Source organism: Sneathiella sp. HT1-7, assembly GCF_020731145.1.
In the GTDB taxonomy this organism is placed as follows: Bacteria; Pseudomonadota; Alphaproteobacteria; order Sneathiellales; family Sneathiellaceae; genus Sneathiella.
The window spans coordinates 287,379-345,049 of the sequence record NZ_JAJFZN010000003.1 but is presented as its reverse complement, the minus strand read 5'-3'; the positions used below and the strand labels follow the sequence as shown (position 1 = coordinate 345,049).

Here is a 57,671-nt window from a genome sequence, read left to right as displayed (position 1 = left end):
TCTTCCGTCAGGTGTTCATGCTAACCGGGGAAATCAACTGGACCCATAGCTTGCGCCGCCTTGAATCATCGCAACCGACGGTCAGGCCCCCGCGTCTGCTGGCGCCGCTCTATACGATTTTCAGCGACAGCAATGGCCCCGTCCGGCTGACCGCCGTTACAATGAACACACTGCTCGACAGTGTCAGCGCCCGCCTTGATGAAGGCCGCGACATTTCGCGCTACCTAATCAATGTGCTGGTATTCCTTGGTCTACTCGGCACTTTCTGGGGCCTGCTGGAGACTGTGGCGTCTGTCGGAGATGCCATTTCCACGCTCAATGTTGGCGGCGGTGGAGATTTTGTTGCCATTTTTGATGAATTAAAGGTCGGCCTGGAAAAACCACTTTCTGGTATGTCGATCGCCTTTTCCTCCTCGCTCTTCGGGCTTTCCGGATCGCTGGTTCTCGGCTTCCTCGATATGCAAGCGGGGCAGGCACAGAACCGGTTTTACGGCGATCTGGAAGAATGGCTGACATCCATTACCCGCTTTACAAGTTCCGGCTCCGGCACCATTACCGAAGGTGACCAAAGCGTTCCCGCCTATGTCCAGGCGCTGCTTGAGCAAACGGCGGAAAGTTTAAACAACCTCCAACGCACCCTCTCCCGGAATGAAGACAAGCGCGGATCGGCGGAAAACTCCCTCATTAATCTCAGCGAGCGTCTCGCGGCCCTCACCGATCAAATGCGAACAGAGCAGGATCTGCTGATCAAGCTTGCCGAAGGCCAGACGGAACTGAAACCGCTCTTTGAGCGGCTTGCGAAATCCGCTGAGAGCGCCGGGCTTGATCAAGCAAGCCGCAATCACCTTCGTAATCTGGATGTGCATATGGTCCGCCTGATGGAAGAAAGCGCCGATGGCCGCGAACAGGTGGTTCAGGAAATTCGCAGCGATATCAAGCTTCTGACCCGGACAATCGCCGCCATTGCGGAAGAAAGCCGTCGTGGTTGAGATCGTGCCTGCCACTAAGGACGGAGTAAGTTATGGCTCGTAGACGCCGCGGACAACGCGCCCCTTACGAGATTTGGCCGGGCTTCGTCGATGCGCTGACCACTCTCTTGCTGGTAATTATCTTCCTGTTGGTCGTCTTCGTGCTCGCACAGTTTTTCCTCTCGCAAGCCCTTTCCGGCCGCGATGCTGCGCTCGAAAAACTCAATCAGCAGGTCAATGAGTTAGCCGATCTTCTGGCGATTGAACGGCGAACCAGCGCAAACTTGGAAGGCCAGATCGCCCAACTTAATATCGATATGACAAAGCTCGCGGAAGAACGCGACAACGTTATCATCCAACTTGACACCCTGACCAGCCGCGCGCTCTCCGCTGAAGAAGATCGGGACCGCCTGACGGTCCTCTTGCGCGAGGAAAAGGATAAAACCGCCGAGGTGGAAGGCAAGCTGGACGTAAGCGAAGCAAGTCTGAAGGCCAATCTTGCCGAACTTGAAAGCCTGAAACGCGATATTACGGCACTTGAGGAAACACGCAAAAAGCTTGAAGAAGAAGTCGGCAAACTCGCCGCCACGATCGAGGATAAAGATACCGAGATCGGTAGCCTGCGCGATCGCAGCAAGGAGCTGGAGGCTCGTATCGCGGATGAAGAGGAACGGACAAATCTCGCGCAGAAAGATATTGAGGAGCGCGAAATTCGCCTTGCCGAATTACAAACACTTTACTTACAGACGCAAGATAAGCTGACCGAAGAAGAAGAACTTTCCGCCGCAGCGCGGGCACAGGTCGCGACCCTCAACGCCCAGATCAGCGCGCTCCGAAATGAACTTGCCAAACTAAATCAGGCACTGGATGCGAGCGAGGCCAAAGACGTGGAACAACAGGCACAGATCGCCGATCTTGGCAAACGTCTTAATCAGGCGCTCGCTGCAAAAGTACAGGAGTTGCAACAGTATCGCTCCGAGTTCTTCGGAAAACTTCGGGAGGTGCTTAAAAACCGTCCCGGCATCAGCATTGTCGGTGACCGCTTCGTCTTCCAATCGGAAGTCCTCTTTGATGCCGGACAGGCGGAGCTTGGGCCCGAAGGCAAACAAGATATGGCGAAATTTGCTGCAACCCTGCTCGAAATTGCGAAAGACATCCCAACGGATATCGACTGGATCCTCCGCGTTGATGGACACACGGATAGTCAGCCCATCAGTACGGCGCGCTTCCCCTCCAACTGGGAACTTTCTGTCGCCCGCGCTCTTTCCGTGACAAAATTTCTGATCAGTCAGGGGGTTCCTGCCAAGCGTCTCGCACCAACCGGATTTGGCGAGTTTCAACCGATTGACAACCGCGATGACGAGATCGGCTATCTTCGCAACCGGCGGATCGAGCTGAAGCTGACGGAACGCTAGATGGCGGGAAAGGGCCGGAATATCCTTGTCATCAAGCATGGCGCGCTTGGCGACGTGATCCTCGCACAGGGTCCGTTTCAGGCTATCCGCGCCCATCATGGGGACGCGCGCATTGTATTGCTGACCACCCGTCCCTTCGCTGCCTTCCTTGAGAAATCCGGCCTGTTTGATGAAATCTGGATCGACGAACGGCCGAAGATCTGGCAACTTTCCAAGCTCATTCCCCTAATCTGGAAGCTGCGCGGCGGAAAATTCGACCGGGTCTATGATCTGCAAACCTCGACCCGGACAAATAGCTACTTCAATTTCTTTCCAAAACGGCGAAAACCGGAGTGGTGCGGCGTAGCAAAGGGCTGCTCCCACCCACATGATAGCCCGCTTCGCACTAAAATCCACACAATCGAACGGCATATCGATCAGTTGAAGGTCGCAGGGATAAAGACCGTTCCAACGCCTGATTTTTCCTGGGCAATGACAAATATTTCCAAGTTCAACCTGCCCGCAAAATACGCATTGCTCGTGCCCGGCGGCTCGGCGCACCGGCCGGAAAAACGCTGGCCTGCTATTCGTTTTGCCGAACTTGCCGAGTATTTGGATGAAAAAGGCATTACACCCGTTTTGATTGGCGGCAAGGCGGAAGCCGAGGCGATTGCAACGATCACCAATGCCTGCCCCAACACCCTTGATCTTTCCTCCAAGACAGATTTCGGTGATATTGCCTCTCTTGGCGCGGGAGCGGTTCTCGCGGTTGGCAATGATACAGGGCCGCTGCATCTTATTTCCGCTGTGGGCTGCAAGACGGTGGTGCTTTTCTCCCGCGCGTCCGATCCGAATATGTCCCGCCCACGCGGCCCGGATGTGCGGGTTCTGCGCAAGGATGATCTTGCCGATCTTTCGTTAGGGCATGTGATCGGAGAGTTGGATCTGGTGTCATGAGCAAAGCCGCAGGAACTGTTCTCTGGTGGGGCCGTTTTGATCCTGACTATTCCCGCAACCGAATCCTACGTCAGGCCTTTTCCGCGTTCGGCTGGAAGATTATTGATTTTCGACCTCGCCTCAGTTCGCTTGGTGATCTGGAAGCAACCCTGAAAGGCATAAAGAAACCGGATATTCTTTGGTTGCCTGCCTTTCGTCAGCGCGATATGGCTGCCGCGGCAAGATGGGCCCGGCGACATAACGTGCCGCTTGTCTTCGATCCAATGATCTCCGCCTATGATAAACAGGTGTTTGAACGACGGAAGTTTACGGCGGACAGTCCTCAGGCGGCAAAGCTTCTTGAAAAAGAACGCTCCATCTTTTCATCCGCCGACCAGATCGTCGCCGATACAGCGGGCCATGCGGAATTTTTTGCGGATACATTTGGCCTTTCTCCTGAAAAAATTCACGTCGTCGCGGTTGGAGCGGAAGAGAGCCTGTTCTGCCCCGCCCCACTCACTGAGAGACGCCCTCAGGAACCTTCTGAGGCGCTCTTCTATGGCAGTTTTATTAGCCTGCAGGCACCGGAGGTCATTGTCGAGGCGGCGAAGCTCTGTGACGCCCCTATCCGCTGGACCTTGCTTGGTGATGGCCCACTGAAAGCCATATGTGAAGAAGCAGCCGGAGATCACCCCGCGATCACATTCGAGAGCTATACGCCCTATGAAGACCTACCCGCTCGCATCCATAAAGCAGATATATTGCTTGGTGTTTTCGGGAAAAGCGGTAAGGCCGCGCGGGTGATCCCCAATAAAGTCTATCAAGCGCTCGCTTGTGGTCGGGTTGTGATCACACGCGAATCCACCGCCTATCCCGCCCCGAAGAGCGAGGGTCTGGTCGAAATTCCGGCGGGGGACGCACATGCACTCGCAGAAAACGTGAAGCGGCTTGCTCTTGCGCCAAACCGGCTAGAGGCGCGTGGCGCCGCCGCGAGGACCTACTATGAGCAGCATTTCAGCTTGCAGACCATCCATAGCCAGCTTGAAGCCGTTCTGAAGAAGGTTTTATGCGGATAGTGCGTTCCGACCCACGTCGAATTGCAGCTTGGCAAGCTTGGCGTAAAGCCCGTCCTCAGCCATCAATTCCTCATGAGTACCCTGATTAACGATACGGCCATTTTCCAGCACGATAATCCGGTCGGCGTTAAGCACAGTAGCGAGCCGATGCGCGATAACCAGGGTCGTTCGGTTCTCCATGAGATGCTCAAGAGCGATCTGCACCTGACGCTCGCTTTCCGCATCGAGCGCGGATGTGGCTTCGTCCAGCAGGAGAATCTCCGGATCGCGCAAGATTGCCCGCGCAATCGCAATACGCTGTTTCTGACCGCCAGAGAGCTTGATCCCCCGCTCGCCGAATTCCGTGTGAAATCCTTCAGGCATGGCATCGATAAATTCGGTGGCGACGGCGGCTTCGGCGGCGGCACGCACTTCATCATCGCTCGCCTCCGGTCTACCGTACCGGATATTCTCCATGGCGGTATCGGCGAAAATGACCGCATCCTGTGGCACCAGCCCCATCAGCGCCCGGAGGTAGACCGGATCGACCTTGGCGATATTTGTGCCATCGATGGTAATACAGCCCGACTGCGGATCATAAAATCGCAGCAGGAGCTGAAATATTGTGGTCTTGCCTGCCCCACTCGGTCCGACCAGCGCAACAGTTTCGCCTTTTCGAATTTCAAGCGAGAAGTCATTGAGCGCCGCCTGATCCGGCCGAGACGGATAATGAAAAGTGACATCATCGAAATGGATATTCTTTTCAATCGTTGCCCCAAGAGGAAGTGGATTCGCCGAGACGGTGACAGAGGGCTCTTCCACGAGCAGTTCCATGAGCCGTTCTGACGCGCCTGCCGCCCGTTGCAACTCACCCCAGACTTCACTGAGCGATCCCATCGAACCCGCGACAATTACCGCATAAAAGACAAAGGCACCCAATGTCCCGCCGGTCATGCTGCCGTCAACGACAGCCGTTGCCCCTCTGGAGAGGACAAAATCAATCGCGCCGAAGATCAGCAGAATGACCAGCGCCGTCAACCAGGCGCGGGCGGTGATACGTTTTACGGCGATACGAAAGCTGGTTTCGACATCCTTACTGAATTGTGCGCGATCATGGTCTTCGTGGGTGTAGGCCTGCGATGTCTGAATCGCGCGTAAAGTCTCATCCGCGCGCGAACTGACTGCCGCGATACTATCCTGATTGGACCGGCTGAGCTTACGCACTATCCGACCAAAGACGATTATGGGTATCAACACGATGGGGACCACCATCAAAACCATCCCCGAGAGCGCCGGGCTCGTATAGATCAGAAACGCGAGGCCGCCGATAAACAGAAGAAAGTTCCGAAGCGCCACAGAAATTGATGACCCGATAACCGTCTGGATCAGCGTTGTATCGGTTGTCAGGCGCGAAAGCACCTCACCTGTGCGGGTAATTTCGAAAAAGGCCGGGCTGAGGGTCAATACGTGGTTAAAAACTGCCTTTCGGACATCCGAGATGACCCGCTCTCCTATCCAGGAAACCAAAAAGTAGCGACCAAAAGTAGCGAAAGCGAGTAAAGTGATCACGCCCATCAAGCCGATAAAAACCCGATCAAGGCTTTCCGGGCCGGCAGTAAATCCCTTATCCAGAAGATTGCGGATCGCCTGCCCTATCCACAAAGTGGTTCCCGCTGCAACGATAAGCGCGATCAAGGCACCAAAGACCTGTAGCTTGTAGGGCTTGACGAATCGCCAAAGTTGCCAAAGGTGCGTTACCACCTGTTTAGACTTTTCCTTCTCATCCACGTCAGGAGCGATTCCGTTTACATCAGTCACGCAGCTATACCTGCCTTTATTATGTCTTAAATTCCAGTTCTTGGGTGTAACGGTCATAGCCAGGAATGCAAGAAAAAATGCCAAAAAACATATCTTTGCTTGCCATAATGTCTCAGCTTTAATATAAGGCCCGCTGAGCGAATTTTAGCGTCCCCCAAAGGGTGAACCGACATGAAAAAAGAAATACATCCAGATTACCACATGATCACCGTCGAAATGACCGACGGATCAACCTTTGAAACCCGTTCTACTTACGGTAAGGAAGGCGATGTTTTGAAGCTGGACATCGACGTGAAAACGCATCCGGCATGGACTGGTGGCCAGCAGCATCTGCGTGATGATGGCCAGGTCGCGAAATTCAACAAGCGTTTTGCGAATTTCGGCATCAAATCAAGCTAAAGAGAATCTGAACCCACACGGGTTTGCGGATCAGGCGCTCATTTGAGCGCCTTTTTTGTTGCCGGTTTCACAAATTCTGATGATGCGTTTAAAGCTGGGCGCGCATAAAGGCGTGTTTTCCCTGCTCATCCAGCCGAACCAGCCTCTGGTAAAGGCGCTCACTTCGCTCCAGTAAGGATTGCAGCTCCTCCGGCAGCATCCTGGGGTCGCAAGCGGTGTCCTCCGCGAGGCATACATCCATATGCTGTAGATGACATTCCTCTTCTTGCGATTCTTCCAACGTAATCTCCCCCTCTTGCAGGGCGCGCTGAAATAGCAGCCAAGACATGCTTTCTGTCAGCCGCGTGGTGAGCCGCAATGATTCTGCCGCATAGCCGAAACTTGCCTCCGCCGGCATGGCTTTTGCGGCAACCTGTCCTGGACCGGCAAGATAGCTACGAGCCTCTTTCACCAGATCCAATGTTTCATCATAGGTACGGGTGAAAAAGATGGTCTGCGCCTTGATCTGCGTTCCATCATCATCGCTGACGCCCATCGGCTATCCTTTGTTGCGTTAGTGAACGGGAATTATTCGTGGGTTTGCAGGAAAAATCTAGCCTCCAAAAGTTAATTTTCCATATTTAGAGGCCTTGAATCTATAAAAATGCACCTCATATACAGTGCATCGGATGCCGATTTTGGGTCTGATAACAAGGGTTTGCCCCAGATTGGGGGGCCCGGATATATATTGCTTCATAGGAGAATATACAAATGCGTAGCTATGATTTTTCACCCCTGATGCGTTCAACCGTTGGTTTCGACCGGATAGAGCAACTTTTCAATGGCTTGGAAAGAGCGTCGGCCGACAACGGATTTCCGCCCTATAATATCGTAAAAACCGATGCGGATCATTTCCGGATCACGATGGCAGTGGCTGGCTTTACGGAAGATCAGCTCGAAGTGGTCGCCAATCAGAACACCCTGAAAATCAGTGGTAAGTCCGTAGAGGACAAGGAAGAAGCAGAATATCTGCATCGCGGCCTCGCAGCCCGTTCTTTCGTCCAGAAATTCGAGCTTGCAGAAACGGTCAAGGTCGTCGGTGCCGCCATGGAAAATGGCCTGCTTCATATTGACCTCGTCCGTGAAATTCCGGAGGAGCTCAAACCGCGCACCATTGAGATCAACAAGGGCAAGCTTCTCGAAAGTAAAGCCGCCTAATCTGATCCTTCTCTAATCAGGAATAGCCCGCCCCAGTGGCGGGCTATTTTTATGCCTTTTCCCTGACACTCCGGCACTTCTTTCTTGGGCCTATCTAATTGGATGGATATAGTAAGACAATATTTTTCATTTGTTCCGGGTGCCCGTCTATGTCCTCGCTTATCTCTACCAAAATTGATTTCGATAAAGATGGTATCCAACATGGATATCTACAGCTGCTCCATTCCGTTCATCGATCCGCCTACGGCTACATCCCGATCCCGATCGCCAGCATGAAAAATGGAGACGGCCCAACAGTCCTTCTGATGGCGGGAAATCATGGGGACGAATATGAAGGGCAAGTAATCCTCTCCAACATGATCCGGACCCTGCCGCTTGATCAGATACGCGGCCAACTCATCATACTTCCGATGGCAAATTTTCCGGCGGCAGAGGCAGGACTTCGTACATCCCCGATTGATCAAGGAAATCTCAATCGCTCCTTTCCTGGTAGCGATACCGGCACCCCGACACAACAGATCGCGCATTATATCGAGCATACTTTGCTGAAACGCGCAGATTTTCTATTTGACCTTCATTCAGGTGGTAGTTCGCTCTTTTACACGCCAACATTGCTCTTTTCTGTCACTTCCGATGATCCGCACCTCGCGTTGAAGCGGGAAATTGCGGAAGCTTTCAGCCTGCCCCACACTCTATATTTCGGACGCAGCGATGCAGGCAGTTTTTCCTCTTCAGCGGCTTTTCGCAACGGGGTTTGCAGCATTCTGACCGAACTTGCCGGCGGCGGGACAGTATCCAAGGGACTGCCCAAACTTGCCGGTGATGGTCTGCTCCGCTCCTTGCATAAAATTGGCGCAATAACTACTGCGCCGGATCCCGCCCCCAAGAAGAGCCGGATATTTAATGCGGAAGGCAGTATTTTCGCGACAGAGCCAGGTGTGTATGAACCTCTCGCTGATCCGGGAGAGGATGTCCGCGCGGGCCAGCCCGCCGCGTTGATCCACCGCACCGAAACCCCTGGCCGCGACCCAATCGAGCTGTGTTTTGAGGATGACGGAGTCATTCTCGCAAAGCGGCAAGGCGCAAGGGTCGTTCGCGGGGATTGCCTGTTTCATATTGGGCAAGGCGAAGAGAAAAACTAACTAGCCGGGAAGAGGGCGATATTGGAAAGTTGGTCATGCATGACATTCTTCTAGCCATCGCCATCAGCTTTATGGCCTTTGCTTCGACCAGTATCGATAATCTCTTCCTGCTTGTCACCTTGTCGCTACATCCGAAATACGGGGTTGCCAAGGTCCGGCAGGGATATCTTCTAGCCGTACTGGTGATGATCGGAATTTGCCTGCTTTTTGCCCAAGGTATTCAGCAATTACCCATTGAATTCATCCCCTATATTGGCCTGGTTCCTTTGGGGATTGGTATTATCGAGTTGTGGCAGCTTTTGCGGCGGAGCAAGTCTACAGAGCTTGCTGGCCTCAATGTAACGCTGAAAGAAGGCGGGAGCTTTCTCACCGTTGCGCTGATCATGATCACTCATAGCTGGGATTCCATCGCGATATTGGCCCCGCTTCTCTCTGATACCCGCCCCGGCCTAATCGGCTGGATGGTTACAAGTATCATCGCTACTGCGGTAATCCTCACCTTCGGCGCCCAAAAAGCGGTCGATCATCCAAAAACGAAGTCCTTTCTGGAGCGATACGCGCCAAAGGCCTTTCCCTTCCTGCTGATCGGCGTCGGCCTCTATATCCTGACCAACACCCCTACAGATATAACATAAAATATGCCCTTAAGGCTTTATCATGTCATGCGAAGCCGCTATTGTGATGGCTTAACCTTCGGTTGATTTAAGGAATGGATTGTTGAAATTATTAATTCGCCTTGCGACTCTTGCCCTTATTGCTTTTGTTGTAAATGCCTGCGAGCAACGAACACAACCATTTTATAATCCGACAAATGTTCCCATTCCAAAAAGCCTGTCTTTCACGTCGCTGGAGGAAGTTGGCACTTTAATCAAACAGGCAGGTGCCAGTCAGAACTGGAGTATGACAGACGCAGGACCCGGCCAAATAGACGGCGTTTTTAGAATTCGAACCCACAGGGCTCTGCCAAGTTTCCGCCACATATAAAGCTGGAAACGGAAATTCAAGTTGGTGCGGTAGTGGAAAAACCTGGAACTTTATTCTTGATCTTAAACGAGGAAAAATCAGCCAGACAGTTTGGGGCGACCGATACGGGCTACTCGTTTCCGGCGAAAATTCAGATGATTACGTCGATCTCCATTTTGATTACCCAACGGGCGGCAGCCAGTGGAAATGGACTGAGCGCTTTGTACTTGATGGGCCAGATAAATTTTTCAGGGCCGAGTCACCCAGTGGCGGCGGACTTTATGGGCAATGTCATGGGATCATCGGCATGCGTTTCAAGAAGGTAAAGTAAGGCAACCCGTAACTCATCTTCACTGAATTAGGGTTGAAGCACTACGCTATTACTCTTTGATCTCAAATTTCTCGAACATCTCACGGATAGTGTCATCGACAGGTTCGGTTTTGTGGGTCGTCTGGTTAGTGTTGACCCAAATAATTTCGCCCGTGCAATAGCGGGTATCTTCCCCTTTTGCGAATATCGCGAGCACGAAGGTGATGGAGGTGCGGCCAATTTTTTCAACCCGGCACCCCACCTCGATCTCAGCGTCAAACAGGATAGGTTTCTCGTACAGAACCAGTGATTTCACGAGATGAAAATCAAGCCCGGTCCGTTTCACATAGTCCTGATGATCATAGCCCAGATGGCGAAAATATTCCGAAATTGCTGTATCGAAATAGGTCAGATAGTGGGCATTAAATACCACACTCTGCGCATCAATTTCCGAATAGCGCACACGAAATGGATGAAAGAAGTTGAAATCCTGCCGATCCATGGGGGGTGTCCTTGTTTTGATTTATTTTCCCAATATATCCGATAATGCCTTTTGCCAATCAGGCTGGTCAATGCCAAAAACCTGTTTGATTTTTGTACAGTCGAGCACGGAATTCTTTGGTCGCTCCGCGGGAACCGGATAGTCTTCTGTCGGGATGGGGTTGAGAGCCGGGACGACAGATGAGTGAGCGAAAATGGCTTTTGCAAAACCAAACCAGGTAACGGCGGGTGCACCACAATAATGGTATACTCCCCAAGACTGAAACCCGGCCTTATGGGTATGTTTGGCAATCTTTAGAAGGCTTGCCGCGATATCATTCGCCGCAGTCGGTCCGCCGGTCTGATCATCGACAATATTCAATTCCTTATGGGTTTGCGCGAGACGAAGCATGGTGGTGACAAAATTCTGCGCACCACCAAACACCCACGCTGTCCGCAGGATAATGTACTTTGTGGATGCTGCCGCGACGCGCGCTTCTCCGTCGCCTTTGCTTTTGCCATACACACTGAGCGGTGCAATAGCATCATCTTCAAGATAGGCGCCATCCTTTTTACCATCGAAGACAAAATCCGTGGAAATATGCAGAAACGGAATATCCGCATCGGCGCAAGCAAGAGCCAAGTTTTCCGCTCCCTCGGCATTAATCGCGAAAGCTGCGTCTACGTCCTCTTCCGCTTTGTCCACGGCAGTATAAGCAGCGGAGTTGATCACCGCATCCGGGGAGAGATTGCGAACCTGCTCCCGGACAGCGGATTGATCTGTAATATCGAGTGCCTGTCGATCAAGAGCAATGACGTTAATCTCATGAGAAGAGGCAAGATTTTGCAGCGCCTGCCCCACCTGCCCGCCTGCGCCCGTGACCAGTATCTTCATCAGCCGCTCGTTCCCAGGCCGAGACGTTCCTGAGTGTAATCCGCGGCAACTGCCTTCACCCAATCAAGATTTTCAAGATACCAGTCGACGGTCTTTTCCAAACCGGTTTCCAGATTGAGAGATTGGGACCAGCCAAGCTCCGCCTCTATTTTAGAGCAATCCACCGCGTAGCGGGCATCATGCCCCGGCCGGTCGGTGACAAAGCGGATCAAGTCTTCATGCGGGGCCTTTTCCGGGAATTTTTTATCCATGATCCGGCAGATGCTGCGTACAATATCAATATTTGTCCGCTCTGCCCGGCCGCCGATCATGTAAGTCTCCCCGATCTTGCCAGAGGTGACAACCTGTTGCAGGGCAGCAGCATGATCTTCCACATAAAGCCAATCGCGGATATTTTCCCCTTTGCCGTAGACTGGCAATTCCTTGCCTTTTAGGCAGTTCAGGATAATCACCGGAAGAAGTTTTTCCGGAAACTGGTATGGACCGTAATTGTTGGAACAGTTAGTCACCAAAACCGGCAGGCCAAAGGTGCGATGCCATGCCCGCGCCAGATGGTCGGATCCGGCTTTGCTCGCGGAGTATGGAGAATTGGGATCATACGCGCTGGTTTCCGAAAACAACCCTTCGGGTCCGAGTTCCCCATAGACTTCATCTGTCGAGACATGCAGGAACCGGAAATCATCTTTCGCCGATCCATCGAGCGCGCGCCAAAATTGATAGGCTGCATCCAGCATGGTGAAAGTGCCTACAAGATTAGTCTGGACAAAATCCGCAGGGCCATCGATCGACCTGTCCACATGGGATTCTGCGGCCAAATGATAAACCGCCGTTGGTTTGTATTTACTGAACAACTCCCCGATGCCATCGCGATCACAGATATCAGTCTGTGAAAAATGATAATGTGGGCTATTGCTGACAGGTTTCAGGCTTTCAAGCGATCCGGCATAGGTCAGCTTGTCGATAATCATTACATCTTCTTTGCCCTGATTAATCAGGTCGCGGGCAAGTGCGGAACCAATAAAGCCCGCCCCCCCTGTGACAAAAACAGTCATCTGGTTTCCTTGAATTCGAATAATCTTGTCTGATCTTTTAATAAAGGCAAAATCTTATCTTTTTCTGAAAGAATTGCCTTTTCTGCCGATACAGACCAATTAATATTCAAATCTGGATCATTCCAGAAAATGCCGCAGTCATGCTCTGGACTGTAATAGTCGGTTACTTTGTAGACGATCTCGGTATCCGGCTGCAATGTACAGTAGCCATGCGCGAAGCCGGCTGGAACCCAGAGTTGACGCCAGTTTTCCGCAGATAATTCCACAGCAACATGCTGTCCAAAGGTCGGGGAGCCCACCCGGATATCCACCGCAACATCGATAATAGCACCGCGCAGAGCCCTCACGAGTTTTCCCTGTGCCTTCGGTGCTAGTTGATAGTGCAAACCCCGCACGACCCCCGCCTCGGCGTTATGGGCATGATTATCCTGCACGAAAGTAAGGTCCAGTCCCGCTTCTTTCAGCGTCTGAGCATTCCAGACCTCGGAAAAGAAGCCCCTGTCATCTCCAAATTTTTTTGGACACAGGATTTTTACGTCTGCAATTGCCGTCTCTTCAATCTGCATGCTCAATCACGTCCTCACACACCACGCTGCCGGAAACTCTGGCATATTGTCGTCAAGGCTTTTTGTTATAAAGTAAACAGTCCGGATAGCTAATTGTAAACGCACCATCTTCAATAATTTCTTGCTTAACCTTGACGTCCACCTGAAACCGATAGACTCCCCCCACCATCAAAGCCGTTAGAGAAGCCTTGTTTGTACAACTCTTCTCCAGCGCTTGACCCTTGATATGCTGCGGCCAATATTTGCTCCCCTTTATGGTGATTTTTTGTTCTTTTTCCATGTTTCGAGTCAGCATCAAGCCATCAGCCTCAGTGCTGACGGTTCTAATGGTGAACTTACCTAGGTCGGATGGCTGATACTTCGCTGTTGCCACCCGAAAGGAGCCCATGACTTGCTCGATCAAGCGCGGATCTATCCGGTCGCCATTTGGCCAATACCGAATCTTGCTGTAGCGCGCATCGATAGCATTTTGGTCGATAAGCGGCACTTCATTCGCGATGCAAAATCCCTTGCTGATTTTATCTGTTTCAACACCCGATTTTTTGGTGCCAAAGATTGCCACCCGAAATTCATGGACGTATCCCTTATCGAGCAGATAGCGAATGTCGCGGTCACGGCAAGCGCGATACCCTTGCTCCCGCACATAGTTGCTGGCCATGTTCCGGCGAATGGCGTTCAGCAGATCCAGGCCCTGAAGCCGGTCGAGACGATAGGTATAGTAATCTTGGATGATATTGCCCACCAGCCGTCGATGAGAAAATTCCATGCCGGGCGGCGTTGCGAGAAGAACATTTCCCTCCATCTTCGCAACGACACGCTGCGCCGCGGATCTCTCTTGCGGATCTGCGGGCCAGATATTATTCTCCGCCTGCCGTACCGTGCCTGTACAGGCGGCGAGACCCATCATCATGATCAGGCAAACAAACGCTCTCATGTCACCTCTGCTGTTAGGGGCATGACGCATAGTATAGAAGTCTTTTCCGTTTCTTCATCCATTAATTGCCATCGTCATTATCTCAAATAAAATAATCCCCCTCCGGCAAATTAACGGGTAATGTGACCGAAAATAAATCACAAGGACAGGAAATGCTGAAACTTTACTATAATCCCGGAACCATCGCGCTCGCACCTCACATTGCACTTGAAGAAAGCGGGACAGACTACGAGGCAAAAAAGCTAAATGCCGCGATAATGGAGCATACCAAACCTGAATATCTGGCAATCAACCCCAAAGGTCGCGTGCCCGCATTGGTGACGGATCGTGGCATCCTGACGGAAACTCCGGCAATCCTGCTCTATACCGCGCAAGTTTGTGGCGCCTCCGCTTTTCCGCCGCCAGAAGATCCCTACGATCTAGCGCAGCTCCAGTCCTTCAACAACTATCTCTGCTCCACTGTGCATGTCAATCATGCCCACCGCAAGCGCGGACGGCGCTGGGTGGACGAGCAGAACACAGCCGCTATCGAGGCGATCGCAAGCAAGGTCAAAAGCAATATGGAAGAATGCTTTCACCTGATTGAGGATGAGATGTTCGAAGGGCCCTGGGTGATGGGAGAGAATTACAGTATCGCCGATATCTATCTCTTCACCATCACTCAATGGATGGAAGGTGACGGCGTTGACCCTGCGGACTTCCCTAAACTGCTGGCTCATCGTAAGGCCATGCTGGCCCGCCCCGCCGTCGCACGGGTCATAGCCGAACATGCCGCTAAATAACCCCTAGCGGGTTATAGGCTTGTATTTGATGCGGTGGGGTTCGGTCGCTTCCTTGCCCAGACGACGACGCTTGTCTTCCTCATAAGCCTCAAAGTTACCTTCGAACCATTCGACATGACTGTCGCCCTCATAGGCGAGCATATGGGTCGCCACGCGATCAAGGAACCAGCGATCATGGCTGATGACCACGGCGCAACCGGCGAATTGCAGCAAGGCTTCTTCGAGTGCGCGAAGCGTATCGACATCGAGGTCGTTGGTTGGTTCGTCAAGGAGGAGGAAGTTGGAGCCGGATTTCAGCATCTTTGCGAGATTGACACGGTTTCGCTCCCCGCCCGAGAGCTGGCCGACCTTCTTCTGCTGGTCGGAGCCCTTGAAATTGAAGCCCGAGACATAGGCGCGGCTGTTGATTTCCTTTTTACCCAAGGAGATCACCTCGTTCCCCTCGGAGATTTCCTCCCAGACATTCTTGTTCGGATCGAGGGTGTCACGATCCTGATCGACATAGCCAAGCTGCACCGTCGGACCAACCTTGAAGCTGCCAGAATCGGGCTGTTCCTTACCCGTCATAAGCTTGAATAACGTCGTTTTACCCGCGCCGTTCGGTCCGATTACGCCGACAATTGCCCCCGCCGGGAGTTTGAAGGAGAGATCATCAATCAGCAGCTTGTCGCCATACCCCTTGGTGACATGCTCCGCCTCCACCACCAGATCGCCGAGCCGCTGACCGGCCGGGATGTAAATCTGCATGGCGTCGGCCTGCTTCGAATTCTGCTCGGCAAGCAGATCCTCATAGGCACTGATACGCGCTTTTGATTTCGTCTGACGCCCCTTCGGTCCCTGCCGGATCCATTCCAGCTCCCGATCCAGCGTTTTCCGCCGCGCATCCTCGGATTTTCCTTCCTGGGCGAGGCGTTTTTCCTTCTGCTCCAGCCAGCTTGAATAATTGCCTTCCCACGGGATACCATGGCCGCGATCGAGTTCCAAAATCCAGCCCGCGACGTTATCAAGGAAGTAACGGTCATGGGTCACGGCAACAACAGTGCCGGAATAGTCATGCAGGAAGCGCTCCAGCCAGGCGACGCTTTCGGCGTCGAGATGGTTGGTCGGCTCATCAAGCAGGAGCATATCGGGCTGGGAGAGGAGCAAGCGGCAGAGCGCGACGCGGCGACGTTCCCCGCCCGAGAGCTTGGTGACATCGGCATCGCCCGCAGGACAACGGAGGGCATCCATTGCAATTTCCACTTCCCGATCTAGATCCCAGAGGTTCTGCGCGTCGATCTGCTCCTGCAACTCGCCCTGCTCCGCGATCAGGTCATTCATCTCATCATCGGTGAGGTCTTCCGCAAACCGGGCTGATATCTCGTTGAATTTATCGAGGAGCGCTTTCTTCTCATGCACGCCATCCATGACATTGCCAAGGACGTCCTTTGCCGGGTCCAGCTCCGGCTCCTGCGCCAGATAGCCGACCTTTACGCCATCGGCGGCCCAGGCCTCCCCGGTGAATTCCGTCTCGATCCCGGCCATGATTTTCAAGAGCGTCGACTTACCCGAGCCGTTCAGGCCCAGCACACCAATCTTCGCGCCTGGGAAGAAGGAAAGCCGAATGTCTTTAAGAACCTGCTTGCCGCCCGGATAGGTCTTCGACAGACCATTCATCACATAGATATACTGATAAGACGCCATAGGGATTTCCGCTCCTGATCCACAATTAATTCGCTGCGCCCCTTTTACCGAAGCCAAGCGGGGAACGCAATTGTTGTGACACCCTAGGGCTGGGAATTATTGAGATGTAGCCTTGGTCAGAGAGCATACATCATTTATGACAAGGATAGAGGAATATGATGTGATATCTTTCTCGAAATACGAGAGGGAGATGAAATTGACGGAAGAACTGATCATTCGGAAAGAAAAGCTCAAAGAGATATGGATAGGCGATCATCTGGAGCGATGGAAAGACGCCGACTTTTTATTTAGATTTTTGACAGAACGAATGAAGGAGCGCACCAATGAGAAACGATCAGGATCATATGTTATAAACCTTGATGCAAAATGGGGTGGAGGGAAAACGTTTTTTCTGGAGCGATTTGCCGAGCAGTTGAGACTCGATAACCATTTGGTAGTTTATATTAATGCTTGGGAAGATGATCATGCAGAAGATCCGTTAATCCCAATAATTGCAGAAATCAACAATACACTATGCCCTTACTTTAAGGGTAAACGCAAACTACAGAACCTTTTAAATGTTACGAAAAAATCTGGGCTGCAAATCCTCACCACAGGTTTGAAGCATGCAGCAATAACTGGTAGTAAAAAAGTAGTTGGTGGAGGTCTTTCTGAAATCACAGAACTTATCTCAGACTCTGTAGAGCAAGATTCCACAGAACAGGTAGTAGACGAAGCATCTATTGAAAAAGCAGTCAGTGAAACTGTAGAAAAACTCACGAATAAACATGCGGAAGATTTATTAAGAAGTTTCCTAAAAACAAAAGAAGTCACCACGAAATTTCGCAAAAGCCTGACTAAACTGCTAATCGGTATCGAGGAAAATAAAACTGTAAATATCCCGCTTTTTGTACTTGTAGATGAGCTGGATCGATGCCGCCCGACATATGCAATTGAATTGCTTGAAAGGGTCAAACATCTATTCAATGTTGACAATGTCGTATTCATTTTGGCAACGGATACAGACCAACTTCAACATTCAATCAAAGCTGTTTACGGAAGTGAGTTTGATGCAAAACGGTATTTAAATCGCTTTTTCGATCGCCCCTATGTTTTTGAAAGTCCGGAGATAAGTCAGTTTGTTGAACATCTCTATAAACTACATCTTTCAGATGTTAATAATTTGTCGTCACCTTTCGAGGAATTTACGGATGATGATCAGCTTGATCTGAAATTTCTCCAGTGTACATTTAATGCGTTTTTGCTAGAACTTCGTGATATTGAACAATGCTTCGAATTGCTTCGAAATGTAATTACGGTATGGCGCAATTCCGCGAAAATAGAACTTATTGTAATGGTTCCATTGATTATTCTATACCAGCAAAAAAGAACTTTTAATCAATTGGCTTCTCAAAGTTTACCTAGCCATCTAAAAGAACTACGTTCCGAAAATGCTTGGAGCTTTATCTATAAACTTCCATCTCCCAAGCAAGAATTATTCAATAATAAATCATTTAAGTCCAATAAAAATATTGAGTTTTCAGGCCTTCTGAATCTCGTTTGGAACAATGGAAATAAAAACTTCTTTGATACTAAGGCGGAATTCTATGGACCTTCTAATTTTCCCAGCATTGAAGATCAATGGAGCATAAAAATCTTAAATGATGAATTCAATCTTGAGCATTACTCACACAATTACAGCGGTCTCAGCAAAATAGCACAGTATCCTAGATTAATTAGTTCGGCTGGGCAGTTAGTAGACCTTAGTAGAGATGAAGACTAACTAATTCACAAATAAATCCGCGGGCATCAGGCCGGTGGTCATGGCGTAGAGCAGCAGCGTCACGGTGACGACGGAGATCATGGTGGTGAGCAGGATGGTGGCGGAGGCACGCTCGACCCAGACGCCATATTGCTGGGCGATGACGAAGACGTTCGTCGCGGTCGGTAGCGCCGCGAGCAGCACGGCTGTATAGACCCAGAGCGGATCAAAATCGCCAAAGAAGCTAAGCGAGAGATACATCGCAATCGGATGCACCACGAGGTTGAAGGGGATGATGAAGGAAAGTTCCCCCGGCACGCGCTTCAACGGCCGGAGCGCGAGCGTCACCCCCATGGCGAAGAGGGCGCAGGGCGCGGCGGCCTGCGCGAGATAGTCGATCAGTCGCTCGATGGGCAGCGGCGGCGTGAATTGCACAATCGCCGCGGCAACGCCGACAATAGTCGCAATGATAAAGGGATGCAGGAAGACTTTCTTCGCGATTTGGCCAAGCAGGGCGCCGACATGTTGCTCCTTCCCGCTGCTCAGCGCCATCATCGTCGGCGCGACGATGAAATGCAGGATATTCTCAAAACAGAAGATCAGCGCGAGGGGAACGGCGGCCTCTTCGCCGAAAGTGAGCAGTGCAATTCCGGGCCCCATATAGCCGATGTTGCCATAAGCACCCGCAAGGCCCTGTATGGTTGCCTCCGGTGTTGTGGCCTTCGTCATCAGCCGGGCAATAGCATAGACGGCAAGGAAAATCACGAAGGTGGTCGAGATATTAGTGGTGATGAATTCCCAGCTCGTCAGCTTTTCAATCGGCGTCTTCGACAAGAGCTTGAAGAACAGGCAGGGCAACGCGACGTAAATGATAAAGGTGTTGAGCCAGCCCATGGCCTCGGCCGGCTGTTTGGTGATCCGCGCCGCCAGATAACCGAGCAGAATCAGCCCGAACAGGGGAAAAACAAGCCCGGCAATTTCAGCCATTTAGCGCTTACCTTATTATTGTACTGGAGGTTTCTTCCTACCTCTTGCAGACGCGCTGGTCAATCATGGAGGGCTATTTCGGCGGCATTCCGCCGACATAGCGAAGCGCAAGCGAGGTCCAGCGATCCAGCCCGGTCTCGATCGCCTCGCCCGCGTCCACCCAGATGAAACCCGGCATCCTGCGCGCGCCATGCTGCATCGGTTCCGCGCCGGGCATGTCCAGCGCTTCAGCTTCACGCTCTTTACCGACGCGGAACATAAAGCGTCCCACACGCGTTGCACAGAGCATATTCCCATTGAGCATAAAACAGATGCCGCCGAACATTTTTTTCTCGGAAAGGCCGGGATGATCGCCCAGCACATCCCGAAGCTGTTCCACGAGATGTGGATCGACGGCCATCTCTTCTATTCCGCGGCGAGGGCTTCCACGTCCCCTTTTTCGAAGCGATCAAGCAGGTTTTCCCGCTCGGCCTTCGCGGTTTTCAGATGCTGCTCCTTCACATGACCAAAGCCACGAATATGCTCTGGCACCGAGGCTATCTCGACGGCAAGCGCAAGATTGTTCTTGGTGAGCTTCGCGGCGATATCGGTCATCGTGTCGGCATATTCCGTGATCAGCGCGCGTTCGGATTTTCGCTCCTCGGTGTTGCCAAACGGATCGAGCGGCGTCCCGCGCAAACCCTTGAACTTGGCTAGCAGGCCAAAAGCCTTCATCATCCAGGGGCCGAACTCCTGCTTGATGAGATGGCCATTTTCCGGGTTCTTCTTGGCAAAGATCGGCGGGGCGAGATGGAACTTGAGCTTGAAGTCCCCCTCAAACTGGTCATTCAGCTTTTTCGTAAAGCTGCCATCCGTATAGAGCCGTGCAACCTCATATTCATCCTTGTAGGCCATCAGCTTGAAATAGTAGCGCGCGACAGCCTCGGTCAGCACCGTGGAGCCGGGCTTAACTGCCGCCTCCGCCTTGCCGACCGCCTCGATCAGCTTCAGATAGCGTTTGGCGTAGCGACTATTCTGATACCCTTTCAGGAAGTCGCTGCGCTTTTCAATCATGTTATCCAGAGTTTCAATCTCGATGACGTCTGCCGAGGATTCCGGCAAAGCGATTTTTTCGACCTCTTTCCGGCTGGCGGCGGCCTTACGGCCCCAAGCGAAGCTTCGCTTGTTGGCGTCAACCGCGATGCCATTAAGCTCTATCGCTGTTTCAATGGATTTGAGCGAAAGCGGTATTGTTCCCTGCTGAAACGCGTACCCTAAAAGGAACAGGTTCGCCGCAATGGAATCGCCCATCAAGGCCGTCGCAAGTGTCGTGCTGTCGATAAACTCCGTCTGCTCCCGACCGAGGCTCTGGCTTAACAGGTCGGTCAGAGTCTCCCGATCCATTGCAAGGTCCGGGATGAGCGTAAAGGCTGCGACCGGCACAACATAATCATTGATGATCGCCTTGGTTCGGCCAAGGTGATAGGTTTGCAACGCGTCCTGACTTGCGGCAACCACCAAATCACAACCGACAACAACGTCTGTCTGACGGCTGGGAATGCGAGTTCCCGCAAGTTCGGAAGCTGATTTTGCAATACGCACATGGCTCATCACCGCGCCGTTCTTCTGCGCGAGGCCCGTCTGGTCAAGGATAGAAGCACCCTTCCCTTCCACATGCGCCGCCATGCCAAGCAATGCGCCGACAGTGATCACGCCGGTGCCGCCAATGCCGGTCACCAGAATATTGTAGGTTCCATTGATCGGAGGAGTCGCTGGTTCCGGCAAGCCCGCCGCCGGGTTCATCATATCTATCTCGGTGGTTGATACTTCCTTCTTCTCCGGCTTTTTGAGACCACCGCCTTCGACGGTCACAAAGCTCGGGCAGAATCCCTTCACGCAGGAGAAGTCCTTGTTACAGTTCGACTGATCGATCACACGTTTGCGGCCAAAATCTGTTTCCAGCGGTTTTACTGACACGCAGTTGGAAACCACACCGCAATCACCGCAGCCCTCGCAGACCAGCTCATTGATAAAAGCGCGCTTCGCAGGATCAGGGAAAGTGCCGCGCTTGCGACGGCGGCGTTTTTCGGCGGCGCAAGTCTGGTCATAGATCAGTGCCGTCACACCCTCAACTTCACGAAGGTCGCGCTGTACCTTGTCAAGGTCGTCGCGGTGGAAAATCTTGACGCCCGGTGCCCATTTCGTATCGCTGGCGTATTTGTCCGGCTCATCTGTTACGACGACAACCTGCTTGACCCCTTCCGCATGTACTTGCTGACTGATTAGCCAAGGCGAGAGCGGCCCGTCAAAAGGCTGACCGCCGGTCAATGCCACTGCATCGTTGAACAGGATTTTATAGGTGATATTCACATCCGCAGCACAGGCCGCCCGAATAGCAAGTAAGCCAGAATGATAATAGGTACCATCGCCCAAATTCTGGAAGATATGTTTTTCATTCGTGAAGGGAGACTGGCCAATCCAGTTGGCTCCCTCCGCTCCCATATGGGTATAGGTTTCGGTTCTCCGGTTTGGCATGTGAATTGTCATGGTGTGACAACCAATCCCCGCCATCGCGCGACTTCCTTCCGGCACATTGGTGGAGGAATTATGCGGACAGCCCGAACAGAACCAGGGTGAACGCGTGACCGGTGCGGCAGGCATCGCATTACCGCTTTCTCGAGCTTCGGCAACGCTGATCCCCTCCATCACGCTATCGGGCAAATCACGAAGCTTGAGGCGAGACGCAATCGCCCGGGCAACCAGTGCCGGGGTAAGTTCCCCGTCGGAAGGGAGCAACATCTCGCCTTCCTCATCTTCCTTGCCGATCAGCATCGGATGCACTTCCATCCCGTAGAGGATCCTTGCGATCTGATCCTCGATCAGGCTACGCTTTTCCTCGATGACCAGAATTTCATCCAGTCCAACGGCAAATTCAATCAGTCCTTCAGGCTCCAGCGGCCAGGGGCAGGCGACCTTATAAACGGACAAGCCAATTTCCTCGATCTCCTTCTCATGGATACCGAGATCGCTGAGCGCCTGCTCCACATCCAACCAGGATTTTCCGGTGGTCACAATACCGAACCGTCGCTCGTTTGAATCAGTGGTTATTTTATCAAGCCGGTTGGCCCGGACAAACGCCTTGACCATCGGGATCTTATGCCGCAACAGGCGCGTTTCCTGAGCGAGCGGAGTATCGGGCCAGCGAATATGCACGCCATCCGCAGGCGGATCAATATCGTCAGGAATGACAATATCCACGCGATCCGGCCCGACATAGGCAGTTGCCGAACTTTCGACCGTGTCGGTCAGGCATTTCATGCCTACCCAAGCGCCACTATAGCGGGACATCGCAATGCCATAGAGGCCGTAATCGAGATATTCTTGTACTGTCGCGGGATTGAGTACCGGGATCATCGATGCCATCAGCGCCTGTTCACTCTGATGCGCAACAGTCGAGGACTTCGACATATGATCATCGCCCATCAGGACGAGAACACCGCCATTTTCTGATGTGCCCGCCATATTGCCATGCTTGAACGCATCCCCGGAGCGGTCAACGCCTGGCCCTTTTCCGTACCAGATGCCGAAGACACCATCGAAATCCGTCTTGCCGAACATGGGAAGCTGCTGCGAGCCCCAGATGCTTGTTGCCGCAAGATCCTCGTTCACACCTGGCTGAAAGTGAATATCATTATTCTGAAGAAAAGGCTTCGCTTTCCATAGACTCTGATCATAGAGGCCGAGAGGGGAACCGCGATAGCCGGAAATAAATCCGCCAGTTTTCAGGCCCGCCGCCGCATCGCGCTGTCGCTGCATAATCGGTATGCGCACAAGTGCCTGCGTGCCGGTAATAAACACCTGCCCGCTTTCAAGCTCATATTTGTCATCAAGGCTGATTTTAGCCGCTTCACTCATTTTTCTTATTCCCCCGCGCCCCGGGATCATTTGGTCAAATGGAGCCGCCTAAACCTCCAGCCACTCTTTGCGGATCTGCTCGTTGGCCTTCAACTCATCCGGGGTTCCTTCATACACCATATGCCCATGGCCCATGACATACAAGCGATGTGATATACGAAGAGCAATGGCAAGCTTTTGCTCTACAAGAAGGATGGAAACGCCGCGCTTGGCAATTTCGCTTAACAGATCCCCTACCTGTGTCACAATCTTGGGGGCCAGACCTTCTGTCGGCTCGTCGATCATCACCAGGTCCGGGTCCCCCATCAAAGTCCGGCACATGGTCAGCATCTGTTGCTCTCCGCCAGAAAGGACGCCAGCGTCAACATCGGCCCGCTCCCGTAAGTTAGGGAACATGTCGAACATATCCTCCATTGCCCAGCGGCCCTTCTTTTTCATGTTTTTGATGCCCATGATCAGATTCTGACGCACCGTCATGCCGGGAAAGACATCTCGATTTTCCGGAACATAACCAAGGCCGAGATGGGCAATTTCATGCTCCCTTAGGCCGGAAATTTCCTTCCCACGAAACTTTATTGATCCATGTGGCGGCACTTCACCCATGATTGCCTTGATCGTCGTTGAGCGGCCCACACCATTGCGGCCGAGAAGCGAGACGATCTCCCCCTCGCCAACATGAAAGTTAACGCCTTGCAGAATATGGCTTTTTCCGTAGAAGGCATGTAAATCATTTACTTCAAGCATCACTCTTCTGCCTCCGCTCCGAGATAGGCTTCCTGCACCGCCTTGGAATTCCTGATATTTTCCGGTGTGTCGGTAGCAATGATTTCACCATAGACCAGGACAGAAATCCGGTCCGCGAGATCGAAGACAACACCCATGTCATGCTCCACCATAACCAGTGTTTTTCCATCTGTGATCTTGCGGATCAGCTCTATTGCCTGATCGGTCTCGCTATGGCTCATGCCTGCTGTCGGTTCGTCAAGCATAATGGCATCTGCGCCCCCTGCCGCCGAGATTCCGATCTCCAGCGCCCGCTGCTCGGCATAAGTCAGAACGCCAGCCGGAATATGCTGCCGGGACGTGAGACCGATCTCCTCGATCACTTCCGCTGTTCTCTCGTTCAACTCCCGTTGCCGATCAACCAGATGCCAGAATGAATATTTATAATCCTTAACCCACATTAGACCGCAACGGACATTCTCGAACACGCTCATATTCGGGAAAATATTAGTGACCTGAAAGCTTCTGGAAAGCCCTTTGCGGTAAATCTCATAGGGCGGCAAATTACTGATATTCTCACCATGCAGCTTAACCGAACCGCCACTGACGTTATATCGACCACTGATAAGGTGAAACAATGTAGATTTTCCGGCGCCATTGGGGCCAATTATCGCATGCCGTTCCCCCTTTTCTATCGTCAGGTTGACGCCACGGATAATTTCTGTCGGACCGAAACTCTTGCGCAGATCCGTAAGCTCAATCGCGGCAGTCATGATCCCGCTCCTTCTGCCTTAGCAGGAGGTTTATTCGCCATTTCCCATGCGTCCCTGAGCTGCGGCAATTGACTCCGCGTCAGATAACCCCCAACAACGACCAACGCCAGAATGACGATCCAGGTCACAATGCCATGGCTGTCAAAATCGACCCCCATCAAACTCATTGCCGTTTCGCCTTCAACAGAGCTGCGCATATGATGAATGGTCTCCAGAAAGGTGGCGATCCCCGTCAGCATGGCCAGCGCCGGAATTCCCGCGCGCAGATACGGCAGCACAAGCAAGCCGATCCGTCTCATGCGCCACGCCGCCGTATGCATCACAATAATGCCCGTCAGCCCTTGCGGCACATACATGACCGTCAGGACAAAAAGGATACCAACATAAAGCTGCCAGATATCCGTGTAGTTGCTGAGGATGCTTTGCAGGAGAGTAAAGACAACCGCGCCGACAATCGGACCAATGAAAAATCCGACCCCGCCAATATAGGCCATCAGCAACACCGTGCCCGAAGTCAGCGCATTCAGGTTCTCTTCCGTCACAATCTCAAAATTCAGAGCGAACAACCCGCCAGCAATCCCCGCAAAAAAGCCCGAGGCACAGAAGGAGACGAAGCGTACTTTACGCTGGCTGTAGCCAACAAACTCCGCCCGCTCCGCATTGTCGCGGACCGCGTTGGCCATCCGTCCAGCCGGTGTACGTGAAAAAAGATACATCAGGGCGACGGTTACAAAGACCCAGCCAGCGATCAGGTAATAGATATGGATATCCTGCCCAAAATTAATCCCCATCAGCTCAGGGCCAGTGGTGCGGTCCCCGCTTACACCCTCCTCGCCGCCGAAGAACGCAACGAAGATAAGAGAACTGGCGGCCATCAATTCCCCGACACCGAGGGAGATCATCGCAAAGACTGTCCCGGCCCGTCGGGTCGAGAAGCTCCCAATTATAATACCGAAGACCAGCCCGATCAGGCCCCCGAATATCGGGATCAAGTACATCGGGAAGGTAAAATCTCCATCCTCGATATAATTCATGAAATGAACCGACATGAACCCGCCAAGGCCGAAATAAACGGCATGGCCAAAGGACAGCATCCCCCCCTGCCCGAGCAGCATATTATAGGACAGGGCAAAAATGATAAAAATCCCCATCAGGTTCATCGTATAGAGTCCGACGTTTGACGAGAAAATATTCGGCAATGCCAACAGCAAGATCAGGAAACCGATCCAAGGGGTCAGGGTTTTCAATAGAGGCCGGCTTGCCACCGGCGAAGCAGTTTTTGTAATTTCACTCATGTTTCGCGATTCCCGAACAGGCCCGTCGGGCGGAAAATAAGGATCAGGATCAACAACAGATACGGCAGTATCGGCGCAATCTGCGGAAGCGATAGCGTCCAGAGATCGCGGAACGCACTATCCGCATCAAACGAGATATTAAAAAGCTGAAGCAGGTCATTCACGGAATAGTCAAGGGCGATGGCGAAAGTCTGCAATAACCCGATAAGAAGGGACGCGACAAAGGCACCCGTCAGGGACCCTAAGCCGCCGACAACGACGATCACAAAGACAATACTTCCGAGAACAAATGCCATTCCGGGAAAAGTTCCGAGTGCCGGCCCGGCAATGACCCCGGCCAGCCCGGCCAACGCACAGCCAACACCGAACACGCCCATAAAGACCAACGGCACATTATGGCCAAGCATGGCCGTCATATTCGGCTTGTGAATAGCCGCCTGAATAATCAATCCGACACGCGAACGGGTCAGGATCAGAAGCAACATGATGAAGATACCGATTGAAATCAGCAGCATGAACGCCTTGTAGGCGGGAAAATTCTGTCCAAAAAAAGTAAAGAGTGGGAATTGCAGAATTTCCGGCTCGTGATAGGCCTTGGTATCCTTGCCCCAGATGAACTGCACCACTTCTTCAATCAGGAAGGCCAGGCCGAAGGTGAAGATAAGCTCTGCCACATGGCCCCAGCGATGAACGTAGCGAAGACCATATCGCTCCACCACCGCCCCCAGCAGGCCAACCAGAATGGGCGCCACGATCAAGCCGATCCAGAATCCAAGATAGATACTGATGGTATAGGCAAAATAGGCGCCAAGCATATAGAAGCTGGCATGAGCGAAGTTAAGGACACCCATCATCGAGAAAATAAGCGTAAGTCCGCTCGCCAGCATGAACAGCAGCAGTCCCGTCACAATGCCGTTCAACAGGGAAAAGAAGATCAATTCGAGCATCGGCTGAATCTCTTTTTTACACAGTGAATTTTGGTTGTTGGCCAGATACAATCCGGCTCGAAACTAACTGGCCGGACAAATGCCCGGCCAGTATTTCGTTCAGAATGTTGCCTAGCTGGCAGGGCGTTCCATGGAACAACCACTCGGCGGGATATCCGCATCGGCTGCCGAAATGGTCTTTTCGGTCACCAAGCCATACCCCGAATTATCCGCATCCAGAACGATATTTTCGTCTGTATGAACAGAAATGCTGATTGGCTGCATCAACTGATGATCTTCAGCCCGCATAACCACCTTGTCACCCTGAATAGTCGTATATTCCATGCCTTCCAGAGCCATGGCAACTTTCGCCGGGTCCGTGCTGTCGGTCTCGTTCATCGCGTTGGCCAGCATGACCAGCGCGTTGGCGATACGGAACTGGGAAATATCAGCTTCCGGATATTTCTCTTTAAAGGCCATGTGATAGGTCTTGTATTCTTCTGTCGGTGGAGGGTTTACGCGACCTTCATGAACCAGCCGGATCTTGTTCTTGCCTGAGGCCCCGATGGTTTTCGTAATACCATCATTCGCCGCATAGTAAGTATAGACCGGCGCATCGATTCCGGCATCGCCAATCGCCTTGGCAAGTCCGACCATATCCGCACCCCAGTTACCTGTGATGATAGCATCCGCCTCTGATGCCCTGATTTTGGTGGCATAAGGCGTAAAATCCTTCACTTTGCCAATCGGGTGGAGTTCATTGCCAACAATCTCGATATCCGGGCGCTTTTCGCCAAGATATTTCACAGCACCGGCGGCAACAGCCTTACCAAAGGAATAATCCTGACCAATGATATAGACCTTCTTGATCGATTCATCTTCCGCAATCACGTCCGTCAACGCGTTCATCTTGATGTTTGCATTGGCATCGAAACGGAAATGCCAGAAATTACATTTCTCGTTGGTCAATGCCGGATCAACAGCCGAGTAGTTCATAAACAGGACAAGTTCGTCCGGGTTCCGGCTGTTATGCTTTTTCACGGCATCGGTCAGCGCGTTTGCCACGCCTGAGCTGTTTCCCTGCATGATATAGTGAATACCATCACCGATGGCTCTTTTCAGTTGAACCAGGCTTTCCTTCGGGCTGATCTTGTTGTCAAAACCGACAACTTCAAACATCTGTCCGCCAACAACGCCGCCCTTCTGGTTTACAAGCATATCAGCCGCGAACTGCGCCTGTTTATAGCCGCTCGTTCCCGTCGCCGCGAAGGGACCGGATAACGGATCAATAAAAGCAATTTTAATGGTATCGGCAGCTTGCGCTGTGAACGCAGATAGCGCAGCGATCGCCGCACCTACGAGTATCGTCGATTTGAGTTTCAATTTATCCTCCCAGAACTAAATTGATCTATATGTAACGTTACGCCGCATTCCTGTTGTAAATTTTTTTTTGCACGGGGCACGGCAACGCTGAAAGTTTAGCAAATGCTTTCTTTCATTTTTTATGAAAGCCCAGATTGCCCGGAAGATCAACGAAAAAATCTGGAATTATTTCGCATCCTGTCGGCATGGACACCTAATATCAAGCGAAACCCGCATGCCATTCAGACCCGGATAGAGAGATATTCAATAAACCGCCCCACTTCCTAGCTATTCCGGGAATTCACACAGGAGAGCAATGTTTATTTTAATCGGACTTTCATTTTTTTGGCTATATTCTCTGAATAAATGTGTATGACCACCCTAAGATAAACTCCTTCAGGAAAGACAGCTAGACGAATGACGGCGCACACCAAGAAAATTGTTCTGCTGCTGATCGGCTGGCTTTTTGTCATTGTCGGAGCGATCGGGATATTTTTGCCCGTTCTTCCGACAACCCCTTTCCTGCTGATTTCCCTCTGGGCCTTTTCGCAAAGTTCCGAACGGTTTCACGATTGGCTCTACCATCACCGGATATTCGGTCCACCGTTGCAGGACTGGTCGAAATACGGGGTGATACCGCTTCGCGCCAAGATTATTGCGCTATCGACCATGGCAATAAGTGCAGCACTGGTTATTCTGTTTTCAAGCACGCCTTGGTATGGCCTGACCGCTATGCTTATACTGATGGGGATCGGAGCCGGTTTCATTCTCTCCCGGCCCAGCCGCCCAAAAGAAAAAGAAACGCCGTAAGCGCCACTCCTGCTTCACACCATCATGACAGGGGAATTTTCATGGGCGAGCAAAGTCGCCAGACGCTCCAGCGCTTTCACCAGCTTATCCTCACGCGGTTCCGCCATCAGGCATATCCGGACATGGTCAACATCAACGGACTTGTTCATAGCGAAGGTATCACCCGCAACGACAACGATGTTCTCTCGACGGGCGGACGAAACAAAATCGTTCATCGATTGCTCGTCAGGTAGCCTGATCCAAATATGCGAAAGCGGTGAATGAGATGGAGAGAGTGGCCTGTCGAGCCAGCGCCCCAATATGTCATGCGCCAGCCTCTCGCGCCTAAAACAGACTTCAACAAGCTGACGCCCCTGTTCAGCAACCTGACCAGATTGAAAAAGAAAGTTCGCCATATCCAGAATTAGGGGCGACGTCATCCAGGTCATCGTCGTCATTTTGGTCGCCAACCGCGGCACCAGATTATCCGGCGCCACCATGTACCCAAGACGAAGTGCCGGGCTCATGACTTTGGAACAGGTGGTGAGAAATAACGAGATATCCGGCGCAAGATCGCGATAAGTTGGAACCCCCCAGTTCTGCAGCGGGGCATAGACGCCGTCCTCAACGATGGTAACGCTATAGCGGCGTGCGATATCGATAATCTGTTTCCGCCGGACCAGAGACTGTGTTGCACCCGTTGGATTATGGTTGGTCGGCACGGTCACTAGTATTTTCACATTGCCCCGCCGGCAAATATCCGCGAAGGCCTCCGGTACTAGTCCCTCTTCATCCATTGCAACAGGCGCCAGCCGCAAGTCAAGCTCATAAGCTGCGGCGCGGATGCCGGGATAGCCAAGCGCTTCCGTCGCAACTGTCTCCCCGGCACTTGCCAAGGTTGCCATCGCCAGATAAAGGCCGGATTGAGCCCCCTGTGTGATAATAATATTATCCAGATCAACAGATTGAAGCATTGTCGAAAGCCAGGTTGCGGCGACTTCTCTGTCGCGCGGTCGCCCGCGGCTGTCGGAGTATGAAAAATACGCCCCCGGTTCGTTCCGCCGAAACAGTCGCTGCGCGGCATCGCGCAACCGATTTTCCGTCTCGTGATGAAAATAGCTATTCTTTGAAAGGTCCGTCAGGCCGCGCTGCCCCTCGCTCCAACTTTCCTTGGGAAATATTGCGCCTTTACCGATTCCTGCCTCATCACGAGGTGTCCCGTAGACAAAGGTTCCCTGCCCGATCCGGCCATAGCAAACCCCTCGCCTTTCCAACTCAGCGTAGGCGCGACTGGCTGTGCCGATGGAGCAGCCATAGTCATAAGCAAGGTCCCGATGGGTCGGCAACCGATCACCCGGCTGGAACGTCCCATCCTCTATCTTCTCGATAAACAGGGCGACAATTTCCTCGAATTTCTTCATTCGATTTCCCTTAAATTGTCATTGTGACAATATAGAATTTGACGGGGACATTATTATAACAATATTGAGACAATGTAAATTGTCTTGATATTCCTTTTGCAGCTCGCAAGGTGTCCCATGGATTACGGAAAAATGGCTTTGGTTGCATTGTTCGCAATGTCGATGGTGGGCTCGCCGGGTCCTGTGAATATGCTCCTGATGGCGTCGGGAGCCAATTTTGGTTACTGGCGCTCGTTTCCCTTCCTGATCGGAAGCATATCGGGATTTTTGCTTGTCTGCATAGCGACTGCGCTAGGGCTTGGCACGTTGTTCACGACCTCCCCCGTCTTACAGCTTGTCTTCCTCTGCGCGTCGCTTTTTTATATCCTGTATCTCGCTTATCGGGTGGCCACCGCCAACCCAACCCTTACGGAGAGTTCAGACCGGCCGGGTTATCTCGCCGGTTTAATCCTGCATCCCCTAAACCCAAAGGCCTGGGTGACGATTGTCGCTGCCTTTTCACAGTTTGTTACACCGGAAGAAAGCTATACGTCGCAGGTCTTCATCATCATTATGATATTTCTACTGGTCAGCCTGCCGTTTAATTCCCTATGGTGCTATGGCGGCAATTTATTGCGGCGGATGGTCAAGTCGCACCAAGTTTTGCGCGCGATCAATGTCACTCTGGCTGTATTAATGCTCGTGGCTGTTGGAGTTGCTCTCTTTCAAGCAGATGTTTTGAAGCCTTTGCTCGCCTCGATACAGGCCTAACCCGCTTCTTTGAGTTGCACAGTCCGCGCAGGCGGGAAGATCACGGTACAAACGGTTCCAACCCCGACTTCACTTTCCAGTGTAAATCGAGCATCGTGAACATCACAAAGCATCTGAACGAGCGTCAGGCCAAGACCTGTTCCATCGTTATTGCGGGCATAGTTGGTCTGCACCTGGCCAAACCGATCAAGGACGCGAGGAATATCCGACTGCTCAATTCCAATGCCGGTATCCTCAACCCGAAGATTGATCCCATTGTCTGAGCGAATTTCAACCCCCACCGTCACAAAACCTTCCTGGTTCGTAAATTTAACCGCGTTAGAGACAAGATTTGCGAGGATTTGTTTGATACGGGTCTCATCGCCGAAGAATACCGGGAGTTCCTTGGGAAGTTCCGTCTGCAAGCTGACCCCGGCCTCTGCTGCACGAACTGAGAGCATGCGGAAACAAGACTGTATGACAGACGCAAGATCAATTTTCCGCTCCGACAACTGCAGCTGACCCGCCTCAACCTTCGCTACATCCAACACGTCATTGATCAGGCCCAGCAAATGCCGCCCCGCGCCATGGATATCCGACGCATATTCCTTATAGTTGGGATGGCCAAGCTGCCCGAACGCCTCCGACGTTAGCAATTCGGAGAAACCGATAATGGCGTTAAGCGGTGTACGAAGCTCATGACTCATATTAGCTAGAAATTCCGATTTGGTGCGGTTCGCAAGTTCGGCCATTTCTTTCGCTTTGCGCAAATTTACCTCGGCTCGCACACGGTCATTCATATCCGTAAGCGTACCCTCGAGATACAGCATCTTACCGTCGCTATCAAACACGCCATGTGCGTTAAGCGCAGCCCAGGTCAAAGAGCCGTCCTTTCGACGCCATTGGTAAATCTGGTCTATCAAAAACTGCCCCTTGGAGACAAGCATGAGATGCTTCTCGGCAATCGACGGGTCTAAATATACTTCATCGATAAACGAAGAGACTTCGTCAACAAGCTCTGAAGATGAGCTATATCCCAGAATGTCAGCCATCGCCGGATTGGCGTTAATAATAAAAGCACCACTCGTATCCGCCTGAAAAATGCCTTCTGTGGCATTTTCATAAATTCTACGGTGCTTTAGTTCACTCTGTTCCAACGCCATTTCAGACGCCCGACGATTATAGATATAATAGATCAGCACGGCCGCAAGCCCTGCGAGACCAATCAGGACGAGCAGAACAGCATCCCGAAAGACACTGATCTTTTCCGCTTGTACCCTCAGTAACTCGACTGCGGTATTATTGGATTGCGCATGGAGACTATCGGCTTTAGTAAGAGCCGTACGCCCTCTATCCAGAGCTGCCTTCAGCACTATATCTGATGTTGGCGGCAACCCGCCGACCCCGTTTTCAAGCCATCCCTCAAGGTCGAATAATGCCGGTCTCAAGATACCATAAATGGCAGCTGTTCCAATCAGGTTATCGAACCCATATTTGATGCGCTTCTGCTCCAGAACAATGCTGACTTCTTGTAGTTTCTGCTGAGCTAACTCGATACCTTCGGCCCGTTCCTCACCCTGCGCAATTTTGGCTACGGCTACTATCTGGATGACATCTTCAACATCAAAAAGGATCGAGGCCATTGCCTGAGAATCTTCAATAACCTGGACCGGGATAGACTCCTCAATACCGGAAAGCGTCTCCTGTACATAACGAATAGTTCCAATGACAAACAAGGTGAGTGCCAGAATCGCGATGACATAACTGTTCTGTCGTGTGAGCAGTCCTTTAAAATTTATTTTCCCGTTTTTACGGGAGATGGAGGAGGCTAGCATTTCAATCTGTACCTAGTTCGTCCTGGTATCGGCGACATTCTCCCGAATTTCGCGATAGTATTTCTGTGCGCCCGGATGCAGCGCAACACTCATTGACGCAAAGGTTGTTCCCATTGAGATTTTGGATAGCTTCGGATGAAGGTTCATTTTCTTGATTGCTGGCAGATTACGCCAGAATGTTTTGGTAATCTCATAAACTTCCTCTTCACTCTGCCGTCTATCGACGATCCAGAGGGCCGTCACACATAATGTGCGCACCATATCGACGCCTTTATAGCTCCCTGCCTTTATGACCGATGTAGAGAAAAAGGTATTTTCCCGAGACAGCATCGTTGCTGTCGGTCCGTCAATCGGTACGAGGGTGATCAGACCTTCTTCGCTGAGCTCTGCAATCGCTTTCGATGGGCTGCCCGCCACAAGAAAGAAGGCGTCCAGTTGTCCGGCGCGCATTTTCTTAATGGCATCCGCCGCCTTGATATATTGAGCTTCAAATTCACTTTCCCGGACGCCGAAGGCATCGAGGATCAGCCTTGCATCGACGAGCGTTCCGGATCCAGGATCGTCCAGGGACACACGTTTACCGCGCAAGTCACTGACGCTTCTGATGTCGGCATCCTTACGGGCAACCAGATGAATATCCTCCCGATACAGGCTGGCAATCGCCGTGATATCCTGAAATGGGCCGGTTTCATCGAAAATGCCGGTGCCCGTTCGCGCCCAATAAACAATATCGGACTGTGCCAGGCCGCTTTCGATCTTGCCTGACTGAATATCTTCAATATTTGAAACAGATCCGTTTGCAGTCTGGGCAAGAGACAGAAGATAGGGAACGCCACAAGGATCGGGCGTACAGTCCTCTTTACCCAAAGGATTTGAAAGCATCCGGGCAATTGTCTTGCCGACAGGATAATAGGTTCCCCCGACGCCGCCAGTACCGATCCGGAACAGACTTACTTCTTCCGCGATTGCTGTGTTAACGGGCACGAATAACGCCACACACAAGACAGCAATATGCGTAAATTTGAACCGCATAGTTCCCTGATCCTTTAATTACCGCGGGTTTTGTGCTTTATTTTCACAAACCATCGACGTCAAATGCTCCAATTCTCAGCAAATGGTAGCATCTGCAAATTAATGAGCGGTAAACAACTCAAAATAAGATCAGGGTAAAAATACGGCATGGTGAAAGAAAGTATAACGGAACAAGAGATTGACCAGCTGAACATCGAGTATCTGCCGCGCCATACGGTCCCGGATATGATGCGCTATTTCGAGGATGCCGCAGGTCGGAGTGCCAAGGCTCGTGAAAAGCTGTCCGGAGAGTATGATATCTCCTACGGCAACACAGATTTGCAATGCGTGGATATTTTCCCTGCATCCAACCCCGGCGCGCCCGTTCTTGTCTTTATTCATGGCGGGTATTGGCGGGCGCAGGATAAAAGCACCTATAGCGAAATTGCCGAGCCCTTTGTCGCGGCCGGCGCGACGGTCGTCCTTCCCAATTATGATCTCTGCCCCGTGGTCACCATTACGGATATCGTCCAGCAAATGCGAGCGGCCCTCGCGTGGGTTTACAAAAATATCGCCGACTACAATGGCGCCCCGGACAAAATCTATCTTTCCGGCCACTCGGCGGGCGGGCATCTTACCGGGATGATGATGGCAACGGATTGGCAGGCCATGGAACTCCCTGCCGATATCCTGAAAGGTGCGACACCGTTAAGCGGCCTCTTTGATATTGAGCCTCATCGCCATACCGAGTTGCAGGCCGACATCCGCCTCACCGAGGCGGAGGCGGCGGCCAACAGTCCGCAATATCTCCCCCTCACCGCCCAATGCCCTGTGCTATGCGCGGTTGGCGGAGGGGAGAGCGCCTCTTTTCATCAGCAATCAAAGGAATTTGCCGAGAAATGCCGAGCCGCGGGCCTTCCATGCGAATATTTCGAGCTTGGCACCGATAATCATTTCGATATCACGGACCGGCTGCATAAGGCCGATGATCCGCTCACCCGCGTGCAACTTAAACTAATGGGCCTATAAGAAGACTGATATGGATACGACTTTGATTTTGCTTTCCGTTTTTGGCATTTTTATTCCGGCGCTGATGCTGCCCGGGCCGGATTTTATCGGCGTTGTCCGATCCTCCATGACGGGCGGCACAAGAAGCGGGCTGCTGACCTCCCTTGGTGTTTCTATCGGGCTTCTGATGTATGCGAGCCTGAGTCTTCTCGGTCTTTCGGCCATTCTCACCCAATATGAATGGCTCGCCTGGGCGGTGCGCGTTGCGGGCGCGGGCTACCTCATCTATCTCGGCATCCGGCTCCTGTTCGTGAAGCCCGACGCGATGGAGATGACGACCGCAGAGCGCAAGCCCGCAGGCAACGCGCTCCTGTTCGGATTTATGGTGACGCTCACCAACCCGAAGGCTGTTGTTCTGTTTACCAGCGTCTTCGCAACGGCGGTCACGGCGGAGACACCGAGCTGGCTCCTCCTCCTGATGATCGCGCTGGTTTTTACAAGCTCCCTCCTCTGGTACACAATCGTCAGCCTGTTCATGTCCTCAAAACCGGTGATGAACCGTTTTGCCAAAGCCCGCCACTGGATCGAGCGGACAGCCGGCGCCTGCTTTATCGCCATCGGCGGCAAGTTGCTCTCTGACGCGCGCAACCCGCTTAGCCCGTGAGCCTCCCCCTGCGACAGGAACGGCCCGACGATGCCCCCGCCATCCACGCCCTTATCACCGCCGCCTTCGGGCAGGAAGACGAGGCAAACCTTGTTGATGCCCTCCGGCAGGACGGGGATCTTTGGCTCTCGCTGGTAATGGAGGGGGAGGACGGAGAGATTATCGGCCATATTGCCCTCTCCCGCCTTAAATCCCCGAAAAACGCCCTCGCGCTCGCGCCCGTTTCCGTCACCCCGAAGCGGCAGGGAGAGGGCATCGGCGGCGCGCTGATAAGGCGCGCGATTAAGGAGGCCCGCAGCAAGGGTAAAACGCTGATCTTCGTCCTCGGCGACCCCGCCTACTACACCCGCTTAGGATTTAATGTCGAAACTGCCGCGCCGTTCGACTGCATCTACGCGGGCGACTATTTTATGGCGCTGGAACTCGGCGACGAGAAAGCAGAAGTCGCCCCGGTTGTTTATGCGGACGCTTTTGGGCGATTGGGGTAGTTTTTTAGGCTATCGTCTCAAGTTTTTCTAAACCAAGTAACTGCGCAGGTTCAAGTCTCAAATAACTCCAGCTTGGCAATTTTATGCTGCCGTTTTTATATTCCTCTAGCTGCGCTCTCAATTCCTCAATGTTATTTATGCCCAGCATCGGTTTTATTAATGCGAAATATGATTTCGATTTCGCCCTAGAGAATATTTCAAATGGACCTCGTAATCTTACACAATAAACTAAAGTCTCCGGCCACCATCCATCATAACTATCAGAAGCATCATGATCGCCTCGCAATAGCAACACAAAATCGGCCTGCATAAGATCATTGAACTCTATTCCTGTACCGCTAGATCGTTCACGCAATAAATCAGCATGAACCGATATTCTATTCAATTTTAGTCTTTTATTTCGGTATTTTAGAGATTCTAGATAGTTCCGAAATTCAGTAAACTTAACCATTACTGAACTTCCGTGGTTCGAATGATACGAAACATAATACTCGTTAGCTAAAAGGTAATTTGCCAACGTATAATTTTCAGTTTTGATGAAAATTGCTATCGTATACAAAAACATTTCATGGATGATGAATTTGAAATTATCAAAATCCCATTCTTTCCAAGATCCGACATCTTTAGGAACACTTAGATAGGGAATTAACAATTCGAAAAAACGATAAACTTTTTTATATACTCTTCAGCAGGACAATAGTGAGCAATTGTCAGGAGAACTTGGATTAATTCATTGCGATAAGGGATAAAACTTTCGATATTATCCACAACAGCGTCGTCAAACTCTCCCTGAACATTTGTTAGCCTAAAATTTTCTAAATTTGCCGAGAATATCGTAAAATATTCATCCAATGCACCTAAAGCGAAAGGCTTGTTATCTTTAATGGCAGAAACCGCGCGACGAAATGCAACAGTCGTTCCTAGTGATAAATCTTCTGGTTCATCGAGAAATTTAGGTTTCGTTCCCAACTCTGGCTTGACGTGTAATGGCTTATCAAAAACCCAGCGTAATAGTTTTTCGAAGTTCTCCGCATAAATATCCGACTCACTTAAATCTATAAATATTCTCGATTTATAATAAGTAGGAATAAGTGGATTGCCATCGCCATCTTTCTCCGTAACTATAACAACAAATTTGTCTTGATTTTGCTTGTCATATACTTCTTTAGAAATAATTTGCGTTTCAGTACCTACACCTCCAGCCCTTCCATCCGCTTTTTCTGCGTATGTGCTGTCAGAAATTATGGCAACCTTTTTTATAGATTTATCAGTAACCATTTTTTCCATAAATGCCACCGCATCATGGCCTTCTTTTAGGTCCCACTTGTCCAGAATTACGTCGATGCCGGATTCCACTAGTTCGGTCGCCAAATCTAGTACGAATTGCTCATGCTCTATGCTTGACCAACTATATGATATGAATAATTTTGGGGCTGCCATGAAATTCGGAACCAAAAAAGAACGGTTGTTAAAAGTACATTATTATTAGTTGAAGCTCAACATGGCAAACCTAGCAAATCATCCCACCCTCTTCAACTGCTGGTCATGCAGCCTTGACAGCAACAGCAGCGCTAGGATCGCGCCGAAAAGGGCCAGCGCCATATCGCTTTGAGTGTCCCAGATATCGCCTTGGGTGGCGAGGAAGTCATCGGCGGCGGCGCCGGTGAGGATCGCGACGGCCCATTCGATCAATTCATAAAAGGCACTGAAGGCGAGGCAGATGGAGACGATGATAAAATTCCGCCAGTTCGCCCCCCTCACAATCTCCAGCCGGATCAGGACCTCCCGCGCGATGATGGCGGGCACGAAGCCTTGCGCCAGATGGCCGACGCGGTCGTAATTGTTCCGCTCAAACCCGAACCAGGGTTTGATGGTGTCGAACAGCGGCACCTCGGCATAGGTGTAATGCCCGCCCACCATCAGAATAATGCAATGAATGAGAATGAGCGTGTAAAGCAACGGCGTTAAAGGAAATTTCTGGTATGTCAGGGCAAGGATAACTAGCCCGATCAATGCCGGTACAACCTCTAGAAACCAGATGAAATAGCCTTTCGGCTCAATCGCCGACCAGATCAAAACGGCAAAATAAATGCCGAGCCAGAGATACCGCATATTCCCCCTCCTCTTGCTGTTAGAGTGCCTCGGGCGGCCCTTTGAGCTCTACCACATTCCCCTCCGGATCACTCATATAGAAGGACGGTCCCTGCCCGTCCGCGCCGTAGCGACTTTTGAGCTCGCCCGGATCGATGCCATGGGCGTTCAGGTGGGCGCGAATTTCTTCCTCATCAAAATTCTCGATGGAGAGGCAGAAATGATCGAGATTGCGTGCCTCTTTCCCCGGTGCCGCGCCCCCCATCTGCCCCAGCGTCCCCTCGACCGTCACCAGATCGATCAGCGATGATCCCGCGCGAAGCTGATAAAGCCCGATTGCTTCTTGTGTTTTCTCCATCGTACAGCCAAGCGCCTTGATATAGAAATCCATCATCTTCTCGATATCCTTGACCCTCAGGACCAGATGATCGATATGCTTGATTTTGAACATGTCGCCCTCCCGTTGATTAGACGTGATATTACATCTTTTGCCACGCCCGCCAAACTGCTAGGTTGCCAGCATAATAACAAGAAAAGGAAATTTCCAATGATTACCCGTGACGATCTGATCGGTACCTGGCGCCTGAAAAGCTGGACAAGCCTCAAGAATGGGGAGCCCGTCGGCTACCCGATGGGCGAAGATGCGAAAGGCCAGATTATCTATAGCCCCGAAGGCCGGATGAGTGGCTTCCTGATGCGCACCGATTTCGCGGATCAGCCACGGGAAACGGCGGCCAGCCCCGATATCTGCCTCGCCTATGGGGGTAATTTCCGCCTTGAGGGTGATCAGGTCATTCACGATGTCGACATTGCGACAGTGCCTTACTGGATCGGGAACCCGTTGATCCGTACCGTGGTTCTGCAGGGCGAAAACGTTCTCCTTAAAACCAAGCCGGAAACAACATCTTCGGGCAACACCTATGAGCATCACCTTTTGTGGGAGCGGATAACCGGCTGACGATCCGGCGCGGGCGAGGGCTTAGCGGCCTTTCCAGTCGGGTTTACGTTTTTCGGAGAAAGCGCGCGGCCCCTCTATCCGGTCATCGGACTGATACCATTCCTTGAACGCGGGATAATCTTTCTGGTTCTTGATTGCCTCTTCAAGGGAGGGTTCATCCACGCTGCGCATCACTGTCTCCTTGGAGGCGCGGATCGCATGCGGGCTGCCGCGCAGGATAAGGCCGCACCACCGCTCAATCGCCTCCTCCATCGCGTAGGGCGCCACCACCTCGTTCACGAAGCCAAGGCGATCCCCTGTTTCGGCATCGACGCTATCGGAACTCAGGATCATCCCCATCGCTTTTTTCAGGCCTATCTGCCGGGCAAGACGGTGGAGCCCGCCACCGAGCGCGACTGCGCCAACTAACGGCTCAGGCAGGCCAAAGCGGGAATTTTCCGTCGCGATGATAATGTCGCAGGCAAGCGCAATCTCGAATCCGCCACCGAGCGCTACACCATCGACCGCAGCAATGATGGGCTTGTTCAAATCAAACCGCTCGATCAGGCCCGCATAGCCGTTTTTGGGATACTCACGCGCCTTCGGATCCGTGCTCGCGGCGATTGCCTTCAAATCACTGCCTGCACAGAAGGCCCGTTCCCCCCGCCCCTTCAGGACGCATATATACTGGTCATCATTCGCCGCAAACTCATCCAACGCACGTTGCATTTCATCATGCATCGGCTTATGGATCGCGTTCATCACCTCTGGCCGCTCAAAAGTAATCCGGGTGATATGGTTCTCCGCCGTGACGGAAATGAATTCATAGCTCATAAGGCCCCTCTTTTCTGTTAGCTTTTCTTCTTTTTCGTCATCATAGCAAGCGGCGAAAAGATACCTAGAAAAAAAGCGGCAACTCCTAGTAATCCCATTTCCAGAAAATACCAACACTGCTGTCTGTCGATTGCCCCATCTCGCTTTCTACAGAGATATTGGGGGTCAGCTCAATCTGCACCTTGGCACGCGTGCCGCCGGATTGAGTTCCCTGATCTACCCCAACATAGATATTATCCGAGACATATTTTCCGACACTTACTTCGGATTCGCCGGTTTGCTCGTTAGTGCTGGCGCTGACAACATCTACACCGAGGGTATCCCGCACAAAGCCCGTAATACCGCCGCCGCTGCCCAGCTTACCCGAGAGAGCGGCTACCGTCTCTGCCAGTTGCACCGCTTCGATCGCCGATAGTTTACCTGAGGATTTACCAAACAGGACCTGAGCCAGCACCTCGTCCTGCGGCAGTCCGTCAGGAGATGAAAAACTAATTTCCGGATTTGTGGCCGTCCCGGATATCGTCACAATCGCCGTTACATTCGATCCAGTGTATGTTGCTTTTAGCGAGAGTTCCGGGTTAATGGTTTCCCCGCCAACCAAAGAAATTTCTCCTTCAGTTAGTTCAAAACTCTTGCCCGCGAATGTGAATTGCCCCCGCACCGGGCTAATATACCCTTCGATAACCGGTTTATCCGCCGTACCCCGGATCGTGAAATTGCCCTTCCATTCGGAATCAAGACCGCGACCCCGAATGAACACCCGGCTGGGCATATCGAGATCGAAATCAAGTGAGATTTTGGACGGTTCGGCCTCTTTTACCTTTTCCCTGGGCTTTTCGCCGGGTTTATTGATCGTCTCATATTTCAGCTCCACAACATTTGGCGCAACCGAACCGCCGATATTGAGTTCTACCTCTCGAGTAGTCGCTTCGCCTTCCACGGTCAGATGCTGAAGGTTGCCCCTTATGTCGATATTGGCATCGGTAATGGCCGAAATCTCATCACGATTAATCGCCAGAAGATTGGAAAGAACTATATTCAGATCAAGTTCCGGCTCTGTCAGCTTGGCAAAGTCTACAGTACCCGAGGAGGTTACTTTTCCGCCCTGACTATCCGACGCGTTGAACTCAATTTTGAGCGTATCCGCATCAGTTATATTCGCATTCAGGGTGATATCCTTAAGAATGGTGCCCTGCTCAACATCTTCGAAATAGCCGTTGCTAATGCGTGCCTGCCCGGCAATAACGGGGGCTGAAATGGTGCCGTTAATAGTCGCATTGGTAGCCAATTGACCCTTCATGTCCTGTGTATCCAGTGCAAGAAGTGGCCATATCTTATTGATATCGCTATTTATATTTATATCTAATTTAACCGGTTTTTTTTCATCAACAAGAATATTTCGGGTATCCAAGGAAATATCAAACGGAAGCTGTCCGGAAACATCAATACTGGTTGCTTCCAGCCCTTTAACATTTCCCTGAAAGGTAAGCTGCCCATCGCTCAATTTTGCCGTCAGATTATTCTCGAACGTGGGTAATTCTCCATAATCTTCATCCTCCAGCTTGATATCCTTGGCCTTGATGGAAAGGTTTCCCGTTGCCGGTGTTCCCTTCGTCGCCCGCAGCGTCACGTCTCCATCCAATCCCCCGGAGACGGCATACGCCGGATCAATAAGCTCGACAAGATCAACCGGCAAATCGTTGAACGCCAAATCCATACGAGCAGTCTCATTTGATAATTTTCCCGATCCACGGAGTGATCCTGCCCCGAAAGTAAGCGCGAAATCATCAAGATTAATATTTCCCCCCTCCTGTTCGAGATAAAGGGGTTTGGTCAGCTCGATTTTCCGGTCCGCGAAAGCGCCATCCAACGTCACCAGCCGCAGCTTCGTCATTGCTTCGGTGAAGGCAAATGTACCGCTTCCGGAAAGTTTCAATTCCGGTTCTTGACCACGCAGAAGGCCAAATCGATAGTCGATATTCGATAAATCACCTGATGCAGTAGCCGTAAGTTCCTTTAATTGTTGCCCCGCCGCCAGAATGTCATCCGCTTTCGCATTGACCTTCAGGCTCGGTGTGCCTAGGGCATCAATAACGTCAAGGCCGGCAGTGACTTTTGCAATGCCGATATCTGCCGCCGCAACGTTAAGACTATTTGCCTCCATCGTCGCCTTGACGGATTGCGTTCCGCCAGCATCCGCAAGCGTCGCCGTGAATTCGATAGAGCCTGAGGCGGTCTCTTCCATCAACTCAGCGATCGGGGCAAGATTCGGAATTTTCCCTGTCATAGTTCCTTTAAGTGGCGTTCCATCAAAAGGTACCGTGAGGTTGCCGGTGATCTTGTTCTTCTGTTCTGTAAGGACAATATCAGAGAGTTCCAACCGGCTATAGTCAAGCATGGCGAACTTGGCAAACGCATCCGCCGTTACTTGCGCATGGCGAAGCTGCGCCGAAAAACCTCCGACAGGCGAGGTTGCCAGCGCCGATGCATTATAACTCGCGTCAACTACCCCTATTAATGTGCCATCGAGCTGAAGATCGCCGATCTTGACATCGCCGTTGATAGACGGATCATCAGGCGATCCCGATAACAACGCCGTTAGTTCCGCGTTTCCGGAAAGTGGGATACCGGCAAGATCACTGAGATTTGCAAGACTGGGCAGGCTTGCCGTTAAATCCGCATTGATAGTGTCAAAGGCGAGTGGCAGGCTTGCGTGCCCCCGGACATCCCCTGCTTCAGTCGCAAGCTTGATGTCAGAGAGGGAAAGCAGCTCCCCGACTAGATCAAGGTCCAGCGAAAGCGCAAGTGTCGGCCCGGTCCCTAGCAGCGAGGTCAGGTTTGCATCGCCCATATCGAGATTAACCGTATGCGCGTTGAGTTGACCGGTCAGAGACTTGCTGACGTCCCCGCTTGATAGGGTGAGATCGGCTAGAAGCTCCCCTTTCATCGGTGCGATACGGGAAAGTTCGTCTAGTTTTATCGATATATCCGCACTCGCGCCGAGATCAGCGAAACTAATCTCGCCCTGACTCTGCGCACTAATATGCGTACCAAGAAGGCGCAATGAACGAAGGGTGAGTTTTTCACTCTTAACGCCATAATCCATCTCAAAATCGATATCGAGATTTTCACCAACGAGACCGACAACTTCATCCGGAAGCTTAGAGAGACTGCCAAGCGCGGCAGAGCCAGTAACCGGCACAGTCGTTAGTGCCGTAAGATCAAGTTCAGAGGTGAATGTACCCGTCACCGACCGCGCGGCAAGACTATTGTCGATATCAAGATCGGTAGCTTTCAAAATCGCATTGGCCGTCAGATTATCAAAGGTCCCGTGTATATCGAGATCGAGCGTACCATCACGAATGGCGGCAGGCGCAATCAGGTCATTCACAGGCGCAGTATCACGCAACGCAGTTTTTACTGCCAGATTGATGGCCTCATTTGACGGGTCAACCTTACCGCTCGCCCGCAGCTGCAGGACGGCGTTTTCAATATTGGCGGAAGAGAGAGTTACTTCGGTACTTTCCGTATCTAAGATCAACGAGGCCGTGACTGAAATCCGCGAGTCGTCGATAAGCGGAATATCGGCCGCGAGAGACTGATCCAGAGCACCTCCTCCTTTCAGTTCGATGTTAATTTTCTCTGCCCCTTGCGTTGCGATGGCAAAATCAGCATCGAAAAGCTTGCCTGCACTCGCGCTGAACTGCCCGCGCCACGCGTTAAGAACGCCATTACCGACCAGATCCATCTTGATCGCCGGATAACCGGGCAACACCAAAAAGCGGGATATAAGGCCCCCTTCGGGCTCGTCCAGCTTCGCTTCGATTGCCAATGTCTCACGAACCGGATCAAAATCCACACCACCCGTCAGGAGAGCGCCCGGACCGTTCAACTCCGTCAGTTTAACCTCACTGCGAATAACATCGTCGGTCTTGGCATTTAAATTCATCAAGAGAGCGAGATCTGCCGCCTGACCAACAACAGGTTCTGCGATATTTATCTCCAGTATCTCGAACCGCGACAGCCTGATATCAATAGGTAAGGACGGTATTCCTGCAGAGGCCTTGTTTTCTTCTTCAGAGGACGGCAAATCCGGCTGACGATCCACGGAAAGGGTTTTAGCAGTGACTACGTGAATGGACAGCGTGCCGGATATAAGGTCAAGCGGTGACCAGGAGACAGCGATATCTTCTATGCTCAGCCATTCGCCCATTGCATCCCGAAGGCGGATCTGTTGCAGAGAAAAATCCCCAAAAATATTGCCGTCTAATGGCCCAAGTTTCAGCTCAAGCTCACCGGGAGTCGAGGCGGCTTCCTCGATTTGGGAGACCAGCAACGCACGGCCGCTGTCCATTTGCAAAAATGCGTACCCGCCCGTAATGATAATCAGCAGGATCAGGAATGGCGCGCAGATAATCGCCGCGATAAGCTTCTTGCGTGTCATTAAAAGGCCTGACCGATACTGATATAGAACTGATAGGCATCATCCACATTCTTGCGACGATTTAGGGGAACAGCGACATCGAAGCGGATTGGGCCGATTGCTGTGTAATAGCGAAATCCAAGACCAGCACCCCAGAGAAATTCACCGGAAAAATCGGGCGCCATACTCTCATAGACGTTGCCACCCTCGATAAAAGGGACAAGGCCAATACTGTCTGTGATACGCGTACGTGCCTCAAAACCGACCTCCAGAAGTGACCGCCCGCCAATGGGATCATTACTGGCATCGAGAGGGCCGACCGTCTGGTATTTATAGCCCCGGACAGACCCGCCGCCACCCGCATAAAACCGCTTATTTGCCGGAATAGACCCAGCACTATCTCCCGCCATCAAACCAACCTTTCCGCGAGCGGCCAAAACCAGACGATCTTCTTCAAGGACAGAATAATAGGTGGAGCCATCCATCTCGAACCTGATGAAATCGGGCGTATCGTCATTGAGCCCGAGATACGGCACGAGGGAAGCCGCGAAACGCCGGCCTTTTGTCGGATCCAAAAGATCATTCGTGGAATCATATCGGGCCGTCAGCGGCAACCCGACAAGCGCGTAATTCTCGGTCACACCACTGTCATCGATTTTTGCGTACTCGGCAGAAACACCGGCGCCGACCACCCATTTCTTTCGCCAGCGCCTATCCAACCCGATATAGGCAGAAACCGCATCTTCGTCATAAGCATCGGTATTTTCATTGCGAATGTCGAAATTTGCATTCAAATTCTGGTCAATTTTAGTGAAATTGGGCTTCACGAAGGTGAGCTTTAACTCACGACGAATTTCTGCAATCGTTAGATCTGCCCGTAGTTTCTCCCCCTCGCCGAAGTAATTGCGATTTTCCCAGTAATACTGTGTGCCGAAGCCTTCACTGGTTGAAAAACTCGCCCCAACACCAACAGATCGTCGATCCCGCTCGACAAAAACAAGAGTGATCGGAACAGTACTGTCAGGCTGCTCTTTTTCACGGGTCTTCAAACGAACGCTATCAAAAAGACCGCTCCGCAGGTAGCGCCGCCTCAGACTATCAAGAACACGGGTATCATAGAGTTTACCCGGCTGCCATTCAGCAAGACGCCGGATATAGGCTTCCTCAACTTCTTCCAGCCCTTCAAGCCTGAGCTCCCCCATGTAAAGGCGGGGTCCCGCGTCAATGGTCAGCGTCACCTCCATACCGTCAGTCGCAAAATCGACGATGGCGTCCTGTTTTGCAACAGTCGCATTGGGAAACCCGCGATTGGCAAGATCCACAATTATCTGCGTCCCCGCGTTAACCACAGGCTCTGATCGCGCAGCCATCCCGATCTCTATATCAATTGCAGATAAGGTCGGCGCGGCGGGGATATCTTTTCCCTTTGCAAAATGAATATCAAACTTAGTGATCCGGAAAAGAGGACCCGGCGTGATGTCAAAGGTGATAGCGATGGGCTGCTGTTTATTATCAATCTTCAGCACTACTTCATTGGCGTAATATCCCTCCGATCGGAGAACTTTTTTAAAACCCTCTACATCTGTTTCCGCGCGGCGGCGCAAAGCTGCAAAACTCGGCGGAAGCTTGTCTTCAAGTTGCTCAAGACGAGAGGATTGCTCCATCAGTTCCAAGACGGAATCCGTCGGCGCGCCATTTATTTTGACATCATAGTTTAAATCCGGCTCTGCAGTTTCCGTAGCAGGCGCCGCCTCTGCGGCACGCAAAGGCATCGCAACCGCCATAGACAATACCAGCCCCAAAAGGAGCAGCAGAAAAATGTTCATTCGACGATTGGACAACAAGGCTCATTATCTCGGAAAAGCCGGGTAGTGCGCCCCGGGCATAGGTCAAAGCTCGTTCTTTGCATCTTAATATGTTATCTGTAACCTAATGTTCCCCTCGCACAGAGTCTAGGTCACGACCCAATAAAAGGCACCAAACAGGAGGAAAAAAAGTGTATTTTCGTTATCCGGCCTAATAGAAAATGAACCTCTTGGTACATGGGTAATAATATTCAACGATTATTTGGAAAATATTTTCGTCGGACTATATAATACTGTTATGATTTTAGGAGAAGCATAATGTTACGCACTGTATTAACTCTCTTGGTACTCGTCACTATATCGCCTGGTTTAGCGCTCGCCGAGAAAGTTCAGAAAAATCAGTTTGCCTCTGTATATCTCAAAGATGATAAGGTTGGCCAAGTCCATTTGACAACAATACGCAACGAAAAGGGCGAGATTGAGGAAATGCGCGCCAACGCCTCGGTCTCTTTTCTGGGGATGGAAGTATATGGGTTCAACCAGGATTTGAAGGAAACCTGGTCCAGCGGAGAACTCCAGAAAATGGAAGGGAAAACCGACGACAACGGTACAGCCCATGAAATTTCCCTCAACCGAGGGGCCAAGGATTATAGCGCTGCCTACAACGGCAAAGACCTAACCCTTCCTCTCAATGCATTTCCGACCTCCCCTTGGCATTACAGCATTACCGACAATACACTTCTTTTCAATATCGTCGATTTTAAGCTTCTAAACGTCAAAATCGCCAAGACAAATGACACGGTCAAGGTCAACGGCAAGGACATCAAGGCTGATAAGTTCACATTCACCGGCGACTGGAAAGCGAAGCTCTGGTTCGATGAAAACAAGGAATTTGTCAAAGGTGAATATGACGTCTCCGGCCGTCAGGTGATGGTAATTCTGGATTAGAAAACGCGGCCAGCACCTGAAATTCGGTTGCCATTCAAACTAGTCATCTCTTAGAATAAAAGTCACTCATTTCGTGTTTTGGTTGGATATTCCATGTTTCGCACTTTCATTTCTGCATGCCTGATTTTATTTCTCGCAGCGTGTACAGCTTCAAAATTAGATACTGATTACACTTTCAATCTAACAAGTGACCAGAACCTCCTTATCATCAAACAAAAGCCGTCTCGCCAGAAAGCAGGGATTATTTTTGGGCAGGTTGATTTGACCGAGCGAAAATTTACAGATGTCAGGGCGAACTTCCTTATTTGTGGCGGTTTATGCGATACGGTATCCAGCTTCGGGACGTCAAAGCTTCAGGAAGGCACGCCGGATTTCTTCCTGAAACCTGTTCCCGCCGGCAAATATGCCGTTATGTCAAAATGGACAACCGGCTTTCGATCGATGACCACCACATGCTTTGCCAAGGGGACATATGTTTTCGATCTTGCCCCGGGTAAAGTCAGTCTGATTCTCATGGATAAGCTGGCCAACGCAGAAGACGCGCTGAAGCAAGCGAAACAATTAATTGCTTCATATCCAAACATTAAAGGAGAAATCGAATTAGCTTTACCAGTAGCAAAAATATCCTTCACTCCTGGCCGGACAGTTTTTAATAAGCAGCAATGTACGCCGAATTCGGAAGAGCGCCCCATTAAAATCCTCAAGCGATATGGCATTCGGCTTATTGAAGCCAGCAACGAATCCTTTGGCGCGAATTGAGCATATGAAGATTCCCTTGTAGGCGGCTATATTTCACCTTTTGTTAAGGGTATCTGTTCATTTCATATTAATATCTTTTCGATTTACTTGCTTCTCGTTTATACTAATTAAACAAACAACAGTCAGATTGGGTGGAACGATTTCGGAACAGAATGATGCAGGCGCTTCCGGACTAGACAAGCGGAAGTTCAGACGCAAGACAGTCATGTGGAATGGCAAACTGTCCTTGCTTTGGGGGGCCCGACTGATGGGCAACGAACAGACTGTTCCGGGTGTGGTGCGGGACATGTCAGTTAGCGGCGCGCGTTTTCAGACGAAACAGGACTTCCGGCCAACCAGTGACGTTATTCTGGAAGTCCCGCGTTTCGGGGCGTTCAACTGCAATCTTGTCTGGCAAAACGGCCATGTTGTGGGACTCAGGTTCGTCGATCCGCCGGAGTTTATTTTCAATACAGTAAACGGCGCCCTACCAGGTATTTCCCTCGATCCCAATCCGATTAACTAGACCCGCTTTCGGCAGCGTTCCGAAAGATGAGTGAACTGTTAATGCCGCCAAAGGCAAAATTATTGCTCATCAGGTGACGGACGGCAACGTTCCGCCCCTCTCCAGTGACATAATCAATCTCGGCGCAGGCGTCATCGACGTTGTCGAGGTTGACTGTCGGGGCGAACCATCCCTCCCGCATCATTTCAATGCCGAGCCAGGCCTCGATTGCGCCGCATGCACCCAGGCTATGACCAAAATAGCTTTTGAGGGAATGGATAGGAATATTTGATCCCATCACTTTATCAGTTGCATGAGTTTCGGCGATATCCCCCTGCTCTGTCGCGGTGCCATGCCCGCTGATAAAGTCGATATCCGAGGCAATCAGCCCCGCATTATCAAGCGCGCCCTGCATCGCAACTTCCATTGTTGCCTGAGTGGGGTTGGTGATATGACGACCATCTGAATTAGTGGAAAAGCCAACGATTTCAGCCAGTATCGGAGCACCGCGCGCCACAGCATGATCATAGGATTCCAGAACCAGCGTTGCCGCCCCTTCCCCGATCACAAGGCCGTCCCGATCTTTATCAAACGGGCGCGGAGATAAATGCGGGGTATCGTTCTTGATACTGGTGGCATAAAGCGTATCGAATACCGCCGCCATGGTTGGACAAAGCTCCTCCGCCCCGCCAGCAACCATAAGATCCTGCATTCCATATTTAATCGCTTCATAGGCATAGCCGATACCTTGGCTACCAGAGGTACAGGCGCTAGAGGTCGGAATGACACGCCCCGCAAGGCCAAAGAAAACACCAATATTGACCGCTGTCGTATGGCTCATCATCTTGACATAGCTGGTGGCAGTCAGATCACGCGAGTGACCATCCCTTATCAAATCTGTAAAGGCGATGACCGGCTTCGTACTGCCGAAGGAGGAACCATAGGCCACCCCCATCTTCCCGGATTTAATCACTGGGTCTTCCAGAAGGCCCGCCATCTCCAGCGCCTGCTCCGTCGCATAAACGGCCATTTTTGAGACGGGCCCCATACTGCGAAGCGCTTTTCTCGAATATCTCTTGTCAATATTGAACCCTTCCACCGGTCCGGCGAGACGGGTATTCAGGCCATCATAAAAATCCCAGCTTTCCATGCGCTGAATACCGGTTTCTCCCGCACGCATTTTTTCTGAAATCGTATTCCACTCTTCCCCCAGTGAGGTTACGCCGCCCATGCCTGTAACAACAACGCGCTGCATTACGCCATCCCTCCGTTTACAGAGATTACCTGCCGCGTGATATAGGCGGCGCCATCAGAGCATAAAAACGAGACCGTCGCCGCTACCTCATCCACATCGCCAAGGCGACGTAGCGGGATCATTTTCATAATTTCATCGAGCGGCAGGTCATCTGTCATCGCCGATTCAATCAAGCCCGGCGCCACGCAGTTGACCGTGATTTTCCGTTTTGCAAGTTCCAGCGCGAGCGATTTCGCCGCCCCGATCAGACCAGACTTCGACGCACTGTAATTCACCTGCCCGCGATTACCCATCTCCCCTGAAACCGAGGACATAACCACAATTCGCCCGCCCTTTCGGGCTGATACCATCGGCATGGTAATGGGTTTTAGCACATTGTAAAAACTATCAAGGTTAGTGTGAATAACGGCATCCCAGTCGTCATCGGTCATGGCCGGAAAGGCAGTATCCCGGGTAATTCCTGCGTTCAATACCGCACCATAAAAAGCACCGAATTCTTCAACATCAGCTTCCAGTATATCCCGACATTGATCTCGATCGGCAATATCGAACTGAACCAATCGAGCCTGTCCGCCCGCTGCCTCAATCAACTCAACTGTTCCCAACCCGGCATCACGATTGCGGCCGCAATGGGCGACAATATCAAAGCCATCCTGTGCGAGCCGCAGCGCAACGGCACGGCCTATCCCGCCGCTTGCCCCTGTAACTAGAATTCTATTTTGCATTCATTTTCACGCGATTATTTTTAAGGTTGGTATACATTAAGCCGAGCTTTAGCGACAAGCTCTTCCGCCCGGTAGATCGTTCCATCAAAGACCGCCATCGGCGTTTCGTCATATACCAGCTCAACTTTTACATTCAGCCTGTCTCCTATCAAAAAGTCAGAGCAGTTCAATGTCATATTTCTGGAGCTAACGAGATAACCGATCTTGACGCCTTCACCGGCATTACGCGCCTTGATCCCACTATAGGCGGCAATGGTTTGAGCCATATACTCAATTCCGACATAAGCGGGCACAGCGCCCTTTTCAACAAACGGGCTTTCTGCCGTAATCTTCACCACAGACTCAACGGCGGTTTCATTATAAGCAGCCACCCCGTCAATCAGGATCATCGGCGGCGCATGATAAAGAATTTCTGTAATGTCGTAAGGGCAGGCTTGCATCATTCCCCCTCTTTACTGAGGATTACGCTAATATTGTTCCCGCCAAAAGCAAAGGAGTTTGTCATCATCGCGCGTGCATCGGACCCCGCCATCCCTGTGGGCACAAGCTTTAGTGGTGGCAGTTCAGGGTCTACCACTTCATCCCAGATATGCGGTGGCAACATTCCCGCCTCTGACTTTAGCGCGAGCCACAGAAAGCCGAGTTCCGTACTTCCTGCTGCGCCGAGCGTATGACCCGTCAGCGGCTTGGTTGAGCTGCAGGGCACCGCTCCTAGCAACTCGTACACCGCTTTCGCCTCAACACTGTCATTGAGTTCGGTCGCTGTCCCATGAAGATTGAGATAGGCAATATCCTCGGGTGTAAAACCGCTTTGATCGAGTGCCTGATGCATGGCATTTAGGGCACCCAGACCTTCAGGGTCCGGCGTACTCATATGGTAGGCATCGGAAGTCTCACCGATCCCGGCGATGCGGACAGACGATGGTTCCCTGCTCATCAGGAACACGGCGGCCCCCTCTCCGATATTGATACCATTGCGATTTTGGCTGAATGGATTGCAAAGCTCCGGAGAGAGCAGATCGAGGGACGCAAAGCCGTTCATTGTCAGGCGGCAAAGCGTATCTGCCCCGCCTACAATCGCCGCATCGCAAAGGCCCGCCGCCATCATCCGCCGGGCTGAAGCAAGCGTCTTGGCACTGGAAGTACAGGCCGTTGAAATCGTCATGGCAAGTCCTGACAAACCGAAGTAGGATCGCGCGAATAAGGCAAGAGAGGCATTATCCTGACGATTGTAGTCAAATCCCTCGGGGAAACTCCCGCTCTTTACTTTCTCGGCGATGCCGGGTTCATTATCGCTGATCCCGGAAGTACTTGTGCCAAGAATGACGGCAACCCGGTCCGGTCCGTATTTATCAATGGCCGTACGGATATCGCCTTCTATCTCCTGCATTGCTACGAGTAACATTCGGTTATTACGGCTGTCATAGCCGGCAAGGTCACCTGTGATTTCCGGCAAGGCTTGTGCAACCGCGCCCGCCATCACCTTCTGATCAAAAAGATACCCTTCCTGCGGTTGCATTCCCGAAGTATCGCCCGCGAACAATCCCGCGCCCACTGCCGCCTTACCAACGCCAAGCGCGTTGATCATACCAAGGGCGTTGAGATAGTAGCGTTCCGTCATTCGGTCAACTCATAGGAAACAATAGTCAATTCATAATTCGCCGCCGGGTCGCGGATTTGCACGGTTTCATTCCAGGCATTCTTGCGACCACTCTGATAGGTGATTTCTAACTGCTCTGCCCGATCTGCCACCCGCACCTGCATCGGGTCATTCTCCGGCCAGTAGGCTGCGACGATTACTTTAAGGATATCAATGGCATCAAGGTCATCGGACACCCAGTCCGCTTTGCCAGCCCTTACACCGTTCTCATCCCAGAGAATATCAAACGCACGACGACCGAACGAATCCAATCCAGCAATTTGCATTTTTTCTTCCGTCAGGCTCATCCGAACCTGTAAAGAGAAAGAATTATCACTATGGCGTCCATTCAAAACCTGGACGACTTCCCGCGGCTGTTCCTCCGGTAACTTCCATGGCGCGAAGTCCGTCGCATGTTCCGGTGCGGTTGCACAGGCGGAAACTCCGATCAGGAGAAGAAGAAAAACGGCTACGCGCATTGCTGTGCCACCATGTCCAGATATCGTGGCCCCTGCAATACAAAAGGATTTTTCTCATCCCAGGCATAGCCCGCCAGGATAGAAACAATCATCTGCTTGATCGGGTTGTCATCTCTCGGCGGGTTAAAAATTACGTCCTGCAACTCGCCGCTGTACCATGCCTCCACAAAGGCACGAAAGCAGTCCACCCCGACTTGAAGCGGCTGCGCGAAGTCCGCCTCCCAATCCACATTTTCTCCATTTAACTGGCGCATCAATGGTTCAATCAGGAGGTCCGCTGATTTGAAGGCCACCGTGACGCCGGAAGAAAACACCGGATCGAGAAACTCCCCGGCATTGCCAAGAAGGGCAAATTGCGGTCCGGCAAGGCGGGAAACTTTTGTCGAGTATCCCGACATCTCTCCAACAGGTCGCAGTTCCCGGGCATCCCTGAGAAGGTCTTTTAGCTCTTTCGTTTCATTGATGATCGCCCAAAGTTTTTCAGAAGGCGTTCCCGGATATTTCCTGAGTTCCTCCGGTGGCACAATTGCCCCCACGGAGGATTTACCGTTTGCGAACGGAATTAACCAGAACCAGATATCGCGGCAGTGTGGATGGACCGTAATCAGGATCTTGTTGCGATCGAAATCACGCGTTGCCAGCTGGTCTTCTACATGAGTGAAAAGCGCATGACGCACGGGAAAATCTGATGGAGCATCCAATTTCATCAAACGCGGCAATACCCTTCCATATCCGCTTGCATCCACAAGAAAACGCGCTGTATGTCGAAAGGCGCCCTCCGCCCCCTTCCCCACGATCACGGTGCCCGCCTCATTAAATTCGACAGCCGTCACATCTTGATGAAAACGAAGATCTACCCCTGCGTCAACGGCAGCGTCCGCCAGAAGCGAATCAAATTTTTCCCGCTCCACTTGATAAGTGTTCCCCGGCCCTTCGCCGGATTTTTCAGAAAATTTGATTGAGCTGAACCGAGTATCATCAGAAAAATTTGCGCCATCTTTATGCTGGAATCCTGCCGCCGCCAACCGCGACAGCAAACCCGCTTTCTCCATAAACACCATGGACTGAGGGAGTAAACTCTCGCCAATGACAAAGCGGGGAAAGCTGCTTTTCTCCAGCATCGCGACATTCAGTCCCTCTTGCGCGAGACGTATTGACGCAAGCGCCCCCGCCGGACCTGCACCGATAACAATAACGTCGAAATGATCGGAACTTACTGTCATTTTACAAAGGCTCCGTCATGGGGTTTTCAAGATCGGCAGCACGTGGCGCCAAAATATAGGTTAATGTAATACCGACGAGGATTGTAATCCCGAAGGCATGAATGGCAAAAGTATCGCTCAACGTCAGAAGTCCGAACGCCAGCAAGGTCGAAATTGTCGACAGGCCATTGGCCAGCATGGCGCGGCGTTGCCGTTTCCCCGACGCCTCTCGGTTAAAGAGGGCATAATCAAGGCCGATGGCGAATATCAGCATGAGAGACATTGCGTTGAAAAACGTAAAAGGCTCCCCCATCAGAGCGATCAGGCACGGGGCAAGAATCACAGCCCCCATGGACGGGATCATGACTTTGATCGCACCAAGGATACCATACCGTAAAGACAGGAAAACCCAAACAACGGCATAGGCGACCGCAAGCATGATAAGTGCACGAACGCGATACGCACCGAAGGTCTTACTGAGACTGTCCGCCTGACTGATCAGGGCAACATTTTCAGACTTCTCGGCAAGCTTTGCGAGGGGAGCCGTATCGTTCACCCCGGAAAGCGATACGGCATGTACGACAATTCCGGGAGTTTTATAAACACGAAGATGCGAAAACAGTCCCGGCAGGTTGGCATCTGTGAACTGATCAATAGTCAGAACACCCTCCCCCTGTTGATAGGGAGACAACCTCGATAACCCGATCGTTTGCATATGTTCGGCAAGATGAGGCATTAACAACTCATCTACCAAGGCCTGATTTTCAAGCTGACGCGCCTTGGAGGGCACAAACTGGGAAATCATCCGATAGCTTCCGATAATCCCGCTTGCCCGCAATGCCTCCAGATCCAGCGCAAGCGCTTCTTCTGACTGCAACACCTCATCAGGATTAGATCCACGTACAAAAAACCGGTGGGTCTGATTTTCAATTCCGGCAAGAATGCGGATGGCTTGCTCTTCGGCCTGAAGGTCCTGCGGCAAGGACTGTAATCGGCGAACATCATCATCCACCGTTATGCGCATTGCGCCAAGCCCCCCTGCGATAATTAGAAGGAAAACGAACAACCATCGCCATTTTCGGGTGGCGTCTTTCCACCAAAAATCATGAAGGAGCATTGAGAAATTGAGATATTTCTCTCCATGACGAAAGGGCGTCGCGCGATCAAGGTAGGGAAAGACATACAGCACCGTTAGATAGGCCATCGTCAGGCCGGATGCGGAAAACAGGGCAATCTGTTGAAGTCCCGGAAAAGGTGTGAGGGCGAGAGTGATAAAACCGAGAACCGAGCTGACTAGCCCCAGCGTCAGGCCGGAGCGAATGGCCCGTGCCCGCGCTGCTGGCGCAGATGACGCCTGATTAAAGCGTTCACAGAAATAGTGAAATGCATAATCCACTGAAATTCCTATCAGCCCCGCGCCGAAGACCAGAGCCAGTAGCTGCAAAGTTCCGAAAAAAAGAAGCGTAACGGCTAGCCCCCCTGCAATTCCCGAGGCGATGGCCAGGAGGCTGAGCGCGAGAGGTTGAAAACTCCGGAAAACAAGAAAATTTAGAATAATGATGCCAAGCAAAGAAATCATTCCGATAAATCCGGCCTCATCTTCGGCCTGCCGATAGGCATGCTCCCCATAGAAAACAGCACCAGTTTTCAGTATCTGGATATCTCCGTGGCGCTTTTCGAGTTTGTCTTCCGCCTCATCAAAAACCTTACGCGCGCGGGACTGAAACCCCTTGTCAAACGGATTTCCGGCGAGTTCCCCTCGGACCAGAACAAACCATTTTTCATTTTCCTCAACCGCGAGAACATTGGCGCGGCTTTGGAGTTTAGAGGTATTTTCCGTGCTGGCGGCGATATAATTGGGCAGAAGTAAAAAAGGGTCGCGCCGGATCATCTCTGCGTCAGCAAGAGAAAGCGGGGACAGTATTTGCACCAGCGCTCGATCGACGAGAACCTGCTCCTGTCCGGCAGATAGTAAGCGCCGATCCCCTTCGCCAAGCAAGCCCGTACGATGCGGAAAAAGGAGTTCATTAAGGCTTACCAATGTCGACTGGTCCGGCTGGTCCTGCGTCAAATTAACGATGCGCTTCTCTTCAAGCGTCTTGCCGAGATCAAGCGCAGCAGTCCGCGCAGTTTCAAAGTCGGGATGACCGACGAGGACAATCAACTGGTTCGAACCTTGTGATCTTTCCGCGGCTTCGGCCCGGGCGACCCACTCCGCCTCTTCCGATTGGGGAAGCATTGCAACGATATTGGTATCAAGCGGAAGGCCATCTTGCAGTCGCCAGCCGATAATCGCCATAGCACTGCACAGCAAAGCGAGATAGATCATGAGGCCAGCGCGATTCACGGCTGCTTTTCCTTGGCGGCATCAGCTGCTGCGCTGACGTCCGCCACTGGTGCCACTTTTTGATCCGAGAAGGTAATTACATCGCGATCACCGTTGCTTTTCACAATCTCTACCGTTTCCAGAAAGTCACCAATCTCGAAATTGAGATAGGCAAAGGGGAGTGTCAGGCCACTGGTTTTTGGAGAAAAGCGCAACGTATATTTCTCATCCGCGGGAAGGAGCTTCGTTCCTGCCATTTCCTCAAGCGGTGTCCAGTTTCCACTCAAGCTGTTTTCAAGCGTATCGCGCAACAATTTAAACCCAGGAAACTGCTTGAAGCTGAGGCGTGTTACCTCAGCGCCTTTCAAGCCCTGACTGAGCCCATCTTCATCGATGACCATGCGACTGAAAAATGGCTTTTCCGTCTGCCAGATCAACGCCGATTTCGGCAGGAGGAAAAATTCCCCCTCCGATAGAATCGGTCTGTCGAAATCGCGCAAGTACCGAGCCTGAACAAACCGGCCCATCACCGCCTCCCCCTCGCCCAGGATCAGCGGAGCCGACCGGACCGGAAACGCAGCCAAAATAATCATGGCGCATATGAACAGGCGGATTGATTTTAGCACAGCAGAGCTTCAACTTTTCGAAATAGAATGGGTGGTGACTGAAACAGCATTTCCTCGGAGTTCTTATCAATCGCCACCTGAATTGTAAATCCCCGTGTCAGCCGCTCACCCGTGTCTACATCCGTGATCTGGTAATTGATTTTCAGCCGATTTTCATATTCCGCAAGGTCAGCGGCGACCCGCACTTCCTGACCAAACCGGATCGATCGGATATATTTGATGCGCATATCGACAATTGGCCAGGCGAAGCCGCTCTCGCTCATCTGCTCATAATTATAGTCCATCTTGTCTAGGAGGGCACATCGGGCCTGCTCAAAGTATCGGGCATAATTGCCATGCCAGACAATTCCCATCGGATCAAGATCATAAAATTGACATTTCAGAGTAATATCCGCCGATATCATGTTGTTTCCTTGTTACTCTTAACCGGTAAGGGTTTCTTTTCTGGCGCGGCCCAGAAATCATAGAAATTATACCATTGCTCCGGATACTTTAGGCAATTTTCCTGCAAGATTTTCGCATAACCCTGCATTGGTTCCGCCAGACCATCGTGCGGTGGACGCCCGCGCTTGACCCGATCTGTAATCTTTTCGAACAGAATACGGTATTTTTTCTCGTCGCGAAGACAATGAAGCGAATAGACCGGACTGCCGAGCAATGCCGCTATGATCCACGCTCCCTCTGAAAAAGGCGCCGGTTCACCCAGAAAATCAATGTTCCGAATACGCTTGCCGCCTTCTAATGGAATTCGGTCACCTGCAATCACAATCCAGTTGCCTGCCGCAAGCTTCTCCTCAAGAAGGATAAGCGTGGCAGGACCTATATCCTGCACTTCCATAATATCAACTGTTGCGGCTGGATTAGCCTCGCTCAATATCTCGTTAAAGCGGACGGCGTTGCGCGTATGAGCGAAGACTG

Annotated in this window: 55 protein-coding genes (2 of these 55 cut by a window edge); 19 read left to right on the top strand and 36 right to left on the bottom strand. The window is 51.6% G+C overall.

Annotation, left to right across the window (positions count from 1 at the left end; translation table 11 throughout):
- The 4 genes in view from LKE13_RS11350 to LKE13_RS11335 are tightly spaced (at most 32 nt apart) and all read left to right on the top strand, a layout consistent with a single transcriptional unit that may run on beyond the window.
- Positions 1-989, top strand: partial view of a hypothetical protein gene (locus LKE13_RS11350; protein ID WP_227951412.1) — the 3' portion only. The gene continues 211 nt to the left of window position 1, outside the view; only the last 989 of its 1,200 coding nucleotides appear in the window; its start codon lies off the left edge, out of view; the stop codon is at positions 987-989.
- 32 nt (positions 990-1,021) lie between these two features.
- Positions 1,022-2,383 carry a peptidoglycan -binding protein gene (locus LKE13_RS11345; RefSeq protein WP_227951410.1) on the top strand — a complete coding sequence of 454 codons (1,362 nt, stop codon included), beginning with the start codon at positions 1,022-1,024 and terminating at the stop codon, positions 2,381-2,383.
- Entirely contained in the window at positions 2,384-3,319 is a 936-nt protein-coding gene (locus LKE13_RS11340; RefSeq protein ID WP_227951408.1) for a glycosyltransferase family 9 protein, read from the top strand.
- Positions 3,316-4,374 carry a glycosyltransferase gene (locus LKE13_RS11335; protein ID WP_227951406.1) on the top strand — a complete coding sequence of 353 codons (1,059 nt, stop codon included), beginning with the start codon at positions 3,316-3,318 and terminating at the stop codon, positions 4,372-4,374. Before LKE13_RS11340 ends, LKE13_RS11335 begins: the two co-directional genes overlap by 4 nt.
- Here the strand turns inward: LKE13_RS11335 and LKE13_RS11330 are convergent.
- Entirely contained in the window at positions 4,363-6,171 is a 1,809-nt protein-coding gene (locus LKE13_RS11330; RefSeq protein WP_227951404.1) for an ABC transporter transmembrane domain-containing protein, read from the bottom strand. The genes LKE13_RS11335 and LKE13_RS11330 overlap by 12 nt on opposite strands.
- Before the next feature lie 171 nt (positions 6,172-6,342).
- On the opposite strand from LKE13_RS11330, the gene rpmE reads away from it, so the two are divergent.
- Positions 6,343-6,570, top strand: coding sequence for a 50S ribosomal protein L31 (gene rpmE, locus LKE13_RS11325; RefSeq protein ID WP_227951401.1), 228 nt, complete (start codon positions 6,343-6,345; stop codon positions 6,568-6,570).
- An 88-nt stretch (positions 6,571-6,658) separates the two neighbouring features.
- Here the strand turns inward: rpmE and LKE13_RS11320 are convergent, their stop codons facing one another.
- A complete protein-coding gene (locus tag LKE13_RS11320; protein WP_227951399.1) occupies positions 6,659-7,105 on the bottom strand; it encodes a DUF1465 family protein in 447 nt (148 codons plus the stop codon).
- Positions 7,106-7,320: 215 nt separating this feature from the next.
- Here LKE13_RS11320 and LKE13_RS11315 point away from each other — a divergent pair, with 215 nt between their 5' ends.
- The 3 genes from LKE13_RS11315 (at position 7,321) to LKE13_RS11305 (ending at position 9,544) form a co-directional block, all read left to right on the top strand.
- Positions 7,321-7,767, top strand: a complete 447-nt coding sequence (locus LKE13_RS11315; RefSeq protein ID WP_227951397.1) for an Hsp20 family protein — start codon at positions 7,321-7,323, stop codon at positions 7,765-7,767.
- A 149-nt stretch (positions 7,768-7,916) separates the two neighbouring features.
- Complete coding sequence (locus tag LKE13_RS11310; RefSeq protein WP_227951394.1) at positions 7,917-8,909, top strand: succinylglutamate desuccinylase/aspartoacylase family protein; 993 nt, start codon at positions 7,917-7,919, stop codon at positions 8,907-8,909.
- 35 nt (positions 8,910-8,944) lie between these two features.
- Positions 8,945-9,544, top strand: a complete 600-nt coding sequence (locus LKE13_RS11305) for a cadmium resistance transporter (RefSeq protein ID WP_227951392.1) — start codon at positions 8,945-8,947, stop codon at positions 9,542-9,544.
- 708 nt (positions 9,545-10,252) lie between these two features.
- Here the strand turns inward: LKE13_RS11305 and LKE13_RS11300 are convergent.
- Genes LKE13_RS11300 through LKE13_RS11280 form a run of 5 tightly spaced genes read right to left on the bottom strand, consistent with a single transcriptional unit; the run spans position 10,253 to position 14,109 of the window.
- Entirely contained in the window at positions 10,253-10,684 is a 432-nt protein-coding gene (locus tag LKE13_RS11300) for an acyl-CoA thioesterase (protein WP_227951390.1), read from the bottom strand.
- A gap of 21 nt (positions 10,685-10,705) precedes the next feature.
- Entirely contained in the window at positions 10,706-11,560 is an 855-nt protein-coding gene (gene rfbD / locus LKE13_RS11295; protein ID WP_415776529.1) for a dTDP-4-dehydrorhamnose reductase, read from the bottom strand.
- Positions 11,557-12,609 carry a dTDP-glucose 4,6-dehydratase gene (rfbB, locus tag LKE13_RS11290; RefSeq protein ID WP_227951384.1) on the bottom strand — a complete coding sequence of 351 codons (1,053 nt, stop codon included), beginning with the start codon at positions 12,607-12,609 and terminating at the stop codon, positions 11,557-11,559. Before rfbB ends, rfbD begins: the two co-directional genes overlap by 4 nt.
- The gene (gene rfbC / locus LKE13_RS11285) at positions 12,606-13,175 is read right to left on the bottom strand and encodes a dTDP-4-dehydrorhamnose 3,5-epimerase (protein WP_227951382.1); all 570 of its coding nucleotides are present in this window, start codon (positions 13,173-13,175) and stop codon (positions 12,606-12,608) included. The genes rfbB and rfbC overlap by 4 nt, the downstream gene beginning before the upstream one ends.
- 52 nt (positions 13,176-13,227) lie before the next feature.
- A complete protein-coding gene (locus LKE13_RS11280; RefSeq protein WP_227951380.1) occupies positions 13,228-14,109 on the bottom strand; it encodes a hypothetical protein in 882 nt (293 codons plus the stop codon).
- A 152-nt stretch (positions 14,110-14,261) separates the two neighbouring features.
- On the opposite strand from LKE13_RS11280, the gene LKE13_RS11275 reads away from it, so the two are divergent.
- Positions 14,262-14,891 (top strand): glutathione S-transferase family protein, encoded by a 630-nt coding sequence (locus LKE13_RS11275; RefSeq protein WP_227951378.1) that lies wholly within the window; start codon positions 14,262-14,264, stop codon positions 14,889-14,891.
- A 3-nt stretch (positions 14,892-14,894) separates the two neighbouring features.
- Here LKE13_RS11275 and ettA read toward each other — a convergent pair whose 3' ends face one another.
- Positions 14,895-16,574 carry an energy-dependent translational throttle protein EttA gene (ettA, locus tag LKE13_RS11270; RefSeq protein ID WP_227951376.1) on the bottom strand — a complete coding sequence of 560 codons (1,680 nt, stop codon included), beginning with the start codon at positions 16,572-16,574 and terminating at the stop codon, positions 14,895-14,897.
- Positions 16,575-16,770: 196 nt separating this feature from the next.
- Between ettA and LKE13_RS11265 the strand changes: the two genes are divergently transcribed.
- A complete protein-coding gene (locus LKE13_RS11265) occupies positions 16,771-18,336 on the top strand; it encodes a P-loop NTPase fold protein (RefSeq protein WP_227951374.1) in 1,566 nt (521 codons plus the stop codon).
- Here LKE13_RS11265 and LKE13_RS11260 read toward each other — a convergent pair whose 3' ends face one another.
- From LKE13_RS11260 to LKE13_RS11225, 8 genes are all read right to left on the bottom strand, one after another.
- Positions 18,337-19,302 carry an AEC family transporter gene (locus LKE13_RS11260; protein WP_227951372.1) on the bottom strand — a complete coding sequence of 322 codons (966 nt, stop codon included), beginning with the start codon at positions 19,300-19,302 and terminating at the stop codon, positions 18,337-18,339.
- Positions 19,303-19,375: 73 nt separating this feature from the next.
- Positions 19,376-19,702 (bottom strand): TfoX/Sxy family protein, encoded by a 327-nt coding sequence (locus tag LKE13_RS11255; RefSeq protein WP_227951370.1) that lies wholly within the window; start codon positions 19,700-19,702, stop codon positions 19,376-19,378.
- A gap of 5 nt (positions 19,703-19,707) precedes the next feature.
- Positions 19,708-23,196 carry an indolepyruvate ferredoxin oxidoreductase family protein gene (locus LKE13_RS11250; protein WP_227951367.1) on the bottom strand — a complete coding sequence of 1,163 codons (3,489 nt, stop codon included), beginning with the start codon at positions 23,194-23,196 and terminating at the stop codon, positions 19,708-19,710.
- A 48-nt stretch (positions 23,197-23,244) separates the two neighbouring features.
- Positions 23,245-23,940: an ABC transporter ATP-binding protein gene (locus LKE13_RS11245; protein ID WP_227951365.1), complete on the bottom strand. Its 696-nt coding sequence runs from the start codon at positions 23,938-23,940 to the stop codon at positions 23,245-23,247.
- On the bottom strand, positions 23,940-24,692 hold the full coding sequence (locus LKE13_RS11240; RefSeq protein ID WP_227951363.1) for an ABC transporter ATP-binding protein: 753 nt from the start codon (positions 24,690-24,692) through the stop codon (positions 23,940-23,942). Before LKE13_RS11240 ends, LKE13_RS11245 begins: the two co-directional genes overlap by 1 nt.
- Positions 24,689-25,987, bottom strand: coding sequence for a branched-chain amino acid ABC transporter permease (locus LKE13_RS11235; protein WP_227951361.1), 1,299 nt, complete (start codon positions 25,985-25,987; stop codon positions 24,689-24,691). The genes LKE13_RS11240 and LKE13_RS11235 overlap by 4 nt, the downstream gene beginning before the upstream one ends.
- A complete protein-coding gene (locus LKE13_RS11230; protein WP_227951359.1) occupies positions 25,984-26,934 on the bottom strand; it encodes a branched-chain amino acid ABC transporter permease in 951 nt (316 codons plus the stop codon). The genes LKE13_RS11235 and LKE13_RS11230 overlap by 4 nt, the downstream gene beginning before the upstream one ends.
- A 111-nt stretch (positions 26,935-27,045) precedes the next feature.
- Positions 27,046-28,296 (bottom strand): branched-chain amino acid ABC transporter substrate-binding protein, encoded by a 1,251-nt coding sequence (locus LKE13_RS11225; RefSeq protein ID WP_227951357.1) that lies wholly within the window; start codon positions 28,294-28,296, stop codon positions 27,046-27,048.
- Positions 28,297-28,692: 396 nt separating this feature from the next.
- Between LKE13_RS11225 and LKE13_RS11220 the strand changes: the two genes are divergently transcribed.
- Positions 28,693-29,085 carry a YbaN family protein gene (locus LKE13_RS11220; protein ID WP_227951355.1) on the top strand — a complete coding sequence of 131 codons (393 nt, stop codon included), beginning with the start codon at positions 28,693-28,695 and terminating at the stop codon, positions 29,083-29,085.
- Positions 29,086-29,099: 14 nt separating this feature from the next.
- Here the strand turns inward: LKE13_RS11220 and LKE13_RS11215 are convergent, their stop codons facing one another.
- Positions 29,100-30,485 carry a PLP-dependent aminotransferase family protein gene (locus tag LKE13_RS11215; protein ID WP_227951352.1) on the bottom strand — a complete coding sequence of 462 codons (1,386 nt, stop codon included), beginning with the start codon at positions 30,483-30,485 and terminating at the stop codon, positions 29,100-29,102.
- 132 nt (positions 30,486-30,617) lie between these two features.
- Between LKE13_RS11215 and LKE13_RS11210 the strand changes: the two genes are divergently transcribed.
- Positions 30,618-31,235 carry a LysE family translocator gene (locus LKE13_RS11210; RefSeq protein ID WP_227951350.1) on the top strand — a complete coding sequence of 206 codons (618 nt, stop codon included), beginning with the start codon at positions 30,618-30,620 and terminating at the stop codon, positions 31,233-31,235.
- Here the strand turns inward: LKE13_RS11210 and LKE13_RS11205 are convergent.
- On the bottom strand, positions 31,232-33,049 hold the full coding sequence (locus LKE13_RS11205) for a PAS domain-containing sensor histidine kinase (protein ID WP_227951348.1): 1,818 nt from the start codon (positions 33,047-33,049) through the stop codon (positions 31,232-31,234). The genes LKE13_RS11210 and LKE13_RS11205 overlap by 4 nt on opposite strands.
- 12 nt (positions 33,050-33,061) lie before the next feature.
- Positions 33,062-34,081, bottom strand: a complete 1,020-nt coding sequence (locus LKE13_RS11200; RefSeq protein WP_227951345.1) for a TAXI family TRAP transporter solute-binding subunit — start codon at positions 34,079-34,081, stop codon at positions 33,062-33,064.
- A gap of 147 nt (positions 34,082-34,228) precedes the next feature.
- On the opposite strand from LKE13_RS11200, the gene LKE13_RS11195 reads away from it, so the two are divergent.
- From LKE13_RS11195 to LKE13_RS11185, 3 genes are read left to right on the top strand one after another with little or no spacing between them, the layout of a single operon-like run.
- Positions 34,229-35,089, top strand: coding sequence for an alpha/beta hydrolase (locus tag LKE13_RS11195; RefSeq protein ID WP_227951343.1), 861 nt, complete (start codon positions 34,229-34,231; stop codon positions 35,087-35,089).
- Between the two features lie 10 nt (positions 35,090-35,099).
- Complete coding sequence (locus LKE13_RS11190) at positions 35,100-35,732, top strand: LysE family translocator (RefSeq protein WP_227951341.1); 633 nt, start codon at positions 35,100-35,102, stop codon at positions 35,730-35,732.
- The gene (locus tag LKE13_RS11185; protein WP_227951339.1) at positions 35,729-36,220 is read left to right on the top strand and encodes a GNAT family N-acetyltransferase; all 492 of its coding nucleotides are present in this window, start codon (positions 35,729-35,731) and stop codon (positions 36,218-36,220) included. The genes LKE13_RS11190 and LKE13_RS11185 overlap by 4 nt, the downstream gene beginning before the upstream one ends.
- 4 nt (positions 36,221-36,224) lie before the next feature.
- Here LKE13_RS11185 and LKE13_RS11180 read toward each other — a convergent pair whose 3' ends face one another.
- The 4 genes from LKE13_RS11180 to LKE13_RS11165 form a co-directional block, all read right to left on the bottom strand.
- Positions 36,225-36,671 (bottom strand): hypothetical protein, encoded by a 447-nt coding sequence (locus tag LKE13_RS11180; protein ID WP_227951337.1) that lies wholly within the window; start codon positions 36,669-36,671, stop codon positions 36,225-36,227.
- Between the two features lie 194 nt (positions 36,672-36,865).
- Positions 36,866-37,660, bottom strand: a complete 795-nt coding sequence (locus LKE13_RS11175; protein ID WP_227951335.1) for an SEFIR domain-containing protein — start codon at positions 37,658-37,660, stop codon at positions 36,866-36,868.
- Between the two features lie 78 nt (positions 37,661-37,738).
- Entirely contained in the window at positions 37,739-38,332 is a 594-nt protein-coding gene (locus tag LKE13_RS11170) for a DUF2238 domain-containing protein (protein ID WP_227951333.1), read from the bottom strand.
- Between the two features lie 19 nt (positions 38,333-38,351).
- Positions 38,352-38,762, bottom strand: a complete 411-nt coding sequence (locus LKE13_RS11165) for a VOC family protein (RefSeq protein WP_227951331.1) — start codon at positions 38,760-38,762, stop codon at positions 38,352-38,354.
- A gap of 96 nt (positions 38,763-38,858) precedes the next feature.
- Between LKE13_RS11165 and LKE13_RS11160 the strand changes: the two genes are divergently transcribed.
- Entirely contained in the window at positions 38,859-39,269 is a 411-nt protein-coding gene (locus LKE13_RS11160) for a lipocalin-like domain-containing protein (protein WP_227951329.1), read from the top strand.
- 21 nt (positions 39,270-39,290) lie between these two features.
- Here the strand turns inward: LKE13_RS11160 and LKE13_RS11155 are convergent, their stop codons facing one another.
- From LKE13_RS11155 to LKE13_RS11145, 3 genes are all read right to left on the bottom strand, one after another.
- Positions 39,291-40,082: an enoyl-CoA hydratase-related protein gene (locus LKE13_RS11155; RefSeq protein WP_227951327.1), complete on the bottom strand. Its 792-nt coding sequence runs from the start codon at positions 40,080-40,082 to the stop codon at positions 39,291-39,293.
- Positions 40,083-40,167: 85 nt separating this feature from the next.
- Positions 40,168-44,526, bottom strand: a complete 4,359-nt coding sequence (locus LKE13_RS11150; protein ID WP_227951325.1) for a translocation/assembly module TamB domain-containing protein — start codon at positions 44,524-44,526, stop codon at positions 40,168-40,170.
- A complete protein-coding gene (locus LKE13_RS11145; protein ID WP_227951322.1) occupies positions 44,526-46,346 on the bottom strand; it encodes an autotransporter assembly complex protein TamA in 1,821 nt (606 codons plus the stop codon). Before LKE13_RS11145 ends, LKE13_RS11150 begins: the two co-directional genes overlap by 1 nt.
- Before the next feature lie 282 nt (positions 46,347-46,628).
- On the opposite strand from LKE13_RS11145, the gene LKE13_RS11140 reads away from it, so the two are divergent.
- From LKE13_RS11140 to LKE13_RS18905, 3 genes are all read left to right on the top strand, one after another.
- Complete coding sequence (locus tag LKE13_RS11140) at positions 46,629-47,258, top strand: DUF6134 family protein (protein WP_227951320.1); 630 nt, start codon at positions 46,629-46,631, stop codon at positions 47,256-47,258.
- A 93-nt stretch (positions 47,259-47,351) separates the two neighbouring features.
- On the top strand, positions 47,352-48,017 hold the full coding sequence (locus tag LKE13_RS11135) for a hypothetical protein (protein ID WP_227951318.1): 666 nt from the start codon (positions 47,352-47,354) through the stop codon (positions 48,015-48,017).
- Between the two features lie 40 nt (positions 48,018-48,057).
- Complete coding sequence (locus LKE13_RS18905) at positions 48,058-48,522, top strand: PilZ domain-containing protein (protein ID WP_415776524.1); 465 nt, start codon at positions 48,058-48,060, stop codon at positions 48,520-48,522.
- Here the strand turns inward: LKE13_RS18905 and LKE13_RS11125 are convergent.
- The 10 genes in view from LKE13_RS11125 to LKE13_RS11080 are tightly spaced (at most 20 nt apart) and all read right to left on the bottom strand, a layout consistent with a single transcriptional unit that may run on beyond the window.
- Complete coding sequence (locus tag LKE13_RS11125; protein WP_227951315.1) at positions 48,515-49,756, bottom strand: beta-ketoacyl-ACP synthase; 1,242 nt, start codon at positions 49,754-49,756, stop codon at positions 48,515-48,517. The two genes, LKE13_RS18905 and LKE13_RS11125, sit on opposite strands and share 8 nt — an antisense overlap.
- Positions 49,756-50,481, bottom strand: coding sequence for a 3-ketoacyl-ACP reductase FabG2 (locus LKE13_RS11120; RefSeq protein ID WP_227951313.1), 726 nt, complete (start codon positions 50,479-50,481; stop codon positions 49,756-49,758). Before LKE13_RS11120 ends, LKE13_RS11125 begins: the two co-directional genes overlap by 1 nt.
- 20 nt (positions 50,482-50,501) lie before the next feature.
- Complete coding sequence (locus LKE13_RS11115; protein ID WP_227951310.1) at positions 50,502-50,924, bottom strand: hypothetical protein; 423 nt, start codon at positions 50,922-50,924, stop codon at positions 50,502-50,504.
- Positions 50,921-52,102: a beta-ketoacyl-[acyl-carrier-protein] synthase family protein gene (locus LKE13_RS11110; RefSeq protein WP_227951308.1), complete on the bottom strand. Its 1,182-nt coding sequence runs from the start codon at positions 52,100-52,102 to the stop codon at positions 50,921-50,923. Before LKE13_RS11110 ends, LKE13_RS11115 begins: the two co-directional genes overlap by 4 nt.
- A complete protein-coding gene (locus LKE13_RS11105) occupies positions 52,099-52,599 on the bottom strand; it encodes a DUF3261 domain-containing protein (protein ID WP_227951306.1) in 501 nt (166 codons plus the stop codon). Before LKE13_RS11105 ends, LKE13_RS11110 begins: the two co-directional genes overlap by 4 nt.
- The gene (locus tag LKE13_RS11100) at positions 52,590-53,822 is read right to left on the bottom strand and encodes an NAD(P)/FAD-dependent oxidoreductase (RefSeq protein WP_227951303.1); all 1,233 of its coding nucleotides are present in this window, start codon (positions 53,820-53,822) and stop codon (positions 52,590-52,592) included. The genes LKE13_RS11105 and LKE13_RS11100 overlap by 10 nt, the downstream gene beginning before the upstream one ends.
- Position 53,823: 1 nt before the next feature.
- Positions 53,824-56,148, bottom strand: a complete 2,325-nt coding sequence (locus tag LKE13_RS11095) for an MMPL family transporter (protein ID WP_227951301.1) — start codon at positions 56,146-56,148, stop codon at positions 53,824-53,826.
- Positions 56,145-56,753, bottom strand: coding sequence for a LolA family protein (locus LKE13_RS11090; protein ID WP_227951299.1), 609 nt, complete (start codon positions 56,751-56,753; stop codon positions 56,145-56,147). The genes LKE13_RS11095 and LKE13_RS11090 overlap by 4 nt, the downstream gene beginning before the upstream one ends.
- Complete coding sequence (locus LKE13_RS11085; RefSeq protein ID WP_227951297.1) at positions 56,747-57,157, bottom strand: acyl-CoA thioesterase; 411 nt, start codon at positions 57,155-57,157, stop codon at positions 56,747-56,749. The genes LKE13_RS11090 and LKE13_RS11085 overlap by 7 nt, the downstream gene beginning before the upstream one ends.
- Positions 57,154-57,671: the 3' end of a glycosyltransferase family 2 protein gene (locus tag LKE13_RS11080; protein WP_227951295.1), read on the bottom strand. It continues 1,183 nt past the right edge of the window; 518 of the gene's 1,701 nt are visible here — the last part of the coding sequence; its start codon lies beyond the right edge, outside the window; its stop codon occupies positions 57,154-57,156. The genes LKE13_RS11085 and LKE13_RS11080 overlap by 4 nt, the downstream gene beginning before the upstream one ends.

Coding starts and splice junctions, on each gene's coding strand:
- LKE13_RS11335 (WP_227951406.1), top strand. CDS start 3,316: ATGAGCAAAGCCGCAGGAACTGTTCTCTGGTGGGGCCGTTTTGATCCT.
- LKE13_RS11245 (WP_227951365.1), bottom strand. CDS start 23,940: ATGCTTGAAGTAAATGATTTACATGCCTTCTACGGAAAAAGCCATATT.
- LKE13_RS11275 (WP_227951378.1), top strand. CDS start 14,262: ATGCTGAAACTTTACTATAATCCCGGAACCATCGCGCTCGCACCTCAC.
- LKE13_RS11195 (WP_227951343.1), top strand. CDS start 34,229: ATGGTGAAAGAAAGTATAACGGAACAAGAGATTGACCAGCTGAACATC.
- LKE13_RS11205 (WP_227951348.1), bottom strand. CDS start 33,049: ATGCTAGCCTCCTCCATCTCCCGTAAAAACGGGAAAATAAATTTTAAA.
- LKE13_RS11305 (WP_227951392.1), top strand. CDS start 8,945: ATGCATGACATTCTTCTAGCCATCGCCATCAGCTTTATGGCCTTTGCT.
- LKE13_RS11105 (WP_227951306.1), bottom strand. CDS start 52,599: ATGCGCGTAGCCGTTTTTCTTCTTCTCCTGATCGGAGTTTCCGCCTGT.
- LKE13_RS11230 (WP_227951359.1), bottom strand. CDS start 26,934: ATGCTCGAATTGATCTTCTTTTCCCTGTTGAACGGCATTGTGACGGGA.
- LKE13_RS11235 (WP_227951361.1), bottom strand. CDS start 25,987: ATGAGTGAAATTACAAAAACTGCTTCGCCGGTGGCAAGCCGGCCTCTA.
- LKE13_RS11115 (WP_227951310.1), bottom strand. CDS start 50,924: ATGATGCAAGCCTGCCCTTACGACATTACAGAAATTCTTTATCATGCG.
- LKE13_RS11310 (WP_227951394.1), top strand. CDS start 7,917: ATGTCCTCGCTTATCTCTACCAAAATTGATTTCGATAAAGATGGTATC.
- LKE13_RS11320 (WP_227951399.1), bottom strand. CDS start 7,105: ATGGGCGTCAGCGATGATGATGGAACGCAGATCAAGGCGCAGACCATC.
- LKE13_RS11260 (WP_227951372.1), bottom strand. CDS start 19,302: ATGGCTGAAATTGCCGGGCTTGTTTTTCCCCTGTTCGGGCTGATTCTG.
- LKE13_RS11135 (WP_227951318.1), top strand. CDS start 47,352: ATGTTTCGCACTTTCATTTCTGCATGCCTGATTTTATTTCTCGCAGCG.
- rfbB (WP_227951384.1), bottom strand. CDS start 12,609: ATGACTGTTTTTGTCACAGGGGGGGCGGGCTTTATTGGTTCCGCACTT.
- LKE13_RS11220 (WP_227951355.1), top strand. CDS start 28,693: ATGACGGCGCACACCAAGAAAATTGTTCTGCTGCTGATCGGCTGGCTT.
- LKE13_RS11345 (WP_227951410.1), top strand. CDS start 1,022: ATGGCTCGTAGACGCCGCGGACAACGCGCCCCTTACGAGATTTGGCCG.
- rfbC (WP_227951382.1), bottom strand. CDS start 13,175: ATGCAGATTGAAGAGACGGCAATTGCAGACGTAAAAATCCTGTGTCCA.
- LKE13_RS11110 (WP_227951308.1), bottom strand. CDS start 52,102: ATGACGGAACGCTACTATCTCAACGCCCTTGGTATGATCAACGCGCTT.
- LKE13_RS11300 (WP_227951390.1), bottom strand. CDS start 10,684: ATGGATCGGCAGGATTTCAACTTCTTTCATCCATTTCGTGTGCGCTAT.
- LKE13_RS11340 (WP_227951408.1), top strand. CDS start 2,384: ATGGCGGGAAAGGGCCGGAATATCCTTGTCATCAAGCATGGCGCGCTT.
- LKE13_RS11215 (WP_227951352.1), bottom strand. CDS start 30,485: ATGAAGAAATTCGAGGAAATTGTCGCCCTGTTTATCGAGAAGATAGAG.
- LKE13_RS11190 (WP_227951341.1), top strand. CDS start 35,100: ATGGATACGACTTTGATTTTGCTTTCCGTTTTTGGCATTTTTATTCCG.
- LKE13_RS11240 (WP_227951363.1), bottom strand. CDS start 24,692: ATGACTGCCGCGATTGAGCTTACGGATCTGCGCAAGAGTTTCGGTCCG.
- LKE13_RS11315 (WP_227951397.1), top strand. CDS start 7,321: ATGCGTAGCTATGATTTTTCACCCCTGATGCGTTCAACCGTTGGTTTC.
- LKE13_RS11085 (WP_227951297.1), bottom strand. CDS start 57,157: ATGATATCGGCGGATATTACTCTGAAATGTCAATTTTATGATCTTGAT.
- ettA (WP_227951376.1), bottom strand. CDS start 16,574: ATGGCGTCTTATCAGTATATCTATGTGATGAATGGTCTGTCGAAGACC.
- LKE13_RS11210 (WP_227951350.1), top strand. CDS start 30,618: ATGGCTTTGGTTGCATTGTTCGCAATGTCGATGGTGGGCTCGCCGGGT.
- LKE13_RS11155 (WP_227951327.1), bottom strand. CDS start 40,082: ATGAGCTATGAATTCATTTCCGTCACGGCGGAGAACCATATCACCCGG.
- LKE13_RS11120 (WP_227951313.1), bottom strand. CDS start 50,481: ATGCAAAATAGAATTCTAGTTACAGGGGCAAGCGGCGGGATAGGCCGT.
- LKE13_RS11180 (WP_227951337.1), bottom strand. CDS start 36,671: ATGGTTAAGTTTACTGAATTTCGGAACTATCTAGAATCTCTAAAATAC.
- LKE13_RS11160 (WP_227951329.1), top strand. CDS start 38,859: ATGATTACCCGTGACGATCTGATCGGTACCTGGCGCCTGAAAAGCTGG.
- LKE13_RS11200 (WP_227951345.1), bottom strand. CDS start 34,081: ATGCGGTTCAAATTTACGCATATTGCTGTCTTGTGTGTGGCGTTATTC.
- LKE13_RS11150 (WP_227951325.1), bottom strand. CDS start 44,526: ATGACACGCAAGAAGCTTATCGCGGCGATTATCTGCGCGCCATTCCTG.
- LKE13_RS11280 (WP_227951380.1), bottom strand. CDS start 14,109: ATGAGAGCGTTTGTTTGCCTGATCATGATGATGGGTCTCGCCGCCTGT.
- LKE13_RS11250 (WP_227951367.1), bottom strand. CDS start 23,196: ATGAGTGAAGCGGCTAAAATCAGCCTTGATGACAAATATGAGCTTGAA.
- LKE13_RS11100 (WP_227951303.1), bottom strand. CDS start 53,822: ATGACAGTAAGTTCCGATCATTTCGACGTTATTGTTATCGGTGCAGGT.
- LKE13_RS11125 (WP_227951315.1), bottom strand. CDS start 49,756: ATGCAGCGCGTTGTTGTTACAGGCATGGGCGGCGTAACCTCACTGGGG.
- LKE13_RS11170 (WP_227951333.1), bottom strand. CDS start 38,332: ATGCGGTATCTCTGGCTCGGCATTTATTTTGCCGTTTTGATCTGGTCG.
- LKE13_RS11165 (WP_227951331.1), bottom strand. CDS start 38,762: ATGTTCAAAATCAAGCATATCGATCATCTGGTCCTGAGGGTCAAGGAT.
- LKE13_RS11175 (WP_227951335.1), bottom strand. CDS start 37,660: ATGGCAGCCCCAAAATTATTCATATCATATAGTTGGTCAAGCATAGAG.
- rpmE (WP_227951401.1), top strand. CDS start 6,343: ATGAAAAAAGAAATACATCCAGATTACCACATGATCACCGTCGAAATG.
- LKE13_RS11140 (WP_227951320.1), top strand. CDS start 46,629: ATGTTACGCACTGTATTAACTCTCTTGGTACTCGTCACTATATCGCCT.
- LKE13_RS11255 (WP_227951370.1), bottom strand. CDS start 19,702: ATGGCCGTCGATCCACATCTCGTGGAACAGCTTCGGGATGTGCTGGGC.